Annotated in this window: 54 protein-coding genes (2 of these 54 running past the window's edge); 30 read left to right on the top strand and 24 right to left on the bottom strand. The window is 68.4% G+C overall.

Going from position 1 to position 56,269, the window contains the following annotated elements; translation table 11 throughout:
* Together NC7_RS21875 and NC7_RS21880 are read left to right on the top strand one after the other, a co-directional pair.
* On the top strand, window positions 1-916 hold the 3' portion of the coding sequence (locus tag NC7_RS21875) for a proline dehydrogenase family protein (protein ID WP_067986068.1). 47 nt of this gene lie to the left of the window's left edge; only the last 916 of its 963 coding nucleotides appear in the window; its start codon lies off the left edge, out of view; its stop codon occupies window positions 914-916.
* Window positions 917-1,031: 115 nt separating this feature from the next.
* A complete protein-coding gene (locus tag NC7_RS21880) occupies window positions 1,032-2,459 on the top strand; it encodes an amino acid permease (protein WP_067986070.1) in 1,428 nt (475 codons plus the stop codon).
* A 25-nt stretch (window positions 2,460-2,484) separates the two neighbouring features.
* Here the strand turns inward: NC7_RS21880 and NC7_RS21885 are convergent, their stop codons facing one another.
* A complete protein-coding gene (locus NC7_RS21885; RefSeq protein WP_067986072.1) occupies window positions 2,485-4,551 on the bottom strand; it encodes an AMP-binding protein in 2,067 nt (688 codons plus the stop codon).
* 281 nt (window positions 4,552-4,832) lie between these two features.
* On the opposite strand from NC7_RS21885, the gene NC7_RS21890 reads away from it, so the two are divergent.
* The gene (locus NC7_RS21890; RefSeq protein WP_067986074.1) at window positions 4,833-7,391 is read left to right on the top strand and encodes an ATP-dependent Clp protease ATP-binding subunit; all 2,559 of its coding nucleotides are present in this window, start codon (window positions 4,833-4,835) and stop codon (window positions 7,389-7,391) included.
* 54 nt (window positions 7,392-7,445) lie between these two features.
* Here the strand turns inward: NC7_RS21890 and NC7_RS21895 are convergent, their stop codons facing one another.
* From NC7_RS21895 to NC7_RS21920, 6 genes are all read right to left on the bottom strand, one after another.
* The gene (locus NC7_RS21895; protein ID WP_067986076.1) at window positions 7,446-7,838 is read right to left on the bottom strand and encodes a hypothetical protein; all 393 of its coding nucleotides are present in this window, start codon (window positions 7,836-7,838) and stop codon (window positions 7,446-7,448) included.
* A 223-nt stretch (window positions 7,839-8,061) separates the two neighbouring features.
* Window positions 8,062-9,234: a cytochrome P450 gene (locus tag NC7_RS21900; protein WP_084458697.1), complete on the bottom strand. Its 1,173-nt coding sequence runs from the start codon at window positions 9,232-9,234 to the stop codon at window positions 8,062-8,064.
* Between the two features lie 35 nt (window positions 9,235-9,269).
* Entirely contained in the window at window positions 9,270-9,872 is a 603-nt protein-coding gene (locus NC7_RS21905) for a GTP-binding protein (RefSeq protein WP_174550255.1), read from the bottom strand.
* Complete coding sequence (locus NC7_RS21910) at window positions 9,847-10,197, bottom strand: DUF742 domain-containing protein (RefSeq protein ID WP_067986078.1); 351 nt, start codon at window positions 10,195-10,197, stop codon at window positions 9,847-9,849. The genes NC7_RS21905 and NC7_RS21910 overlap by 26 nt, the downstream gene beginning before the upstream one ends.
* On the bottom strand, window positions 10,197-10,607 hold the full coding sequence (locus NC7_RS21915; RefSeq protein WP_067986081.1) for a roadblock/LC7 domain-containing protein: 411 nt from the start codon (window positions 10,605-10,607) through the stop codon (window positions 10,197-10,199). Before NC7_RS21915 ends, NC7_RS21910 begins: the two co-directional genes overlap by 1 nt.
* Complete coding sequence (locus NC7_RS21920) at window positions 10,585-11,973, bottom strand: sensor histidine kinase (RefSeq protein ID WP_067986083.1); 1,389 nt, start codon at window positions 11,971-11,973, stop codon at window positions 10,585-10,587. The genes NC7_RS21915 and NC7_RS21920 overlap by 23 nt, the downstream gene beginning before the upstream one ends.
* A gap of 242 nt (window positions 11,974-12,215) precedes the next feature.
* Here NC7_RS21920 and NC7_RS21925 point away from each other — a divergent pair, with 242 nt between their 5' ends.
* Window positions 12,216-12,647, top strand: a complete 432-nt coding sequence (locus NC7_RS21925) for a type II toxin-antitoxin system Rv0910 family toxin (protein WP_067986085.1) — start codon at window positions 12,216-12,218, stop codon at window positions 12,645-12,647.
* On the opposite strand, the gene NC7_RS21930 is transcribed toward NC7_RS21925, so the two are convergent.
* A complete protein-coding gene (locus NC7_RS21930) occupies window positions 12,638-13,519 on the bottom strand; it encodes a dihydrodipicolinate synthase family protein (RefSeq protein WP_067986087.1) in 882 nt (293 codons plus the stop codon). The two genes, NC7_RS21925 and NC7_RS21930, sit on opposite strands and share 10 nt — an antisense overlap.
* 70 nt (window positions 13,520-13,589) lie before the next feature.
* On the opposite strand from NC7_RS21930, the gene NC7_RS21935 reads away from it, so the two are divergent.
* On the top strand, window positions 13,590-14,492 hold the full coding sequence (locus tag NC7_RS21935) for a LysR family transcriptional regulator (protein WP_067986089.1): 903 nt from the start codon (window positions 13,590-13,592) through the stop codon (window positions 14,490-14,492).
* Here NC7_RS21935 and NC7_RS21940 read toward each other — a convergent pair whose 3' ends face one another.
* On the bottom strand, window positions 14,493-15,212 hold the full coding sequence (locus NC7_RS21940) for a GntR family transcriptional regulator (RefSeq protein WP_067986091.1): 720 nt from the start codon (window positions 15,210-15,212) through the stop codon (window positions 14,493-14,495).
* A gap of 158 nt (window positions 15,213-15,370) precedes the next feature.
* On the opposite strand from NC7_RS21940, the gene NC7_RS21945 reads away from it, so the two are divergent.
* The 6 genes from NC7_RS21945 to NC7_RS21970 are packed head-to-tail and all read left to right on the top strand — an operon-like array spanning window position 15,371 to window position 21,531.
* Window positions 15,371-16,363, top strand: a complete 993-nt coding sequence (locus NC7_RS21945) for a BMP family protein (protein WP_067986093.1) — start codon at window positions 15,371-15,373, stop codon at window positions 16,361-16,363.
* On the top strand, window positions 16,363-18,018 hold the full coding sequence (locus NC7_RS21950; protein ID WP_067986095.1) for an ABC transporter ATP-binding protein: 1,656 nt from the start codon (window positions 16,363-16,365) through the stop codon (window positions 18,016-18,018). Before NC7_RS21945 ends, NC7_RS21950 begins: the two co-directional genes overlap by 1 nt.
* The gene (locus tag NC7_RS21955; RefSeq protein WP_067986097.1) at window positions 18,015-19,139 is read left to right on the top strand and encodes an ABC transporter permease; all 1,125 of its coding nucleotides are present in this window, start codon (window positions 18,015-18,017) and stop codon (window positions 19,137-19,139) included. Before NC7_RS21950 ends, NC7_RS21955 begins: the two co-directional genes overlap by 4 nt.
* Entirely contained in the window at window positions 19,136-20,062 is a 927-nt protein-coding gene (locus NC7_RS21960) for an ABC transporter permease (protein WP_067986099.1), read from the top strand. Before NC7_RS21955 ends, NC7_RS21960 begins: the two co-directional genes overlap by 4 nt.
* A gap of 27 nt (window positions 20,063-20,089) precedes the next feature.
* The gene (locus tag NC7_RS21965) at window positions 20,090-21,070 is read left to right on the top strand and encodes an ornithine cyclodeaminase family protein (RefSeq protein WP_067986101.1); all 981 of its coding nucleotides are present in this window, start codon (window positions 20,090-20,092) and stop codon (window positions 21,068-21,070) included.
* Window positions 21,067-21,531 (top strand): nucleoside deaminase, encoded by a 465-nt coding sequence (locus tag NC7_RS21970; protein ID WP_067986103.1) that lies wholly within the window; start codon window positions 21,067-21,069, stop codon window positions 21,529-21,531. Before NC7_RS21965 ends, NC7_RS21970 begins: the two co-directional genes overlap by 4 nt.
* A 4-nt stretch (window positions 21,532-21,535) precedes the next feature.
* On the opposite strand, the gene NC7_RS21975 is transcribed toward NC7_RS21970, so the two are convergent.
* The 3 genes from NC7_RS21975 to NC7_RS21985 form a co-directional block, all read right to left on the bottom strand.
* Window positions 21,536-22,918 carry an MFS transporter gene (locus NC7_RS21975; RefSeq protein ID WP_067986313.1) on the bottom strand — a complete coding sequence of 461 codons (1,383 nt, stop codon included), beginning with the start codon at window positions 22,916-22,918 and terminating at the stop codon, window positions 21,536-21,538.
* 79 nt (window positions 22,919-22,997) lie between these two features.
* Window positions 22,998-24,269: an RNA polymerase sigma factor gene (locus NC7_RS21980; RefSeq protein WP_067986105.1), complete on the bottom strand. Its 1,272-nt coding sequence runs from the start codon at window positions 24,267-24,269 to the stop codon at window positions 22,998-23,000.
* Window positions 24,270-24,273: 4 nt separating this feature from the next.
* Window positions 24,274-24,693 carry a YciI family protein gene (locus tag NC7_RS21985; protein ID WP_067986108.1) on the bottom strand — a complete coding sequence of 140 codons (420 nt, stop codon included), beginning with the start codon at window positions 24,691-24,693 and terminating at the stop codon, window positions 24,274-24,276.
* A gap of 209 nt (window positions 24,694-24,902) precedes the next feature.
* Between NC7_RS21985 and NC7_RS21990 the strand changes: the two genes are divergently transcribed.
* Window positions 24,903-25,661, top strand: coding sequence for a crotonase/enoyl-CoA hydratase family protein (locus NC7_RS21990; RefSeq protein ID WP_067986314.1), 759 nt, complete (start codon window positions 24,903-24,905; stop codon window positions 25,659-25,661).
* On the opposite strand, the gene NC7_RS21995 is transcribed toward NC7_RS21990, so the two are convergent.
* Complete coding sequence (locus NC7_RS21995) at window positions 25,662-26,480, bottom strand: hypothetical protein (protein ID WP_084458699.1); 819 nt, start codon at window positions 26,478-26,480, stop codon at window positions 25,662-25,664. It abuts the gene before it with no gap.
* A 111-nt stretch (window positions 26,481-26,591) separates the two neighbouring features.
* On the opposite strand from NC7_RS21995, the gene NC7_RS22000 reads away from it, so the two are divergent.
* A complete protein-coding gene (locus NC7_RS22000) occupies window positions 26,592-27,293 on the top strand; it encodes a class I SAM-dependent methyltransferase (RefSeq protein WP_067986112.1) in 702 nt (233 codons plus the stop codon).
* A gap of 10 nt (window positions 27,294-27,303) precedes the next feature.
* On the opposite strand, the gene NC7_RS30260 is transcribed toward NC7_RS22000, so the two are convergent.
* Window positions 27,304-27,426 carry a hypothetical protein gene (locus NC7_RS30260; protein WP_255284010.1) on the bottom strand — a complete coding sequence of 41 codons (123 nt, stop codon included), beginning with the start codon at window positions 27,424-27,426 and terminating at the stop codon, window positions 27,304-27,306.
* A gap of 265 nt (window positions 27,427-27,691) precedes the next feature.
* Window positions 27,692-28,318, bottom strand: a complete 627-nt coding sequence (locus tag NC7_RS22005) for a TetR/AcrR family transcriptional regulator (protein ID WP_067986115.1) — start codon at window positions 28,316-28,318, stop codon at window positions 27,692-27,694.
* Between the two features lie 139 nt (window positions 28,319-28,457).
* On the opposite strand from NC7_RS22005, the gene NC7_RS22010 reads away from it, so the two are divergent.
* Complete coding sequence (locus NC7_RS22010; protein ID WP_067986117.1) at window positions 28,458-29,384, top strand: metal-dependent hydrolase; 927 nt, start codon at window positions 28,458-28,460, stop codon at window positions 29,382-29,384.
* Between the two features lie 12 nt (window positions 29,385-29,396).
* Window positions 29,397-30,548: a hypothetical protein gene (locus NC7_RS22015; RefSeq protein WP_067986120.1), complete on the top strand. Its 1,152-nt coding sequence runs from the start codon at window positions 29,397-29,399 to the stop codon at window positions 30,546-30,548.
* 25 nt (window positions 30,549-30,573) lie between these two features.
* Here NC7_RS22015 and NC7_RS22020 read toward each other — a convergent pair whose 3' ends face one another.
* From NC7_RS22020 to NC7_RS22030, 3 genes are all read right to left on the bottom strand, one after another.
* On the bottom strand, window positions 30,574-31,578 hold the full coding sequence (locus tag NC7_RS22020) for an oxygenase MpaB family protein (protein ID WP_084458700.1): 1,005 nt from the start codon (window positions 31,576-31,578) through the stop codon (window positions 30,574-30,576).
* Window positions 31,579-32,095: 517 nt separating this feature from the next.
* Complete coding sequence (locus NC7_RS22025) at window positions 32,096-32,872, bottom strand: oxygenase MpaB family protein (RefSeq protein ID WP_084458683.1); 777 nt, start codon at window positions 32,870-32,872, stop codon at window positions 32,096-32,098.
* A gap of 36 nt (window positions 32,873-32,908) precedes the next feature.
* Window positions 32,909-34,072 (bottom strand): thiolase family protein, encoded by a 1,164-nt coding sequence (locus NC7_RS22030; RefSeq protein ID WP_067986122.1) that lies wholly within the window; start codon window positions 34,070-34,072, stop codon window positions 32,909-32,911.
* Between the two features lie 360 nt (window positions 34,073-34,432).
* Here NC7_RS22030 and NC7_RS22035 point away from each other — a divergent pair, with 360 nt between their 5' ends.
* From NC7_RS22035 to NC7_RS22090, 12 genes are all read left to right on the top strand, one after another.
* The gene (locus NC7_RS22035) at window positions 34,433-34,657 is read left to right on the top strand and encodes a hypothetical protein (RefSeq protein WP_067986123.1); all 225 of its coding nucleotides are present in this window, start codon (window positions 34,433-34,435) and stop codon (window positions 34,655-34,657) included.
* Window positions 34,657-34,842, top strand: a complete 186-nt coding sequence (locus tag NC7_RS22040) for a hypothetical protein (protein ID WP_067986126.1) — start codon at window positions 34,657-34,659, stop codon at window positions 34,840-34,842. The genes NC7_RS22035 and NC7_RS22040 overlap by 1 nt, the downstream gene beginning before the upstream one ends.
* Before the next feature lie 79 nt (window positions 34,843-34,921).
* A complete protein-coding gene (locus NC7_RS22045; protein ID WP_236573616.1) occupies window positions 34,922-35,731 on the top strand; it encodes an MlaE family ABC transporter permease in 810 nt (269 codons plus the stop codon).
* 1 nt (window position 35,732) lies between these two features.
* Window positions 35,733-36,596, top strand: a complete 864-nt coding sequence (locus NC7_RS22050) for an ABC transporter permease (protein ID WP_067986130.1) — start codon at window positions 35,733-35,735, stop codon at window positions 36,594-36,596.
* Window positions 36,597-36,605: 9 nt separating this feature from the next.
* Window positions 36,606-38,030: an MlaD family protein gene (locus tag NC7_RS22055; protein WP_067986132.1), complete on the top strand. Its 1,425-nt coding sequence runs from the start codon at window positions 36,606-36,608 to the stop codon at window positions 38,028-38,030.
* Window positions 38,027-39,049: an MlaD family protein gene (locus NC7_RS22060; protein WP_067986134.1), complete on the top strand. Its 1,023-nt coding sequence runs from the start codon at window positions 38,027-38,029 to the stop codon at window positions 39,047-39,049. The genes NC7_RS22055 and NC7_RS22060 overlap by 4 nt, the downstream gene beginning before the upstream one ends.
* On the top strand, window positions 39,046-40,059 hold the full coding sequence (locus NC7_RS22065; RefSeq protein WP_067986316.1) for an MCE family protein: 1,014 nt from the start codon (window positions 39,046-39,048) through the stop codon (window positions 40,057-40,059). The genes NC7_RS22060 and NC7_RS22065 overlap by 4 nt, the downstream gene beginning before the upstream one ends.
* Entirely contained in the window at window positions 40,059-41,159 is a 1,101-nt protein-coding gene (locus NC7_RS22070; RefSeq protein WP_067986136.1) for an MCE family protein, read from the top strand. The genes NC7_RS22065 and NC7_RS22070 overlap by 1 nt, the downstream gene beginning before the upstream one ends.
* The gene (locus tag NC7_RS22075) at window positions 41,156-42,268 is read left to right on the top strand and encodes an MCE family protein (protein ID WP_067986138.1); all 1,113 of its coding nucleotides are present in this window, start codon (window positions 41,156-41,158) and stop codon (window positions 42,266-42,268) included. The genes NC7_RS22070 and NC7_RS22075 overlap by 4 nt, the downstream gene beginning before the upstream one ends.
* A complete protein-coding gene (locus NC7_RS22080) occupies window positions 42,265-43,449 on the top strand; it encodes an MCE family protein (protein ID WP_067986139.1) in 1,185 nt (394 codons plus the stop codon). Before NC7_RS22075 ends, NC7_RS22080 begins: the two co-directional genes overlap by 4 nt.
* Window positions 43,450-43,461: 12 nt before the next feature.
* Complete coding sequence (locus NC7_RS22085) at window positions 43,462-44,064, top strand: Rv1363c family protein (RefSeq protein WP_174550256.1); 603 nt, start codon at window positions 43,462-43,464, stop codon at window positions 44,062-44,064.
* A 52-nt stretch (window positions 44,065-44,116) separates the two neighbouring features.
* Window positions 44,117-45,346 (top strand): TetR/AcrR family transcriptional regulator, encoded by a 1,230-nt coding sequence (locus NC7_RS22090; RefSeq protein ID WP_236573604.1) that lies wholly within the window; start codon window positions 44,117-44,119, stop codon window positions 45,344-45,346.
* A 7-nt stretch (window positions 45,347-45,353) separates the two neighbouring features.
* Here NC7_RS22090 and NC7_RS22095 read toward each other — a convergent pair whose 3' ends face one another.
* From NC7_RS22095 to NC7_RS22105, 3 genes are all read right to left on the bottom strand, one after another.
* Window positions 45,354-46,724 carry an FAD-dependent oxidoreductase gene (locus NC7_RS22095; RefSeq protein WP_067986143.1) on the bottom strand — a complete coding sequence of 457 codons (1,371 nt, stop codon included), beginning with the start codon at window positions 46,722-46,724 and terminating at the stop codon, window positions 45,354-45,356.
* A 79-nt stretch (window positions 46,725-46,803) separates the two neighbouring features.
* A complete protein-coding gene (locus tag NC7_RS22100) occupies window positions 46,804-47,949 on the bottom strand; it encodes an acyl-CoA dehydrogenase family protein (protein ID WP_067986145.1) in 1,146 nt (381 codons plus the stop codon).
* A 31-nt stretch (window positions 47,950-47,980) separates the two neighbouring features.
* The gene (locus NC7_RS22105) at window positions 47,981-49,489 is read right to left on the bottom strand and encodes an aldehyde dehydrogenase family protein (RefSeq protein WP_236573603.1); all 1,509 of its coding nucleotides are present in this window, start codon (window positions 49,487-49,489) and stop codon (window positions 47,981-47,983) included.
* A 215-nt stretch (window positions 49,490-49,704) separates the two neighbouring features.
* On the opposite strand from NC7_RS22105, the gene NC7_RS22110 reads away from it, so the two are divergent.
* The 3 genes from NC7_RS22110 to fadD5 are packed head-to-tail and all read left to right on the top strand — an operon-like array spanning window position 49,705 to window position 53,095.
* Window positions 49,705-50,691, top strand: a complete 987-nt coding sequence (locus NC7_RS22110) for an NAD(P)H-dependent flavin oxidoreductase (protein WP_174550257.1) — start codon at window positions 49,705-49,707, stop codon at window positions 50,689-50,691.
* Window positions 50,688-51,494: an enoyl-CoA hydratase gene (locus NC7_RS22115; RefSeq protein WP_067986149.1), complete on the top strand. Its 807-nt coding sequence runs from the start codon at window positions 50,688-50,690 to the stop codon at window positions 51,492-51,494. Before NC7_RS22110 ends, NC7_RS22115 begins: the two co-directional genes overlap by 4 nt.
* Before the next feature lie 26 nt (window positions 51,495-51,520).
* On the top strand, window positions 51,521-53,095 hold the full coding sequence (gene fadD5, locus NC7_RS22120; protein ID WP_067986155.1) for a fatty-acid--CoA ligase FadD5: 1,575 nt from the start codon (window positions 51,521-51,523) through the stop codon (window positions 53,093-53,095).
* Here the strand turns inward: fadD5 and NC7_RS22125 are convergent.
* The 3 genes from NC7_RS22125 to NC7_RS22135 all read right to left on the bottom strand — a co-directional run.
* Entirely contained in the window at window positions 53,085-54,119 is a 1,035-nt protein-coding gene (locus NC7_RS22125; RefSeq protein WP_236573602.1) for an alpha/beta fold hydrolase, read from the bottom strand. The two genes, fadD5 and NC7_RS22125, sit on opposite strands and share 11 nt — an antisense overlap.
* Before the next feature lie 80 nt (window positions 54,120-54,199).
* Entirely contained in the window at window positions 54,200-55,528 is a 1,329-nt protein-coding gene (locus tag NC7_RS22130; RefSeq protein ID WP_067986161.1) for a lipase family protein, read from the bottom strand.
* Window positions 55,525-56,269, bottom strand: partial view of an AurF N-oxygenase family protein gene (locus tag NC7_RS22135; RefSeq protein WP_067986162.1) — the 3' portion only. 218 nt of this gene lie beyond the right edge of the window; the window shows 745 of its 963 coding nt (coding positions 219-963); its start codon lies beyond the right edge, outside the window; it ends in the stop codon at window positions 55,525-55,527. Before NC7_RS22135 ends, NC7_RS22130 begins: the two co-directional genes overlap by 4 nt.

Genomic DNA, 56,269 nt, shown 5'->3' on the forward strand with positions numbered 1-56,269 from the left:
ACCACTGGAACGCGCGGTCACCCGGCTACCGGTGAGCCGCGACGTGGTGTCGCGGTTCGTCGCGGGAACCACCACCGACCAGGTGGTGTCCACCGCCGAAACCTTGCTCCGCTCAGGCCGTTTCATCAGTATCGACTACCTCGGTGAGGACAGCGTCGACCTGACGCGGGCGCAGGCGACGGTCGAGCAGTACCGCGTTCTCATCGCCGCGCTGGGACGCCTGCCCCAGGCCGAGACCACGCCGGGAGCCGTTCGGCCGCTGGAGGTCTCGGTCAAATTGTCGGCGCTCGGGCAGGCCCTGCCGCGCGACGGACACGCGATCGCCCGCGAGCACGCCCACCAGATCTGCACCGCCGCCGAGGCGGCCGGACTGTGGGTGACCGTCGACGCCGAAGACCACACGACCACCGATTCGACCCTCGCGATCGTGCGCGAGCTGCGCGAGGACTTCCCGTGGCTGGGCACCGTTCTCCAGGCCTACCTGCGCCGCACCGAGGACGACTGCCGTGCCCTGTCGGGCCCGCAGTCACGGATCCGGCTCTGCAAGGGCGCCTACGACGAACCCGAGGCGGTGGCATTCCGCGACCGCGACGAGGTCGACGCCTCCTATCTGCGCTGCCTCGGCGTGCTCGCCGCCGGGCAGGGCTACCCGATGATCGCCTCCCACGATCCGGCGATGATCGGCGCCGCCGGGGCGGCCGTGGCGGCGGCGCGGCGCAAGTGCGAGGAGTACGAGTACCAGATGCTGTACGGCATCCGCGACGACGAACAGCAGCGACTCACCGCCGAGGGCAACCACGTTCGCGTGTATGTCCCCTACGGTGACCAGTGGTACGGCTACTTCATGCGCAGACTGGCCGAACGACCCGCGAATCTCGCCTTCTTCCTGCGCGCACTGGCCGGTCGGCGCGGGTAACGAGCCGCTCTCCATTCGGGCACCACCACTGAACAATATTCACTCTCGGCGTCGGGAACGGCCGCGCGGCGGTGTACTGATCACGCGGCCAGGGCCGCCGACGGAAGGAACAGCGATGTCTTTCGCAGAGTTGCGCGCTCAGATGCTGCGCCGCAAACCACTCGTCGAAGTGGAAGACGAGATCCCCGGCGACGAACGCCTCGCCAAATCACTCGGCCTGTGGCAACTCACCGCCATCGGTGTCGGCGGCATCATCGGCGCGGGCATCTTCACCCTGGCCGGATCGGTCGCCCACTCGGTGACCGGGCCCGCGGTGCTGATCTCGTTCCTCATCGCCGGTGTCGCCAGCGCGGCCGCCGCCCTGTGCTACGCCGAATTCGCGGGCATGGTCCCGAAAGCGGGCTCGGCCTACACCTACGGCTATGTCTCGCTCGGTGAGCTCGCCGGTTGGTTCATCGGTTGGGACCTGCTGCTCGAGTACATCGCGGTCGCCGCCGTGGTCGCCATCGGGGTGTCGGGGTACTTCGGGTTCCTGCTCGACCAGGTCGGTTTGACGCTGCCCGAGTGGATGCTCGGCGCGCCCGACACCGGCGACGGCCGGGTGGTCGACCTGTTCGCGGTGCTGTTCTGTCTCGGTACCGCCTGGGTGCTGTCACGCGGGATCGGCAGCGTCGGACGGTTCGAGACCGTCGCGGTCGGCATCAAGGTCGCGCTGGTCGTGCTCATCGTGGTGCTCGGGGTGTTCCACATCGACAGCGCCAACTACGACCCGTACTTCCCCTACGGCGCGGGCGCGGTGTGGACGGGTGCGGCGACGGTGTTCTTCGCGGTGTTCGGTTACGACGCCATGAGTACCGCCGCCGAGGAGTCCATCGACGGGCGCAAGCACCTGCCCAAGGCGATCATCTACTCCCTGGCCATCGCCATGGTGCTCTACGTGCTGTGCACGCTGGTGCTCACCGGCATGCAGAAGTACACCGAGATCAGCCCGACCAGCGGGTTCTCCACCGCCTTCGAATCGGTCGGGATGCCGGGCGTCGCCAATATCATCGCCGTCGGCGCGATCGTCGGCATCATCACCGTGGTGCTCACCTTCATGCTCGGTGTCACCCGCGTGTGGTTCGCGATGAGCCGAGACGGCCTGCTGCCCAGCTGGTTCGCCAAGACCCACCCCACCCGCAAGGTACCGACCAGGGTCACCTGGATCGTCGGCATCGGCGCGGCGATCCTGGCCGGTGTGCTGCCAATCAACACCGTCGCCGAGCTCACCAATATCGGCATCCTGATGGCGTTCATCGTGGTGTGCGTGGCGGTGATCGTGTTGCGGCGCACCAGGCCCGACGCGCCGCGCTCGTTCCGGCTGCCGTTGATGCCGGTGATCCCGCTGATCGGGATCGGCTTCTCGGCGTACCTGATCTGGTCGCTGCCGTGGGAGACCTGGGTGCGCTTCGCCGGGTGGTTGCTCGTCGGGCTCGTGGTGTACTTCGGCTATTCCCGCAAGCATTCGCTGCTGAACGGGTCCACCCCGGAGAAGATCACGTAGCGCCGAATCCGGGCAGGCGCCGCGCTCAGTCGCTCAGCGCCTGCTCCGGCTGCACGAGCATCCGCTTCAGGATCTTGCCGGTCTCCCCGCGCGGCAGCGCGGGGATGAAGGTGACATCGCGCGGCACCGAGAACCGGCTCAGACGGTGGCGGATGTAGGTGCGGATCATGTCCGGGTCCAGGCCCGCGCCTTCGCGTTTCACCACGAACGCGGCCAGGCGCTGACCGAACTCGCGATCGGGGACGCCGACCACGGCCACCTCGGTGACCTGCGGCAGATGCGCCAGCGCCTCCTCCACCGGGCGCGGGAAGACGTTCTCGCCGCCGGAGATGATCATCTCGTCGTCGCGGCCGGCCACGAACAGCCTGCCCGAGGCGTCGAGGTACCCCAGGTCGCCGGTGTCGAGCATGCCGTCGGCCTCCTCCGGCGGTGCGGCATTGACGTACCCGTCGAAGAGCATGTGGTTGGCGACGAAGATGTGTCCCACGGCGCCGACCGGTACCGGGCGCAGGTCGGGCCCGAGTACCGCCACCCGGGTGCCGAGCGGCGGACGACCCGCCGTGGTCGGCGAGACCCGCAGGTCGGCGGGAGTGGCGACGCTGGCCCACGACACCTCGGTGGAGCCGTACACGTTGTAGAGCACATCGCCGTAGGTGTCGAGGAACCGCAGCACGGTGGCACCGGCCAGCGGTGCGCCGCAGCTCACCACGTGCCGCAGACTCGACAGGTCGAAACTCGCCCGGACGTCGTCGGGCACGTCGAGGAGGCGTTCGACCATGGTCGGCACCACGATCAGGGTGGTGATGCGGTGTTCGCTGATGGAACGCAGGCAGGCGAGGGCGTCGAAGCCGTCGCTGAGCACGACGGTCGCGCGCAGCGCGGTACTCAGCTGCAGTCCGGCCAGCCCCCAGGTGTGGAACAGCGGTGCCGGTACGAGCACCACCTCCTCCACTCGCAGCGGAATCCGCGACAACAGTGCGGCGATGGTGCCGAAACCTTTGGCGTGTGGGCGGCGGGCGCCCTTGGGTGAACCGCTGGTTCCCGAGGTGAGCACGATCAGCCTGCCGGGGTGGGCGGGCACCGGAAAGTCCCTGTTGCCCGCGGCGATCAGGCTGTCGGTGGTGGCGCGCCGCGGGTCGGGCGGGTCGGCGTCGGTGGTGAACCGTGGGATCTCGCTGTGCAGGTAGCGGATCAGCGTCTCGAGTTCACCGTCGACGAACACCGCGCCGAGGCGGTGACGCTGCACGATCTCCTCGATGCGCCGCCCGGACAGTCCCGCGTTCAGCAGCGCGACGTCGACCCCGAGTTTGCCCGCGGCGACCATCGTCTCGACCATGCCCGCGTGGTTGCGGGCCAGCAACCCGATGGCGTCACCGGCGCGCATGCCGAGTTCGTACATGGCACCGGCCAGCGCATCGGAACGCGTATCGATCTCACGGAATGTCCTGGTGCCGAACCGATCGAGCACCGCGACCCGATCCGGGGAATGCGCGGCACCGGCGGCGTAACCGCCCGCCAGGTTGAAACCCCACTTCGACAGGGACCGCAACTGTTTGAGGATCGACACCGGTTCCGGTCGCATCAGACCGGTGGCCGCGATGGAACGCGCGACCCCGGCATTGCGGCGCAGCGGCGAGCGTTCGGCGTTCACCACCACCGACGACCGGGTTCCCGCGATCACGTCGGCGGTACGACGCAGGCCCGCCTTCACCCACTCGGTGACCACCGAGTTGGCGCGCTGCTCGAGCATCGGGTGCACCCGAGCGGCGGCGAACAGCGTGATGTCGAGCCGGGTGCGTTGCTGGTCGCCGCGCAGCCGCACCGACACGAAGCTGCCGAGCGCGGGGCTGCGCAGTTCGAAGCTCTCGTACCAGCGGCCGATACCGAGGACCAGCTCGTGGGTGTGGATACCGGTGTCCACCGAGCCGACCCGGACCTGCCAGACCACTGCCCCGTCGGGGTGATCTATCCGTTCGCAGGCGCCGATCCCGGTGAACATGCGGGGATAACTCTGCGGATCGAGCAGGACATCCCAGAGGGCTTGCCTGGCGATGGTGAAATCCGCGCTGACATCGATGACGTCGGTGACCAAACTCCGTGCTCTTCCCAACAACCGGGCACGGCGGTCGATCCCGCCGTGCGGGTCGTCACGCTACCGTCGAGCGGCGTCCCACAACCAAGAATCCGACAAATCCGGTGGTGCCGGACGGTTTCTACAGGATTTTGGTCGGTCGGCCAGCAGTCCGACGATGCGGATGTGAAACCCCCCAATGGCTTGCACGGCGCCCGAGGATGCCGAAGTATTGCTGGCAGCTAGGTCCCGATCTGCAGAGTCGCCGCTGGCCGCGGCACGACGAGCGAAGAGGTGTGGACATGACAGCGAGTTGGCCCGGTTCGAACGACCCGTTCGACGACATCTTCCAGCGGTTCTTCGGTTCCGGGATGTCGGCGAAACCACCGGTGCAACGCATCGACCTGAGCCGGTTGATGACCGATGACGCGAAGTTGCTGGTCGGTGCGGCACGACAGGCCGCCCAGCAGTGGGGCAACCCGGAGATCACCCCGGAACACCTGCTCTACGCGGCCACCGAGACCGAACCTGCCCGCGACATGATCGATGAACTCAGCCTCGACGCCGACCAGGTCGCCGAGCAGATGCAGGACTATCTCGACACCGGCGCGACGAGCGGCTACGACCTCGCCGACATCACCCTGAGCCCGGCGACCAAGCTGGCCATGCGCGCCGCCCAGCGTCAGGCCGCGCAATCCGGCAGCACCTACATCGGACCCGAACACATCCTGCTCGGCATCGCCTCGCTGCCCGACAGCGTCGCGGCCCAGACCCTGGTCGCCGGTCTGGCGGCCAGCCGGAGCACCGGCGCACCGACACCGGGTACCGCCGCCGCGCAGGCCAAGCGTCAACAACACAAGACCGAGACACCCACATTGGACGAATACGGTCGCGACCTGACCGCCGAGGCACGTGAGGGTCTGATCGACCCGGTGGTCGGGCGGGCGGAGGAGATCGAGGAATCCATCGAGATCCTGTCCCGGCGGCGCAAGAACAATCCGGTGCTGATCGGTGATCCCGGTGTCGGCAAGACCGCGATCGTGGAGGGTCTTGCCCAGCGCATCGTCAACGGCGACGTGCCGACCAGCCTCGCGGACCGGCGGGTGATCGCCCTCGACGTCGGCTCCCTGGTGGCGGGCAGCAAGTATCGCGGCGAATTCGAGGAACGGCTGACCAAGATCCTCGACGAGGTCCGTGCCCACAAGGACGAACTGGTGGTGTTCATCGACGAACTGCACACCATCGTCGGCGCCGGGGGTGGCGGCGAGGGCTCGATGGACGCGGGCAACCTGCTCAAACCGGCTCTCGCTCGCGGTGACCTGCACGTCGTGGGTGCGACGACGATCGACGAGTACCGCAAGTACATCGAGAAGGACGCCGCGCTCGAGCGCCGCTTCCAGCCGGTGATGGTCGCCGAGCCCTCGGTGGCCGACACCATCGAGATCCTGCGCGGGCTCGCCGACGTGTACGAGGAGCACCACCAGGTGCGCTACTCCGACGAGGCACTGGTCGCGGCGGCGCAGCTGTCGGATCGCTACATCACCGACCGGTTCATGCCCGACAAGGCGATCGATTTGGTGGACCAGGCGGGTGCGCGGGTGCGGTTGCGCTCGGGCACCACCGACCCCGAGCTCAAGGCCAAAGAAGACGAGATCGCCCGGCTGTACCGCGAGAAGGACGCGGCCGTCGACAACGAGGACTACGAGAAGGCCAAGGCGCTCAAGGCCGACATCGCGACCGCCGAGCAGGAACTGGAGGAATCCGGCGTCACCGCCACTGAGCCGGAGGTCCAGGTGGTCGACATCGCCGAGGTCATCTCGCGGCGGACCGGCATTCCGGTGGCCGATCTGACCGCCGAGGAGAAGCAGCGCCTGCTCGAGCTGGAGAACGTGCTGCACAAGCGGGTGATCGGCCAGAACGAGGCGATCGTCGCGGTCGCCGAGGCGGTACGCCGAGCCCGCGCGGGCCTCAAGGATCCGAACCGGCCCATCGGGTCGTTCCTGTTCCTCGGGCCGACCGGGGTGGGCAAGACCGAGCTGGCCAAGGCGCTGGCCGAGGCGGTGTTCGGTGACGAGGACCGGCTGATCCGCTTCGACATGAGCGAATTCCAGGAGAAGCACACGGTCTCGCGGCTCGTCGGCGCGCCGCCCGGATATGTCGGGTACGACGATGCCGCCCAGCTCACCGACAAGGTGCGTCGGCAGCCGTATTCGGTGATCCTGTTCGACGAGGTCGAGAAGGCACATCCCGATGTGTTCAATGTGCTGCTGCAACTGCTCGACGACGGGCACGTCACCGATTCCAAGGGCCGCACGGTCGATTTCAAGAACACCATCGTCATCATGACGTCGAACATCGGTTCGCAGCTGATCCTCGACGCCCCCGCCGGTGATCTCGATTCCATCGTTCCCCAGCTCGAGGAGAAGTTGCGGTCGCACTTCCGGCCGGAGTTTCTCAACCGCATCGATGAGCAGATCGTGTTCCACCGCCTCGACAAGTCACAGCTCGAGGAGATCGTGGAGCTCATCCTCGACCGCACCCGGCGGATGCTGGCGGCGCAGGACGTGGAACTCGACATCAGCCAGTCGGCGGTGGACTGGTTGGGCGAGAAGGGTTTCCAGCCCGAGTTCGGTGCCCGGCCGTTGCGCCGGACGGTGCAGCGCGAACTCGACAACCGGGTGTCGCGACTGCTGCTCGACGGCGGCCTGCAATCGGGCGGCACGGTGAAGGTGGACACCGCGGGCGACGATCTGGTGGTCACCGCGACGATGCCCACCGGTGCGGCCGAGAGCAACGGCGAGGCACCGAAGAAGAGCACCAAGAAGAAGGGTGGCGGCAAGAAGCTGGTCGATTCGAAGTGACCGCGCGACGGTGACCCGGTGCGAAGACGGACCGGGCCACCGACGTCGTGCGGATCAGCCGCCGGTGACCACGCAGGACTCGCCGAAGCGATACCCCCGGCCGACGCTCACGTCGACGGCGCGGCCGATGCCGTCCTGGACCGCGGCCAGGGTGTGCGCTCCGGTGCTCGACGGCACCCACGGCATGGTCGCGATGCCGTCGGTGGGATTCACGACCGCGAGCAACGTCCCGTTGTCGTAGAACGCGACAGGAACGATGCCGACACTCAGCCGGGCCTCGAGATAATGGGTACACCCGGTGCCGTAATTCGTCGAACTACCGACGCTCAGACTGGGATTCACCGTCAGTTGCGACACCCCGGCCGAAGCCGTCGGCGAGCCGAACATCATCGCCGCCACGGCCGTTCCCACGGCCGCGACGACCACACCACCTGCCCTGTCACTCATATCTCACGTCCTTGTGCTGCGGGGTCGGCCGAACGCGAGGCCGACGAGGTTTCCCCAATCCTGGCCCCATCGGCACCGCTATGGTGGGAGAAACACCCGAATCCCCGCATTCGTCCAGCTACCACCCCGGCCCACGGAACGGCACCGCCCACCGTCCGGCAGCGGCGGAGGTGGGCGGTGTGAGCGAATGTCGAGCGACTTCCCGGCGGCCGGGAGCGAGCCGTCAGGGCATCGGCAAGGGTGGCGTGCTCGGGAAGACGACCGGGAGCGCGGCGAGGGACCGATGGAATGCGCCGGGGCGCCAGACCAGGTCCTCGGCGGGCACGGCCAGACGGATCTCCGGAAGCGCGTCGAGCAGCTGGTCGATGGCGTCCTGCACGATCAGGTACGCGACCGATTTCGCGGGACACCCGTGCGGACCGGTGCTCCACGACAGGTGGGCGCGATTGTGGATCACGTCGAGCCCGGCGATGGCCGGATCGTTGTTGCAGGCGGCCATGCTGATGACGACCGGTTCGTGCGCGGGCAGCCAGGTGTCCTCGATGAGGGTCGGTTGCCGGGGGTAGGTCATGCAGAAGTTGGCCAGCGGCGGATCCGTGAACAGCACCTCGTCGAGGGCGTCGCGGGTCGACATGCTGCCGCCGAGGACATCGCCCGCGAAGCGGTCGTCGGTGAGCATCAACCGCAGCGTGTTGACCACCAGATTGAGCATGGGCTCGATGCCCGCGCCGTAGAGCACCAGCAGCTGGTGCACCAGTTCCTCGTCGGTGAGCGCCGCCGGGTGTTGCAGCAACCGGGTGGCCACATCGTCGCCGGGTTCGCGTTTGCGCAGTCCGACCAGATCGGCCAGGGCGCTGGCGAGCATGTTGTTGCCCGCCTCGGCGTCCGCGCCACCCTCGAAGATCTGCGACATCCCGATGGCCACCTGCTGACCGATCTCCGGTGTGCAGCCGAGCATCGAGTTCAGCGCCTGGAACACCAGCGGGAACGCGTACTGGCTCAACAGGTCCGCCGAGCCGCTGGCGCAGAAGCTGTTGATGAGCGGGATCGCGAACTGCTCGACGGTGCTGTGCATCGCGTACAGGTCGACCCCGGCCAGACCGGCCACATTGGCCTGCCGGTAGCGGGCGTGTTCGGCGCCGGTGGTGCGCAGCGCGGCGGGCCGGAACTGCAGCATGGGCAACACCGGGCAGTCCTTGGGGATGTTGCGTTCCCACATGCGCGGATCGGCCGGGAAGTGGTCGGGATCGTTGAGGATCCGCACCGCGGTGTGATAGCCGATCACCAGGGTGGCCCGGATACCCGGCGAGAGTTCGACCGGGACGAGGGAGCCGAACCGTTCCCGCATCTTCCGGTAGGCAGCCTGCGGGTCGGCCGCGAATTCGGGCGAGTACATCGGCACCCGGACTTCGGCCGCGAGGTCTTGCAAGGTCACCGAACTGCCGCTTCCTGCCTCTGGAATAGGTACTCCGCCAACGTGATCAGCGCACGCAGGCCGTGATCGCGGCGTCGTGCGTCGACCGCGATCACCGGGGTCTCGGGGGTGAGGTCGAGGGCTTCTCGCACCTCTTCGAGCGGGTAGCGACGGAAGCCGTCGAACTCGTTGACCGCCACCGCGTACGGCACGCCGCGCTGTTCCAGCGCCGAGAGCACGTCGTCGGCCTTCTCGATGCGCCGGGTGTCGACCAGAACGAGCGCACCGAGCGCGCCGCGCGCCAGTTCCTCCCACAGCGGCGCGAACCGCTCCTGGCCCGGCGTACCGAACAGGTACAGCGCCAGTTGGGGGTTGAGCGTGAGCCTGCCGAAGTCGAGGGCGACGGTGGTCTGCACCTTGCTGCCGAGACCGGCCAGATCGTCGACACCGATACTCGCCTCGGTGATCGTTTCCTCGGTGCGCAGCGGCCGGATCTCGGACACGGCGCACACGAAGGTCGTCTTGCCGACACCGAAATTGCCCGCGACCAGGATCTTCACCGACCTGGTCACCGTCTCGGCGACGTAGTCGACCTCAGCCTGCGAGGGCACGGAGACCATGGAGCACCTCCTTGATCAACGCCAGTTCCGGCTTCACCTCGGCCGGCGTGGGGCAATGCAGGTGTCCGCTGTCGAGCAGGTCGGACACGATGATCTTCACCACCGAGGCGGGCAGGTCGAGGTACGCCGAGAGTTCGGCGATCGACAGCGCGCCACGGCGGCTGGTGAGCGCGAGTACCCGGCGCTCGTCGGGGCGGTGATCGGGGCGCGCGTCGGCGACGGCACGCACGAGGGTCACCAGATCGAGTTCGTGCGCGGCCCGTGTCCGGCCGCCGGTGCGCACATAGGACCTGACGAGGTCTGGATCACGCCTGCCTCGGCTCATTACCTGACACCGTGCCGTGGCGCCGCACCGATCTCGTGGCCGACCCGCGCGGCCAGCTCGTTCATCCGGTGCGCCACCAGCGCCACGTCGACATCGGCGGTGGTCGCGACCCCGAGCAGCGCGCCGACACCGGCGGCGGTGATCATGATCATGCCCTCGTCGTACTCGGTCATGTTCTGCCGCACGGTGTTCGCCGGTGACCCACAGAACTCACCCAGCGCCTTGCCGAGCGAACGTAGCCCCGAGGCCGCCGCCGCGAACCGTTCGGCATCGTCCTTGGTGACGCCTCGGGAGTGGGCGATGCGTAGACCGTCGTCGGATAGCAGCACGGCGAAGCGGACGCCGGGGATCTCGAGATCCTCGAGCAGCCATGCCAGTCGGTTGGTGCTATCGGCTACCGGTGTGCTCATCGGCTGTTCCTTCCGTGGATCGCTCGGCCGCAGCGGCACGACCGCTGCGGGAACCGCTGTGCCAGGCAGCGGCGAGGTCGGGGCGAGCCTGCCCCACTTCCGTGGTCACCCCCGCCGAATCCGGGGCGACCGGGCGGCGGCGCCGCTTGGGCAGCCCACCGCTGGTGATTTCGTGTACGGCCGCTCGGGGGCCGTCGGTCTCGACGGGGTCGGCCACGGGCACCGGGATGTGCGCGGGCGCGGCCAGTTCGGGCTCAGGGATTCTCGGCGCCTCTCCGCTCACCAGCAGCGCCGACGGCACATAGACCATCGCGCGCATGCCGCCGTAGATATTGGGACCGTCGACGTGCACGGAGAAGCCGTAACGCCGTGCCAGCGCGGCGATACCGGGGAAACCGACTTTGGGGGCCGGTCCCAGGTCGTGGATGTCGACGGAGCGTTCGCCGCTGAGGACCAGTCGCGCGTCCTCCAGCTGTTCGGGGCTCATCCGCATGCCCGCGTCGTCGACGATGATCGTGACGCCGTGGTGGCCTTCCTGGAAGCCGACTTCGACGAACGAAGAGGGCGGCGAGTACCGCAGCGCGTTGTCGAGCAGGGTGGCCAGGGTGTGCACGAGCGGCTCGACGGCGCGGCTGATGACGATGCGCTCGGATTGGGCCGCGTGGACGCGGAGGAATTCACGCACTCGCCCGGTGGCGCCGCCCGCGACATCGGTGAGCGACTGCTGCGGCCAGCGACGACCAGGCAGACCACCGGAGACGATCACGTAGGACTGCGCCTGCCGGATCATCTGCTGCACGGTGTGGTCGATGCGAGTGAGGGTCTCGTAGACGGCGTCGTCACGGTGTTCGCGCAGTGCGGTACTCACCACCTGACCGAGGTCGGTGCCGAGGCTGACGACCGAGGTGCCGAACGAGCGCACCGCCGCGCTGGTCGCCGCACGGGAGGAAGCCTGCAGTTCGGTGCGGGTCTCCTCGCGGGCGGCCTGGACCTCGGCGGCGCGGCGTTGCTCGCCGTAGCGCTCGACCATGGCCCTGGTCTCCTCGGCGACCACGCGCAGGTCGTCGGCGTGCCCGGTCGCGATCGTCTGCAGCGACTGGCCGAGCGGCGCGTCGCGCAGTTCGGCGGGCAGTTCCACCGCGACCGACGGAATGTCGTGTCGCCGTACGGCATCGGTGATGGCGGGCAGGGTGATCTGGGCGAGGTGATGCACCGCGGCCTCACACAGTTCGCGCTCCCGCTTGGCGCTGTCGGCGCGTGCTCGTTGTTTACGCTCGTTGTGCATGGCGAGCACAGCCACGGCGATGGCCGCGAGGACCACCAGGGCTCCGATGATGAGCGACAGCACCGCGATTCCGGAGTTCATCTGTTCTTTCGTCGTCGTTCCACCCGGGCAGTCGCCCTCGACCCGGACCGCGCGGTTACCCGATACGCGACCCCTGCTTCCAGCGACCCGCACACATTAGCAGCACTGTGACCGTTTCGATATGGAACGTCCTGTCAGACATCGGATTTGCCGCCGACCTTCCTGTTCAGCCGTCGACGGACCGTCCTCCGCGTACCCCACGCGGTCGCCGCGGAACCGGGGGTACCGGATACTATCCCGGCGTGGCCAAACTGAAGTTGAGTATCGATGTCCCCCTCGCGCCGGACAAGGCGTGGGAGCACGCCTCCGACCTGGAGCACCTCGGTGACTGGCTGGCCATGCACGAGGCGTGGCGCGGCACGGTTCCCGAGGAACTCACCGAGGGAACGGTGCTCATCGGCGTGGCGCGAGTGAAGGGGTTCCGCAACAAGGTCACCTGGACGGTGCGTACCGCCCGGCCGCCGCACAAGCTCGCGCTGACCGGCGCCGGGGTCGGTGGGACCAAGTTCGGTATCGATCTGACCGTGCGGCCGAAGGGTGACGGTTCGGCGGTCGACCTGACCGTCGAGCTGGGTGGCGCACCGCTGTTCGGCCCGATCGGCTCCACCGTCGCCAAGGCGCTGCGCGGTGATTTCGAGCGATCGCTCGCGACCTTCGTGCGGCTCTACGGCTGAGTTCCGGCCGCCGACAGCGCCGCCGCCACCGACTCCGGCGCGGCGGGCAGCAACGGCAGCCGCACCGCGGCGCTGGGGATCTCGCCTCGGGCGGCGAGGACACCCTTGATGACGGTGGGGTTCGGCTCGGCGAACAGCGCGGCACCGAGCGCGTCGAGCCGGTTGCCCACCGCGCGGCCACGCGCGAGATCGCCCGTCCCCCAGGCGCGCACGAGTTCGGCATACCCACCGGGCGCGACATTGGCCGCCGCCAGGATCGCGCCGTCGGCACCGAGTGCCAGCAGCGGCGAGGCGAACCGATCGTCACCGGCCAGCACGGTGGTTCGGTCCCCCACGGTCGCCAGCAATTCCACGGTGGCATCGGTGATGCCGCCGACGGCGTGCTTGAAACCGGCGATGTTCGCGATGGTGGTGAGCCGGATCAGGGTGGCCGCGCCGAGCGGGCGCGCGGTCCGGTACGGCACGTCGTAGACGAGGATCGGCGCGGGGCTCGCGGCGGCGAGCTCGGTGAAGTGCGCGATCACACCCGCCTCGCTCGGCCGGACGTAATAGGGCACCACCGACAGCACCGCCGCCGCCGACGGCGGCACGGCGGCCACCGCGTGAGCGGCGTCGACGGTGGCGTTGCCGCCCGCACACACGATCAACGGCGCGTCCCGTTCGACACACACCGCGGCGCAGATGTCGAGCACCTCGGCGCGTTCGGTGGATGTCAGCGCCGACGGTTCGGCCGTCGTGCCGAGCGCGACGAGCCCGGTGGCACCGGCGTCGAGAACCGCGTGCGCGTGCGTGCGCAGCGCGTCGGGCGCGAGGGCACCGTCGGCGGTGAAGGGGGTGACGAGGGGGACGAACAGGCCGTGCAGCGATGTCATGACTCCATCGTCGGGCCCGATGATCGTAAGGTCCAGTTCACATTGATGACGTCGAGCATAAGCTGAACTGATGCTCGATGTCCGCAAACTCCGCCTGCTGCGCGAACTCGCCCGTCGCGGCACCATCGCGGCGGTCGCCGAAGCGCTCAGCTACACACCGTCGGCGGTGTCCCAACAGCTCAGCGCGCTCGAGAAGGACGCGGGCGTGGCGCTGCTCGAGCGGTCGGGTCGCCGGGTGACGCTCACCCCCTCGGCCCACCTGCTGGTCGGTCACACCGAGACCGTGCTCGCCGCCCTCGAACGCGCCGACGCCGAATTGGCCGGTGCGCGGACCGCGTTGGTCGGCACGCTGCGTATCGGCGCGTTCCCCACCGCCGCGCGCACCTTGCTGTCGCCCGCTCTGGTGGCACTGAGCACCGAACACCCCCACCTGGAACTGACCGTCACCGAGATCGACCCCGCCGGGGTGCCCGACGCCCTGCGCGCGGGCACCCTCGACATCGCGCTCACCCACGACTACGACCTGGTGCCCGCCGACCGCGACCGCGCGTTGCACACCGAACCCCTGCACTCCGAAACGGTCTATCTCGCCACCAGGGCCGCAGTGCCCGCCGACAACCCGTTGCGCGCCCATCGCGACTCCCCCTGGATCGCGGGCACTCCTGGCACGCTGTGCCACACGATGACGATCCGTGCCTGTCAGGCAACGGGCTTCACGCCACGGGTTCGTCATCACGCCGACGATTTCGACACGGTGCTCGCCCTGGTGGCCGCCGGGGCAGGCATCGCGATCATCCCCGGTCTGGCGCTGTACGCACCGCCGGAGCATCTCGTTCTCACGCCATTGTCGATGCGTCGGCACACCCATCTCGCCTACCGTGACGGCACCGGCGACCATCCGGCCGTCCGTGCGGCACGCAGTGCCCTCCACGACGCGGCCGCCGGTCGCCACGCACCCGCGCGCGGTGCCTGATCACGCCGATCTGTCCCGATTGGTGGCGCGCTGACGGGTGCGGGTTGCGCTGACCGGGTCGATGGCGGGCGTCGCCCACTGCTCGGCCAGGGCCAGGCTCGGTTCACGGCCGGACGCCACATGGCGATGGGCGATGTCGGCCGCGGTGTGCGGGTCGTTGGCCGCGATGGCGGCGTAGAGCGCTTCGTGTTCGTCACATTGGGTGCCCGGGTCGCGCTCCCTGGTGAGATGGAACAGCCACCGCACGCGAGACTCCAAGGGCCGCAACAGCGATTGCAGCAACGGGTTGCCGGAGATCTCCACGATGAGCGCGTGGAATCCGGCGTTGGCCGCCGCGATGGCGGCCTGTTCGCCGCGTTCGGTGGCCGCGCGGGCGGCCGTGAGCTGCGCGCGCAGGGCGGTGAGGTCGGCCGACTCGGCCCGTTCGGCGGCCAGCCGGGCCGCCAGCACCTCGAGGCTCTCGCGCACGTCGAACAGATCGCGCACGTCGGCGACCGTGAACGGGGCGACGATGGCGCCCTGCCGAGGCACGATCACCACCAGCCCCTCGCGCTCGAGCAGATGCAGCGCCTCGCGCAGCGGGATCCGGGAGATGTCGAGTTCGGTGGCGAGATCACGTTCGACCAACCGCTGTCCCGGACTCAACCGCAGATCGATGATCCGATCCCGCAGTTCCTCATATGCCTGATCCCGCAGCGATTTCCGCACCGGTTGCGCCACCGCACCATCCCTTCCGCCCCTGTTCGCACTCCACGGTAGTCGCGTGGCCGCCGGGCGACCGATTCTTACTTCTCGGTAATCCGGCCGTCACGCGCGGACCGCACGCTGACACTTAACGGTATACCGCTAAGGCGGTTCGTTCGATCCAGGAGTACCCCGTGCACAAGTCCACCAGGCGCGCGATCGCCTTCGGCTCCGCCGCCCTCACCGCCGCCGCCCTGCTGTCGGCCTGCGGATCCGCCGACACCGCCGCCGCGGGCGGCAAGCTGAAGGTCGGCGTGTTCTTCCCCGGTTCGCTGTCGGACACCGGCTTCATGCAGTCGGGGTATCTCGGCTATCAGCGCATCGCCGACGCCCTCGGCGAGAAGGTCGAACTGAGCAAGGTCGAACAGGTCGCCGCCGCGGATTACCAGCAGGCGCTGGTCCGCTTCGCCTCGACCAACGACCTGGTCATCTCACTCGGCGGCCAGACCGACGCCGATGTGCGCAAGGTGGCGCCGCAGTTCCCGAACGTGAAGTTCGTCGAGATCGGTGGGCCCGCCGACGCGAAGCCGATGGCCAATCTGGCCTACTACGACCCGCAACAGGCCGAGGCGGAGTTCCTCAGCGGCGCGGTGTCGGCGGTGGGCTCGAAAACCGGCGCGGTGGCCTTCGTCGGCGGCGTGGAGCTGCCCGCGATCGTCAACGCCGCCACTGCCTTCGGCAACGGCGCGCGGTTCGCGAAGCCGGATGTCGAGGTACTCACCCCGCAATACCTCGGCGATTTCAACGACCCGGCCAAAGCCAAACAGGCCGCGCTCGCCGACTACGGTGCGGGCGCGGGCACGCTTGGCCAGATCGTGAACCTGGGCAAGGCGGGTCTGGAACAGGCCGCGGCCCAAGCGGGTGCCACGGTGGTGGGCGGCCCGATCCCCGGCGACTGCACCAACCCCGTGTACCTGGGTTACGTGCACACCGACATCGGCGCCGAGGTCGAGTACGCGGTGAAGGCCGTCCTGGACAACTCGTGGAAGGCCGAGAATGTGCGGTTCGGGCTCACCTCGCCCAACGACGGCACCGATTTCGTCCTGTGCGGCAAGGACGCCGCGGTCGCCGACGCACTCGCCGAGGCGAAAACGGCGCTTGCCACCGGCGCGGTGAAGCCGTACTGATGAGCGCTCCCGCATTGACCCTGCACAGGGTCGGGAAGAGCTTCGGGGCGGTCCGGGCACTGCACGACGTGGACGTCACGGTCGAATCCGGCTCCGTCCATTGCGTTCTCGGCGAGAACGGCGCGGGCAAGTCCACGCTGTGCAATCTCGTCTTCGGTGCCTTCCAGCCCGACACGGGACGAATCGAGCTGGGCGGCAAACCCTTCCGGCCTGACTCCCCCTCGGCCGCGATGAGCGCCGGTGTCGCCATGGTGCACCAGCACTTCAGCCTGGTCACCACCATGACCGTCGCGGAGAATCTGCTGCTCACCCAGCACGGACTTCGGTTGCGCCGCACAGAGCTGATCGAGCGGCTCGACGAGATCGCAACGCGCTATCGGCTGCGGGTCGATCTCGACCAGCAGGTCGCGACGATGCCGGTGGGCGCCAGACAGAAGGTCGAGATCGTCAAAGCCCTGCTGCGGGATCCGGCGCTGATCCTGCTCGACGAACCGACAGGAGTGCTCGATCCCGCCGAGATCGACGCGCTGATCGACACCTGCCGAGCCATTGCCGCCGACGGCAAGGCGGTGGTGCTGGTGACGCACAAACTCGGCGAGGTGGCCAGGGTCGCCGACGCGGCGACGGTGCTGCGCCGTGGCACGGTCGCCGGTGGCGGACCGTTGCCCGCGACCGGCATCGCCGAGTTGCTCACCGCGATGGTCGGCGGCAAGGCCACCGATCTCGACCCGACCGTGGCAGCGACGATCGGCGTGGATCCGAGTGAGCCCACCCGGGAGCTCAACCAAACTGTTTCGGCCACAAAATCTTCCGGTGACAAGGCCGCCAAGAACCAGGGCGGCCGGGTCGCGGGCGATCCCGAGACCACGCGCCGTCGCGGCGAATCCGTCGCCACGAGCCCGCCCGTATCAGTTCTCACTGTCGACCGCGTGACCGTCCGAAGACCCGACGGCAGTGTCGCGCTCGACGGAGCACGCCTGACAGTGCGGTCGGGCGAGATCGTCGGGGTGGCGGGCGTCGAGGGCAACGGGCAGAGCGAGCTCGTCGCGATGCTCGGCGGTGGCACCCCGGTGCACGCGGGCACCGTCACCCTCGCCGGTACCGACATCACCGCCGCGAGCCCCGCCACGCGAACCTCGCTCGGACTCGGCGTCGTCCCCGAGGATCGCCATCGAGACGGGATGGTCGCCGACATGACGTTGGCCGAGAACCTCTTCCTCGGCAGACTCGCCCGGTTCCGCCGCTTCGGCCTCCTCGACCGGCAGGCGATGCGTCGCGCCGCGCAGGCCGAACTCGACCGCTTCGATGTGCGCGCGGCCGGTCCGTCGGTGCCCATGGGGTCGCTGTCGGGCGGCAACCAGCAGAAGGTCGTGCTCGCACGTGAATTGTCCACCCCGCACCTGCGGTGTCTCGTCGCCGCCCAGCCGACCCGCGGATTGGACATCGGCGCGGTCGATTTCGTCCTCACCCGACTGCGCCGGGCCGCCGCCGACGGCTGCGGGGTGCTGGTGGTGTCGAGCGAGGTACCCGAACTGCTCGCGTTGTGTGACCGGGTGTTCGTCGCGTATCGCGGCGCCCTCACCGGACCGGTGGACACCGCCGCTCCCGCGGCGGCACAGCGGATCAGCGAACTGATGATGGGAGTCGCGGGATGAGCGGTCGAGCCCCGGAGGCGGCGGATCTGCGTCGCTTGGCCCATCACCCGATCGTTGTCGCCCTCGCTGCCATGCTCGCCGCAGGCGTGGCCGGTCTGGCCCTGGCCGCCGTCGCGGGCGCCGCCCCCGCCGCGACGATGACCGCGCTGTGGGACGGCATGTTCGGGACCGACTACGCGATCGGTGCCTCGCTCAACGTCGCCGCCACCCTGATGCTGGTGGCCGTCGGCTTCACCATCGCCCACCGCGCGGGGCTGGTCAATGTCGGTGGCGAGGGACAGATCTGCGCCGGTGGCATCGCCGCCACCGCGATCGGCACCACCCTCACCGACGCACCCGCCGCGATCACCCTGCCCGCGGTGCTGATCGGTGCGGCCGCCGCGGGGTGGCTGTGGGCCGCGATCGCGGCGTATCTGCGGGTCGCGCGCGGCACCAGCGAGATCATCACCACGCTGCTGCTCAACTTCGTCGGCCTGGCACTGGTGCTGCTGGTGGTGCACGAGCCCGCGCTGCTGCGTCAGCCGGTGACCTCTTCGGAGACGCTGCCGCAGTCCGAGCCGCTCACCGCGGCCGCGCAGCTGCCGCTACTCGGCATCGAACGCTCCCCCGCGACCATCGCGCTGTGGATCGCCGTCATCGCCGCCTGCGGCACGGCGATCCTGCTGCGGCACACGGCACTCGGTACCCGGCTGCGCGCGGTCGGGCTCAATCCCGACGCGGCGGCCAGGCTCGGGGTGCCGGTGCGGCGGTCGCGCTTTCTGAGTCTCTCGGCGGCGGGTGCGTTCGCGGGTCTCGCAGGCGGGTTGCTGGTGGCCACGGCGCCGTTCGTGCTGGCCGAGGGGTTCTCCTCCGGGTACGGATTCTCCGGGCTCGTCGTCGGTTTGCTGGCGCGCGGCTCCCTGGCCGCCGTGGTCGCGGTGTCGCTGGTGCTCGGATTCCTCGTCTCCGGCGGGATCAATCTGCAGCTGGCCGCGAACGTGCCCGCCTCGACCGTCTCGATCGTGGAGTCACTGATGATCGTCTTCATCGCTGGAGCCGCCCTCTGGACCCGCCGGACGCGCAAACCCGCTGCGCCCCAACCTGTTTCCGACACCACTGAACCGGCAGGAGCGCCGCGATGAGCCTCGATACGGTCACCGACATCGCCACCAGCGGAATCGGCTTCACCCTCCCCATCCTCGTCGCGGCGAGCGGTGAGCTGATCAGCGAGCGTGCGGGCGTGCTGAACCTGAGCCTCGAGGCGATGATGCTCACCGGCGCGTTCGCGGGCGTGCTCGGGGCCGTCGCCACCGGTTCACCCGTCCTCGGCGCGGCCACCGCCGTGCTCGCCGCCCTGATCTTCGGTGTGCTGCAGGCCGTCTGGAGTATCGGCCTGCGTGCCGACCAGATCGTCGTCGGCATCGCGAGCAACGCACTCGCGCTCGGTGCGACCACCTACGGTGCCCGCCTGCTGCTCGCCGACGGCAAGGGCCACCGCGTGCCGGGCTTCGACGCACTGAGACTTCCTGTGCTGCACCGAATCCCGGTCGTCGGTCCGGCACTGTTCGGCCAGACCGCCCTCGGCTACCTGTGCCTCGCGGTCGTCGCCGTCCTGGCGTTCGTGTTCTCCCGGCGCACCAAGGTCGGCCTGGTGATCGACGCGATCGGTGAGGACGCCGTCGCCGCCGACCGCACCGGACTGCCGGTGCGGGCCGTCCGCTACGGCTGTGTGTTGCTGGCCGCGTTCGCCGCGGGCCTCGGCGGTGCCCAGCTGGCGCTGTCGGAGGTGCATTCGTTCAGCGACAACATGACCGGTGGCATCGGATACCTGGCCGTGGTCGCGGTGATCGCGGGCCGCTGGCGGGCGCTCGGCGTCATCTGGGCGTCGGTGTTCTTCGGCATCGCCCAGGCGTTGCAGTTCGCGTTGCCCGCGCTCGGCGTCGACGTGCCGTTCGCACTGCTGGTGATGCTGCCGTACCTGATCGCGATCGTCGCCGTCAGCGGTGTGGTCGGCAACAGCCGGGCCCCACGCGACCTCACCGTCGCCTTCGCCCGAACCTCCTGACCCGCCCCGCTTCTCGAGGAGCCTTCGATGACTCTGATCCTGTCGCACACCGATGTGGCCGCCCTGATCGACCGCGCGGACGTGCTCGCCGCCGTCGAACGCGCCCACGCCGACCTAGCCCTCGGTACCGCCGTGGTCCCCGCCCCGCCCGCGGTGAGCCTCGACGGCACCGCCTTCGTTCCGATGGTCGCCGCCGCCGGGTCCGCCGGGGCGGCCGCCGTGAAACTGCTCGCCGACCTGCCCGCCAATCAGGCGCGTGGGCTACCGGTGCAGCGCTCGGTGATCCTGGTGACCTCCGCGTCGGACGGTGGCTGCGAGGCGCTGATCGACGGTCGGCTCGTCACCGCCGTGCGCACCGCGGCCGCCAGCGCGGTGGCGACCAGATACCTGGCCCGACCGGCGAGTTCGGTCCTCGGCTTGATCGGCGCCGGTGCGCTGGCGGTCGAACACACCCGTGCCGTGGCCCGGGTGCGCGACATCGAGACCGTCCTGGTCTGGTCGCGATCCGCCGCCACGGTCGAGCGGTTCCGCACCGCTGTGGCCGACCTGGGGGTCGCGGTGCGGGCGATGCCGTCACCGGAGTCGGTGACCCGGGCCGCCGACGTGCTGTGCACCCTCACACCGTCGCGGGAACCGATCGTGCGCGGCGCCTGGTTCGGCGAGGGTCTGCACGTGAACGCGGTCGGCGCGCCGCCGCGCGCCGATCACCGCGAGGTCGACGGGGAGGCCATGCGCCGGGCGCGCGTGATCGTAGACTCGCGAGGGACAACGCTCAGCAAGTCGGGCGACACGCTGCTGGCCCTCGCCGACGGCGCGATCACCGAAGCCGAGGTGAGTACCGAACTGGGCCAGGTGATCCTCGGCCGGGCCACCGGCCGGGTCGGTGACCACGACATCACCCTGTTCAACTCGGTCGGTATCGGCCTGCAGGACCTGGTCACCGCCCGCCTGCTCATCGACAAGGCCCGTGCCGAAGGCCGGGGAACGGAAGTGGAGCTCAGCGCATGACCACACTCACCGACATCGACGTCGCCCATCTGCGCCGCGCCATCGATCTCGCCGCCCACGCCGCGGTGCTCGGGGACCGGCCGTTCGGCGCGGTCACCGTCGACCGTGCCGGAACGGTGCTCGCCGAATCCGCCAATGCCGTCGCCACCACCGGCGATGTCACCACCCATGCCGAGCTCGTCGCGATCACCGTCGCCTCCGCCACCGGCAAGGCCGAGGCGCTGCGCGGCGCGACCGTGTACGCCAGCGGTGAGCCGTGCCCGATGTGCGCGGCCGCGATGGTGTGGGCCCAGGTGGGCCGTATCGTGTTCGCGGCGGCGGCCTCGGAGTTCGGGCCGATGCTCGGGCCGGGACCGAGCTTCACCCTGAGCTGCGCCGAGGTGGTCGCCAGTTCGAACGTGTCGATCGAGGTGAGCGGCCCGCATCTGGGCGACGAGGCGCTCGCGGTGTTCCGGTCCTGACGAGCTACTTCACCGGCACCGGTGCGTCCAGCCCCGCGGCCGGTGCCTCGGGTTCGCCGAGTTCGCGCTGTTCCTCGATGGCTTCCGGCGTGCCGGGCACCTGGGTGCCACGCAGCGACATGCCCTTGGTCTCGATGAGGAAGTAGGCCGCGACCAGGCCGACCAGACACGCGCCGAACATGTAGTAGGCCGGGACGAGGTTGTTGCCGGTCAGGTCGATGAGCGACTGGTTGATCACCGGCGCGGTGCCACCGAAGATCGAGGTGGCCACGTTGTAGCCGATCGCCACGCCCGCGAACCGCACGATGGTGGGGAACATGGCGGGGAAGGTCGCCGAGATCGTGGCCAGCTGCGGCGCGTAGAGCAGGCCGAGGATGGCGAAGCCGACGATGGCGCCGCTGAGCGAGGTTCCGATCAGCAGGTACACCGGGATCACCGCGATCATCAGCGCGGCACAGGAGAACAACCACATCGGCCTGCGACCGATCCGGTCGGACAGGGCGCCGAGGAACGGCAGGGTCAGCAGCATCACGATCTGGCCGATGAGCGGCACGAGCAACGCATCGGATTCCTCCATGCCGATGGTGTTGCCGAGATAGGTCGGTGTGTAGCTCAGCAAGGAGTAATTCACCACGTTCAAGGCGATGACCAGACCGAAAAGCGTCAGCACCGGGCGCAGGTATTTCGTGAGCAGGTCGCGATATACCCCGACGGTTTCCTCGGTGTCGTCGTTGGCTTCGATTTCGCGGAACACCGGGGTGTCCTCGACCCGGCTACGCAGATACATACCGATCAGTCCGAGCGGTGCGGCGATCAGGAACGGAATTCGCCAGCCCCACGATTCCATGGTCGCGTCATCGAGCACATTCACCAGCAGCAACGCCACCAGATTGCCGAGCGTGAAACCGGCGAGTGTGCCGACCTCGAGGAAGCTGCCGTAGAAACCGCGCTTACGGTCGGGCGCGTATTCGGCCATGAACGTCGCCGCGCCGCCGTATTCGCCACCGGCCGACAGTCCCTGCACCATCCGCAGCGCGTACAGCAGGATCGGCGCGGCGATGCCGATGACCTCGTAACTCGGGATCAGACCGACGGCGAGCGTGGAACCGGCCATCAGCATGATGGTCATCGCGAGCACGCGTTTGCGTCCGATGCGGTCACCGAGTGGACCCCAGATCATGCCGCCGATCGGACGGATCAGAAAGGAGACCGCGAATCCGAGCAGCGTGTAGATGACACTGGAACCCGCGCCGTCACCGGGAAACAGCGATGCCGCGATATAGGTCGCGAGATAGGCGTAGACACCGTAGTCGAACCATTCGACCGCATTTCCGATCGCCGATGCACCGATTGCCCGGTGCAGCACCGATTTCGATTCCTGAGACATCCACATACCTCTCGTCGTCGCCATCCATGACTACCCGATCGGTGCGCGCGCAAAACTTTACGCCTGTGTGTCGATGTGCTCAGAGTGCCCGAATTTTACCGGCGAGCAGTGCCTTCTCGCGGTCGTTGCGGCACCGCCGGATCGCCTCGGTGAGTTCGCCGCGCGCCTCCTCGGTGCGGCCCAGACGGATCAGCAACTCGCCGCGCACGCTCGGCAGCAGGTGCGAGGACGACAACGCGCCCCCGGCCGCCAGCTCGTCGACGACGGCGAGACCGGCGGCGGCTCCGGCGGCCATCGACACGGCGACGGCCCGGTTCAACTCGACCACCGGCGAGGGCGCGAGCCGACCGAGCGCCTCGTAGAGCAGCACGATGCGCTCCCAGTTCGTCTGCTCGACCGACGCGGCGACGGCGTGGCACTCGGCGATCGCGGCCTGCAGGCCGTAGGCGCCGAGTCCGCGGCCGACCTGTTCGGCCTTGGCCAGCGCGGCCCGGCCACGTCGGATCGCGGCCCGGTCCCAGCGGCGCCGGTCCTGCTGCTCGAGCAGGACCGGTTCGCCGTCGGGCCCGGTGCGGGCGGGGAACCGGGCGGCGGTGAGTTCCAGCAGCGCGAGCAAGCCGTAGACCTCGGGTTCGCCGGGCATCAGCCGCGCGAGCACCCGCGCCAGCCGCTGGGCCTCCCCGGCGAGATCGAACCGGATCAGATCCCCGCCGCTGCTGGCCGTCGAGCCCTCCGTGAAGATCAGGTAGATCACCCCGAGCACCGAGCCGAGCCGTTCGCGACGTTCACTCGGCGGTGGCACCTCGAACGGCACCCGGGCCGCCGCGAGGGTCTTCTTGGCGCGGGTGATCCTGGCCTGCACGGTCGCGGTCGGCACCAGGCAGGCGGCGGCGATCTCGTCGCTGGTGAGACCACCGACGACGCGCAGGGTCAGCGCCAACCGCGCCTCGCGCGCGAGCACCGGATGGCAGGCGATGAAGATCAGGGCGAGCACGTCGTCATCGATCTGGTCGGGGTCCCACTCCGGTTCAGCGGCGGGCACCGGCTCCCCGCCGGTGAGCGCGCCGCCCTCGCCGAGTCCGGCGGCCAGGGCGGTGTAGCGCTCGTCCAGGGCGGCCCGACGACGGAACGCGTCGATCGCGCGGCGGCGGCCGGTGGTGAGCAACCACCCCGCCGGATGCGCGGGCACACCGTCACGCGGCCAGGTCACCAGGGCTTCGGCCAGTGCCTCCTGGGCGAGGTCCTCGGCCAGCGCGAAGTCGCCGGTGTAGCGGGCAAGGGCGCCGACGATGCGGGCCGACTCGATCCGCCATACGGCGGCGACCGCCGCGCGTCCGGTGTGCTCGGTCATCGCCTCAGAGCTGTCCGGTGGACTCGCGCCACGCCCGTTCCTTCTGCACCCAGACGTTGTCCTTGGGGAATTCGTCGATGGAGGGCACCCGCCGGATCTCGGTTTTGATGCCGGGACCCGTCATCGGCATCCGCTTGGCCCACTCGACGGCTTCTTCCTTCGACGCCACATTGAGGATGTAGTAGCCGCCGAACAGTTCCTTGGTCTCGCCGTAGGGGCCATCGGTGACGACGGGCGGCTCGGACGAGTAGTCGACGACGACGCCCTTGGCGGCGTCCTCCAGCCCTTCCGCGGCGACGAGCACGCCCGCGCGGATCAGTTCGTCGTTGAACTTGCCCATGGTGTCGAGCATCTCGTCGAAGCTCACGTTCTCGAACTCGGCGAAAGCCTCGTCGGTGGCGCGCATGATCAGCATGTACTTCATGGTGTGTCTCCTTCGGTTCGGTGCCCTGGTGGGCGCTGCGTTCATCCGTAGGTCGAACGGGCACCGCGCGAATCGACACCCGCCGGAAATTCTTTCCCGAATTTTTTTCGGAGCCTACTTGCGGCGTGGTACTTGTCGGTCGGGTTCCGGCGACGACCGGCCGGTACAACGACAGCAGGGAGACGATCGTGAACGCCGTTCTCGTCGAGATGCGCGAGCATGTGCTCGTCGCCGTCATCAACCGGCCCCAGGCCATGAACGCGATCGACGGCGAGGTCAGCGCCCAGCTCGGCGCGGCGCTGGAACAGGCCGACAACGATCGGGCCGTGCGCGTGGTCGTCCTCACCGGCGCCGGTGACCGGGCCTTCTGCGCGGGCGCGGATCTGCGGGCGATCGGACGCGGTGAGTCGATTCTGGCCGAGGGACACGAACAGTGGGGCCTGGGTGGCTATGTCCGTCACCCCATCAGCAAGCCGACCATCGCGGCTGTGAACGGGCTCGCCCTCGGGGGTGGCACCGAGCTGGTGCTCGCCAGCGACCTGGCCGTCGCCGCGTCCACCGCCACCTTCGGCCTACCCGAAGTGGCGCGCGGGCTCTTCGCCGCCGCGGGCGGGGCGTTCCGGCTGCCCGAACAGCTGCCGCGCAAGATCGCGATGGAGATGCTGCTGACCGGTGAGCCGATCACCGCCGCACGCGCGCTCGAGTTCGGGCTGATCAACCGGGTGGTTCCGGCCGAGCAGGTCCTCGACACGGCCGTGGAGCTGGCGACGCGGATCGCGACGAACGCGCCGCTCGCGGTGCAGGCGAGCAAGCGGGTGGCGCTCGGCATCCGCGACGGCGCCCTGCCCGACGACGACGCGTGGGACCGCTCCGACCGCGAGATCGCCGAACTCGCCCGCTCCGAGGACGTCCGCGAGGGCCTCATGGCCTTCGTCGAGAAGCGCGATCCGAACTGGCAGGCACGCTGATCACCAACCACCCGTCAGAAGGGCGGCCAGCCCGGGGACCGGGTCGCGCGCGGTGGTCACGTTGGCGACAGCGACCACCACGAACAGCACCCCGACCACCACCGCGGCCAGGGCGTAGGCGCGCACGACCCGCCCGGCCGAACCCTCGCGGTGCCGCCACAGCACCACCCCCAGCCCGAGAAGCGCGGCCGACGCCACCGCGGCGAGCACCGCCATCGCGACGTGATAGCGGGCGAAGTCCTCGACCATGACGGCCAGCGCCGCCGGTCCGTCGGGGTGACCGGCCAACGCCTGGCCGACCTCGGTCAGCACCGCTGCCAGCTCCCCGTCGGGCGCACCGTCGATCGCCATCGGCAGCAAGGAGGCGAACGGCGTCACGGCCCCTTGAATATTGGCGAGCACCGCCACCGCGGCGATCGCGAGCACCAGTGTCGCGATCACCCCCGCCACCGCGAACATCGTTCGCTTCGCCCCGACGGCGCGCAGCGACGATCGCCACAGCAGCACCCCGAGCGCGACGAGCACGATCGACCACAGGGCCGCCACGACCGCCTTCACCACGTGATAGGCCGACCAGTAGTCCACCGTCGCCCGCAGCGCGGGCGTGAATTCCGCTTGTCCCGCTTGCCAATACGTGACGAACGCCGACCGGAACCCCGTCCGCAACGCGGCCTCGTCGGCGAATCCCGCACCCGGCAACCATCCGGCTATCAGCGGCGGCGCGACCACGAACGCGACGGCGAGCGCGACCGCCGCGCCGAGGAGAAGACTCAGGCGGCGCGCCGGGGCGGCCCCCGGTTCTGCGACAACGGTGGACACGGTCACTCCCTGCTCGGTACGGGTGTTCGCCGACCATTGTGACCGCGACGTGGCATCATGGCCGCTCGAACGGACGGACTCACACATTTCGATGGATTGAGGGGACCGAGCGTGACCAGCAGCAATTTCGCCTACACCGGGTGCGACAACCTGGAGGTGATGGCCGAAGCGATCAACTACAACAGATTTCTCCTCGACTGCGTCGAAAGACATGTCACCACACCGGAGCTGCGAGTACTCGACTTCGGCGCGGGGCAGGGCACCTACGCCGATCTGCTCGCCGAACGGGAGATCTTCCCCGAATGTCTCGAGCCGGATCCCGACCTGCAGAAAGTGTTGCTGGCCAAGGGGTACAAGGTCGTCGACTGCGAGACCGAACCGCCCGAGGCCGAAAAGTACGGCCTCATCTATTCTTTCAACGTCTTCGAGCACATCAAGAACGACCAGGAAGCCGCGGAGCATCTGGCGACACTGTTGCGGCCCGGCGGCACGATGGTGATCTACGTTCCGGCGCTCGAGATGCTGTTCTCCTCGATGGACGTGAAAGTCGAGCACTACCGGCGGTACCGGCGCACCCAGCTGAACCGGATTCTGCGCAACGCCGGGCTCGAGGTGGTGGATTCGCGCTATTGCGATCCGATCGGGTTCTTCGCCACTCTCGCCTACAAACTGCTCGGCAACGACGACGGCGACATCAACGTGCGCGCGTTGAAGCTCTACGACCGTCTCGTCTTCCCACTGAGCCGGGTCCTGCAACTGGTCACCGGCAAGCTGTTCGGGAAGAACGTCCTGGTCGTCGCGAGAAAACCCTGAGCCGGACGGCTCAGCGCGGCGGGTTGCCCGTCCATTCGGGTTCGTCCGGCGGCTTGGGCCCACCGCGCGTCTTGCGCCACAGCACAACGGCGGCAACCACGACGACCACGGCGAGGATCACGAGAATCTCCATACTCCGCGCCTACCCGGTGCAGCCGTCCTCAACCCGGCCGACCTGTCACGTTTGAGCCGTCACCCAGCGGGAACCACACTGATGTGGTGCTCGACCGGCCCGTTGTACGAGGCGCCGAACGGTCCGGGGGAGCAATGTTTTTCGGTTACGGTGTCGACACCGGTGCACCCGCGGGGTCGGCCGACGCTCCACCGCGATGCCAACGACGTCATCGCACGGAGTCGCGTCGGCCACCCCCGCGGGACACGAGAAAACAGCAGCGGCCTCAGCGCTCGAGGAATTCCTCGGCCGCGGTCTGAGCGCTGATGGCCGTGCCCATCCACCGTCGCAGGTAGTGGCGGAGTTCGTCGTCGGTGCGTGGTGGATCGCCGGGTGACAGGAAGAACGACTGCATGGTCCGCAGGACGTATTCGACCAGTTCGCGCAGCGCCTGCTCGTCGTAGCCGTGCGCGGCCCAGTCCACATCGAACCGCCGGATCATCGTCATGCCGAAGGCCTGCGCCTCGTCGGAGGTGAGGCTGTCCGGGCGCACGTTCGAGTAGGAACTCGACAGCAGGATGCCCAGGTGCGGTGTGCGTCGCACCTCGGCCAGCGTGTAGACCACCGCCTCGACCATCGCCTCCACCGGATCATCGAGTCCGCGCACCTGTGCCGCCAGTCGGTCGAGAAATCCGGCCACCGAGGCCATGGCGGCGGCGGTCATCAGCGCGTCGGCGCTCGGGAAGTACCGGTACACCGTCTGCCGGATGACGCCGAGCGATTCGGCGACATCGGCGATGCTGATCTCCGCGCCCGTGCGCCCGATCAATTCGACTGCCGCCGCGACGATCCGGCGCGTCGCCTCCGCGTCGTCCCCCGGCGGACTACCGCCCCATCCCCGTCTGCGCGCCACCCGGTGGACGCTAGCACAAGCCCAGGTCACAGCGGATTCAGGCAAAGTAATCATACATACTGACGTTCAGTCGTATGATTACCTCACCCAACCGAGTGGCAGCCGGACCGGCGCACGCCCGAACAACGAGGTACTCACCGTGACCGAACTTCACGTCCGCAAAATGGATTTCGCGTTCGCCGACTACGACGTGCCGTTCCTGTGGAACCCACGGAATCCGGCGTTCTCCTCGATGGCCAACGCCGTCTCGTTCCTGGCGATCGGCTTCGAGAAGATGATCGTGCAGCTCATCAACCAGGCGAAACCGCAGATCACCGACCCCGAGGCGGCCGAGGAGGCCGACGCGTTCATGCGTCAGGAGGGTCAGCATTCGACCGCCCACCGCCAGCACGTGAAGGGCCTGATCCGGCGCTACCCCGGCCTACAACAGACGCTGGACGCGGTGATCCGCGAGTTCGACGAACTCACCGCGAGCACCCCGGTGAAGTATCGCCTGGCCTACACCGCCGATCTCGAGGCCACCTTCACCCCGGTGTTCAAGCTGATGCTCGACAACGACGACACCCTGTTCGCCCCCGGCGACGACCGGGTGGCCTCGCTGTTCATCTGGCATTTCGTCGAGGAGGTCGAGCACCGGAGTTCGGCGCTGATCATCTTCAACTCGGTGGTGAACAGCGAGCTGTACCGGATGCGGGTGGCGCCGTCGGTGTTCCGGCACGTGCTGCGGGTGATCCGGGTGGCCTGCGCGGGCTTCAACGAGCACGTGCCGCTGGAAGATCGGCAGGTCGACGCGTTGTCGATGTTCGCGAGCTACCGCAATCAGCAGACCCTGCGCCGCCTGCTGCCCGGCCTGCGCCCGGCCGACAACGGCACGATGCCGCGCGCCTTCGATGATCTGGGCCTGAAAGAACAGCTCATCGCCCTCGGCGGCATCGTCCGCAGCCAGACCCCGGGGCACAATCCCGCCCACGAGAAGCTGCCCGACCTGGCCGGTGAGTGGTTTCGCCGCTACGACGAGGGCTACGACGTCACCCGCTGGTACACCGCCGATTCCGTGAGCTCCTAGAAGGGCCGACCCATGGCCGAACACTGTTCCCCCACCTTCGCCGACCTCACGGTCCAGCTCGGTTTCTCCTGCGAGGAGGCCGGTGGACTCGTCGAGTTCCGCAGCCCGTTCGGGCTGGAGAACTGGACCCTGCCCGTTCTCGAACTGACCATCGTGCTCGGTGCGGTGCTGGCGCTCTGGTTCGCGATCGTGCGCCTGCGCCGCCACGGCGACCCGACCAACCTCGTCCTGTGGTTCGGTGCGACCGCCTACCTGTTCATCATCGAGCCGCCGCTGTACTTCCCGGCCGCGTTCGGTATCGAGGACCACGTCGACACGATGTTCGCGCACAACGTGTTCACCGTCGACTTCCTGTGGGGCCGCCTGCCGATCTACATCGTCGCGATCTATCCACTGATGGCGACGATGGCCTTCGGGCTGGTGCGGATGCTCGGGATCTTCCGCCGGTTCGGTGTACTGATCGGTGCCACCTGCGTGGGCTTCGTGCACCACGCCTTCTATGAGATCTTCGACCACCTCGGGCCGCAACTGCGCTGGTGGGAGTGGTCGGTGGACAATCCGATCAACCAGCCGATGTTCGATTCGGTGCCGATGGGCAGCGTGGTGGTGTTCGCCGCGCTGTGGCCGATGTCGTTGGCGTTCTGTGTGCAGTATTTCGTCGGTCGCCATGTCGACGCGGGCACGCGGTTCACGGGCCTCGAATCGACCTGGCGCACCGTGGTCATCGGTCTGCTCGCCTCGGTCGGTACTTTCCTGCTGCCACTACCGGCGACCGTGCTCGGTATGAGCAGCACGACGGTGCGCGGGGTGGTGTACGCGCTGGAACTCGCGGTGCTGATGGTCGTCGCCGCGATCGTCATGTTCCGCCAGTGGTCGGACCTACGCCGGGGCACCACTCCCGACCCCGGCTACGCCGACCCCTTCGTCCAGCGCTTCGCGACCTTGTATCTGGTGGTCTTCGCGGGTCTCTGGCTCGCCGCCCTGCCCGACTTCTTCGCGGCCACCGACGGCGAGACCGGCAACGGCGACCCCATCGGCAACCTCTGGTACACCGTGGCCTGTTTTGTGATCGCCGGGTTGTCGATCCTGGCCACCTACACGGCGCGGGCCCGTTCGGCCGACCCCGGCACCTCCGCGGTGGCGGCCGCGGAGGTGCCTGGCTGACAGCGGCGACGACGTGCGGTCCGCCTCAGATGAGCGGCTTGTGCTTGCGGATGCGGCGCCGCACGTCACGCATCATGGACTGGGTACCCGCGAACCGGATGAACTTCGGGATGAACCGGTTGACGAAACCGACGAAGAGAAAGAGGTTCTCGAACCGGCGCTGGTCGGATTCACTCCATTCGATCCCCATCTGCTCCTGGAAATGCGGCGGCAGGAACCCGGAGGTCAGGAACTGCAGCAGATTGCCGAACAGCAACCGCAGCGACCAGTGGATCATCCGCAGGTGCACGAGATCGCTGATGTAGGCACGGAACTCGTCGTCGCACACCACGTCCTTACACGCCTCGAGCCAGTACCGGTCGAAGTCCGCGCGGGTCTTGGGCCACATGTCGGGGTGCACCTGCAGGGTGGTGCCGAAGGTTTCGGCACCCTGATAGAACGCTTCCAGCTCCTCCTCGGACATCTTGCCGCACAGCAACTGGTGGGTGTCCTCGAAGCCGATGTAGATGGCGGCGGCCACGTACAGCTGCAGATTGCGGTCGAAGGCGTTGTACTTCACCTTGGAGTCGGGCCGCGACCTCACCTGCCGATGCGCGACGTTGACGGCTTCGCGCATCGCCTTCTTGTCCTCGTCGGTACCGAGGATCGCGACCGCGAGGTAGGCCGAAGTGGTGCGCAGCCGCTTCCACGGATGCACCATGAGAGCACCGGATTCGACCGGGCTCTCCATCACACCCGCGGCCACCCCCTGGTGCGCGAACTGCATCGCCACGTTCGCGGCGGCGCCCGCGAACATCCAGAAGTCCAGGGCGTCGGCCAGCCGTGCGGGCTTCTTCCGCCGCGAGCGGTAGGTGTCGGGGATGTGGATGCGCACCCGGTCGAGGGTCAGTTGCCGGGGTGCCTGCTCGAGTCCGGGCCCCCCGGCCCGACCGACGGTGGGGCGCCATTGTCCGCCTCGGCTCTCCTCGACGTAGCTGTCGCTGGTCGGGTCCGAGTAGTCGGGTTCGCCTGGCTTCGTTGCCGTGGTCATCGTCATCCTTTCCCAGAAGCGTCCTCGCCCCGGATCTCGCGAACGCGGATCGCCGCCGAGCACTCCTCGACGTAGTCGCTATGTTACCGCCCATTCTCTAGGATTCGAGCGCGTTTTCGCCGAATACACACAGGCTTCACCCCACCTCCAGCGCCCCAACCTGGACATCTCGGCCAATAAGTTACCCACAATTCTTACGGCTGCTAGTCTGGATTCCGCCCCGCCCACACGGGCGGCGACTCCTTTCCGACGACCGACCCTCGGAGGTATCCGTGCCGTCCGTCTCCTTCGCTCCGACCGATGTCGTACGCGCCGTCGCCGATTCGCTGGCCGCTGCCGCCGTTCTGCACCGACGTGGCGCGATCGAACTCCGGAACCCGATCGAGCTCTTACGGACGGCCCGGGACGCGACCGCGCTCGGTCCGGCGGTGACCACGCTGGCCCACGCCACCCGGGTCGCGAGCTCGGCCACCGCACTGATCGATGACCGGGGACCGATCACCTTCGAACAGCTCGATCACGCCTCGGGACCCACCGTCAGCACGCGGCCGATCAGCCGCATCACGACCTCGAACGCGCGCTGCTCACGATCGCTCCACGCCAGCCCGAGTTCGTCGCGAAAGTGTTGCGGCAGAAAACCGGTCGTGAAGAACCGGTTGACCCGGCGGAACAGCCGCCGCTCCCACCGCCCGTAGGGGCCCATGTCGACCAACTGGGTCAGCAGATACTCCCGCACCCGCTCGTCCGGGGAGAGTTCGGGCAGCATGGATCGCCAGTACTCGGCGAACGCGGCACGGTCCGGTGGCCAGAGCTTCTCCGGTACCTGCAAGGTCGTCCCGAATCTGGCCGCTTCGGCGTACAACTCGTCGGCCGATGCCTCGTCGAGCGGACCGAAGAGGTAGGTCAGCGAGTCGACCGTGCCCTGGTAGAGGCAGGCCGCCACCCACAGTTGCAGCCGCGGATCGAAGGCGTTGTAGCGCACAGGGCTGTCCGGCCCCGATCGCACCTGCCGGTGCGCGGTGTTCACAGCCTCGCGGAAGGCGACCCGGTCCTCGTCGGTGCCGAGCATCGCGACCGCGAGGTAGGTCAACGTGGTTCGCCCCCGCTTGCGCGGGCGCAGATCGAACCGTCCGCTGTCCACGGTGCTCTCCACGACACCGCGCCCGACCGGCGCCCAGCTCAATTGCATGATCACATTGGCGGGCCCACCGAGAAACGCCGCCGGACCGGCCATGAAACGCCGCCGGTCGTCCGACGGTGCGGATGGACGTACAGCTTCGGTCCGACGACGCATGACTACTCCCGTGTTTCGATGATCGACGCGACCGCGTCAGAGCCGTTCGATGATGGTGGCGTTGGCCAGGCCACCGGCCTCGCACATGGTCTGCAGCCCGTACCGGCCACCGGTCTGCTCGAGATGGTTGACCATGGTGGCGAGCAGACGTGTGCCCGAGGCGCCGAGCGGGTGGCCGAGCGCGATGGCGCCGCCGCGCGGGTTCACCCGGTCCGGGTCGGCGCCGAGTTCGTGCTGCCACACCAGCGGCACCGGCGCGAACGCCTCGTTCACCTCGAAGGTGTCGATGTCGTCGACGGTCAGCGAGACGCGGTCGAGCGCCTTGCGCGTCGCCGGAATCACCGCGGTCAGCATCAGGGTCGGGTCGTCGCCCATCACGGCGAAGGAGTGGAACCGGGCGCGCGGGGTGAAGCCGAGCTTGCTCGCCATCGCCTCGCTCATGATGAGCGCGGCCGAGGCACCGTCGGTGAGTGGCGAGGAGTTGCCCGCCGTCACCGACCAGTCGATCTCCGGAAAGCGCTCTGCCATCGCCGAATCCGTGAAGGCGGAACGCAGACCGGCCAGGCCCTCCACGGTGGTGCCGGTCCGGATGGTCTCGTCGGCGGTGAGCTCACCCGCGGCCACCAGTTCGGCATCGAACCCGCCCGCCTGCGCGGTGGCGGCGGCGAGCCGGTGCGAGCGGGCGGCGAACTCGTCGAGCCGGGCGCGATCGAGCTTCCAGCGCGCGGCCAGGATCTCCGCGGCGATACCCTGCCCGATCAGCCCGTCGGGGTAGCGGGCGGCCAGCGGAGCGCGCAGGGAGTCCTTGCCCTGGGTGTTGGAGAACATCGGCGTGCGGCTCATCGACTCCACACCACAGGCGATCGCGACGTCGTAGGCACCGGCGAGCACACCCTGGGCCGCGAAATGCACGGCCTGCTGGCTGGATCCACACTGCCGGTCGACCGTGGTGGCCGGAACGGACTCGGGGAACCCTGCGGCGAGCACCGCCGTGCGGGAGATGTTGTTGGCCTGCTCGCCGCTCTGCGTCACGCAACCGCCGATCACATCGTCGACCAGCGCGGGGTCGATCCCGGTGCGCGCGACGAGCTCGGCGAGGACACCCGCGAGCAGGGTCGCCGGATGCACCGACGAGAGCCCGCCGCCCTGCTTGCCCCGCCCCGAGGGCGTGCGAACCACATCGACGATCACTGCGGACATTGCGTTCCTCCTGCACAGTCGCCGCCCTTCGGCGATACCAGCGATAAGTTACTCATGATTCTCGTGGAGGACAACCAGATGCGGCCCAAGCCGACAGCCCTATAGGCAAGCCGCGATACATGCGCTATGTTACCGGTAATTCTCGTCACAAAGCCGAGAATTCGTAGTAACTTAGTCGGGGCGTCACCCAAGGTGACCACCGGCAACCCTCACGCTATCCGATGATTCAGGGGAAGATCGCGGATAGCCGGTTCCATCTCCCCGGGAACGTACAGCAACATCACTCGACCGTCAGCGACGTCGGCCGGCCACTCGGCCACCGCTGATCCACGGTCCTGCAGGAAGGAACAGCGGCACGCCATGTTGCGACGGCTGGACAGGTTTCTCAGCTACGAGATGAAGGTGTCCGAATTTCTGGGCACGCTGATCATCCTCGGCATCCCCTACGGCCTCGTCGGGGTGATCTGGACCCTCACCCATACGAGCCACCTGCGCGATCTCCACGGCGTGGACCTGGTGATCTCATTCCTCGGCTCGATCGCGTGCTGGCCGGTGCTCACCTTCGCGAATGTGACGATGACCTGATGATGGCACTGGTCTGGGTCATCGATCTGGTGGTGACCATCGTCAAGATCCTCGGTGGGCGCACCGAGGTGAATCCGGTGCTCCGATTCGGTATGTGGATCGCCGTTCTGTGCGCGTTCGTGCTCGGCCTCGCCGCCGTCGCCGGACTCGTCGTTCTGCTCAACCATTGGCTCAGCACGCTCTAGGCACCGAGCCCGACGAGTGAGAAAGGATCGGTGCGGCGTGACGCCACAACCGGCCACCGAACCGTCCGAGGTCGGACGGATCATCGACAGCGCCACCGGGCTCTGGCGACGGCATCCCCAGCAATCGGTCGAGACCCTGGGCAGGCAGGTCCTGCTCGGCCGGTCGGCGATCGTGCAGCTGTTCTGGTCGCTGGTGCGACGACGGTTCCCCTTCCAGGAGTTCGTCAAGCAGTGCGCGTTCATGGCCAATGTCTCGGCCCTGCCGACGGTCTTCGTCGCCATCCCGGTGGCGGTGGTCGTCTCGATCCAGGTGGGTGCGCTGGTCAACCAGGTCGGCGCCACCACCTTCATCGGCGCGGTCGCCGGTCTCGGCATCATCCGCCAGGGCGCACCGCTGGTCACCTGCCTGATGATCGCGGGCGCCGTCGGCTCGGCCATCTGCGCCGACCTCGGCTCACGCACCATCCGCGAGGAGATCGACGCGATGCGGGTGATGGGCGTCGACCCGGTGCGCCGACTCGTCGCACCTCGGCTCGTCGCCGCGGTGGTGGTGAGCATTCTGCTGTGCGGGTTCATCGTGTTCGTCGGTTTCGCCACCGCGTACCTGTTCAATGTGTACGCCCAGCACGGCACGCCGGGCTCGTTCATCAGTTCGTTCGCCTCGTTCGCGGTGGCCAACGACCTGATGGTCGCACTGTTCAAGGCGGCCCTCTTCGGTGCGCTCACCGCGATCATCGCCTGCGACATCGGCCTCAACACCAAGGGCGGCCCCGGCGGGGTGGCCAACGCCGTCAACTCCGCGGTGGTCACCTCGGCACTGATGCTGTTCGCGACCAACATCATCGTCACCCAGCTCTACAACGCCATCTTCCCCGCGAAGGTGGCATGACATGGCCGCCGAATACACCCCGCCCGTGATGCGCCCGGTGCAGGCGCTGGCGGCGACGGCCAAGGTGCCGGTCCAGGCCAACCAGCGACTCGGCCATCAGGCCATCGTGTTCTTCCAGGCACTGATCGCCATCCCGTTCACGCTGCGTCACTACCGCAAGGAGGTCGCGCGCCTGGTGGCCGACGTCGGCTGGGGCAACGGCTCGTTGATCGTCGGTGGCGGCACGGTCGGCGTGGTGATCGTGCTGTGCGCGTTCGGTGGGATCACCGTCGGCATGGAGTCCTATTCCGCGCTGAACCTGCTCACCATGGGCCCGCTCACCGGCGCCATCTCCGGTTTCGCGACGACGCGCGAGATCGCGCCCATCCTCGGAACACTCGCCTTCGCCATCCAGTCCGGGTGCCGGTTCACCGCCCAGCTCGGCTCGATGCGGATCTCCGAGGAGATCGACGCGCTCGAGTCCATCGCGATCCGGCCGCTGCCGTATCTGGTGACCACCCGGATGATCGCGGCGACCGTCACGATCATCCCGCTCTACACCGTCGGCCTCGCGGTGGCCTACGTGGCGACCAAACTGTCGGTGCTGTTCCTCGGCGGGACGACCGCGGGCACCTACGACCACTACTTCTACCAATTCCTGTTGGGCCCCGACGTGTTCTTCTCCCTGCTCAAGGTGGTGGTGTTCGTCCTGATCGCGGCGTTCATCCAGTGCTACTACGGGTTCGTCGCCACCGGTGGGCCCGAAGGCGTCGGAGTGGCGGCCGGGCGCGCGATCAAGATGGTCATCGTCGTCATGGTCTTCACGAATCTGTTTCTCACGCTTGCAATCTGGGGCATCGACCCCGGGTTCCGGATCTCGGGATAGGTCGATCGGATGATTCTCGATCTCAGCGGCCGCGGCCCCAAACCCCTGCAACTCACCCTTGCGGGCCTCGCGGTGATCACCGCGTTCGCGGTCGCGCTGTATCTGCTCGCGTTGCGCTACAACGGCGAGTTCGAGGAAACGGTCACCGTCGGTGCCGATCTGACGAGCACCGGCGACGGGCTACCGCAGCGCGCGGACGTGAAGTTCCGCGGCATGGTTGTCGGCGCCGTCGGTTCGGTGGACATGGTGGCCGCGGGTGAACGCCAACGTGCCACGCTGGAGCTGAAACCCGGTCTGGCCGAGACGATCCCGGACACCGTGACCGCCAGGGTCGTCCCGGACAACATCTTCGGTGTCTCGTCCATCCAGCTGGTCGAGAACGGCGCGACCACCTCCGGTCTGCGCGCGGGCGCGGTCATCGCCGAGGACACCAGCGAGGCGACCATCCAGTTGCAGTCCACGCTCAACACCCTGCGCGACGTGCTCACCACCATCCAACCGGAGAAGCTCGGCCGGGTGCTCGCGACCTTGTCGGCGGCGCTCGACCCGGCCAGCCGGGTGCCCGGATCGACCATCGAACGGCTCGATCAGTGGCTCACCACGGTCCACCAGATCCCCGAGATCGGTGATCTGCTCGGCGATCTCGGCCGCGCGTCGACGGCGCTGAGTCAGTCGGCGCCGGAACTGGTCGGCGTGCTCGCCGATTCGGTGAATTCCGCGCGCACCCTGAACGAGAACCGGGCGAACCTGATCGAACTGCTCACGCAGGGCAACAGCACAGTCGACACGGTGAACGTGTTGTTCGGTGCCAACCCGAACGCGGGCAAGGAACTGGTCGCGGGTCTGGACGACCTGCTCGGCGGTATCGCGCGCGACCCCGGCGCGCTCCAGACGACGGCGGCCAACCTCAATGTGTCGCTGCGCAAGTTGCAGCAGGTGTTCAACTTCGGCCCGCGCAAGCAGATGACCTGGCGCATGGACGTGACGTTCACACCGTTCCAGCAGTACACCGCCGCCGACTGCCCCCGCTACGGCGAGATGACCGGTCCCCGCTGCGGCGGGCCGACCGTTCCCGAAGTCGCGCCACCGCAGGAGTATCCGGCCGGGATGCTGCCGAACTGGCTCGAGTCCGCCGGTCCGGCACCGGTGACACCGGCGCTGCCGCAGCTGCCCGCCCTGCCGAGCGTCACCATTCCGGCGATCCCCGGCCTGCCGCCGATTCCCGGCCTGCCCGCCATCCCGGGAATCACGGTTCCGGCCGCCGAACAAGCGCCCGCCGTCACCCCGGCGGCCGCGCAGCCACGACTCACCGGCATCGACGCGATCTCGGCGCTGGTCGGTGGCAGGCCGACCTTCAGTCAGCTGCTGCTGCTCAGCGCGATCCTCGGTGACACTCCCCTCGTTCCCGACACAGAAGACGGTGGCCGACAGTGAAATCCACCAAGGCACTCATCGGGTTCAGCCTCTTCGCTGTCCTGGCGACCGTGCTCACCTACACGATCTGGTCGACGCTGCAACGCAGCGTGCCCGGCAGCACCAACAGCTATTCGGCGGTGTTCACCGATGTACTCGGGCTGCGCGTCGGCGACGACGTCCGGATGGCCGGTGTGCGGGTGGGGCGGATCGACAAGATCGACTTCGCCGACAACTACACCGCGCGCGTCGATTTCCAGATCGAGGAACGCCAGCGCCTGACCGACACGACCAAGGCGCTGGTGCGCTACCAGAATCTCATCGGCCAGCGCTATCTGGCGCTGGCACCGGGCACCGACGGGGGCACTGTCGTCGCCCCCGGCTCGGAGATTCCGCTGGAACGCACCGAGCCGTCGTTCGACGTGTCGGCGCTGCTCTCGGGCTTCGAGCCGCTGTTCAGCGTGCTGCAGCCCGACCAGATCAACTCGCTGTCGGAAACGCTGATCCAGGCGCTGCAGGGCAACGAGGTGTCGCTGTCGGCGCTCATCACCCAGGCCGCGCAGCTGGCCGCCACCTTCGGTGAACGCGACCAGATCCTGGGCGACGTGCTGAGCAATCTCAGTTCGGTGATGGCGGGTCTGGCCAACCGCAGCGGTGAGCTGGAAACCCTGATCACCCAGACCCGCAGCCTGATGGACGGGCTCTACGCTGAAGGAGAATCGTTGAAGAGCTCGGTCGAACGGGTGGCCGGTGCGACGAACTCGCTGGTCACGATCATCGACCAGGTCAAGCCAGGACTGGCGGACGCGCAGCGCAAGGCGACGACCGGGGTGGGGATGCTGCTCGCCAACGGCGCCGCCCTCGACCGGGGCGCGGTGGAGCTTCCCGACTTCCTCAACGGCGTGGCCCGTTTCACCCAGTACGGCACCTACGGCAATGCCTACATCTGCCGCCTCGATGTGTCGCTGTGGGGAGTTCTGCTGCCGGAGGGCCTGTTCTCGCAGGTCGGCGGGCCCGCGCAGTCGGGGGTGTGCCGATGATGCGCCCCCGCTTCCCGGAGTTCTTGCGACGCAACCGGAATCTGCGTCTCGGCCTGATCGCGGCCGCCTCGGTGATCGTGCTGCTCGCCGTGTCCAACCTGCTCACCCAGATCCGCTTGGGCGACAAGACGATCCACGTCGAGTTCGCGCAGGCCGCCGGATTGCGGCCGGGCACGACGGTCGACATCTCGGGTATCGAGGTCGGCGAGGTGCAGTCGGTGAAACTGGTGAACGACAAGGTGGACGTCGCGCTGCGCATCCGCCGCGACATCCGCCTCGGCGCCGACGCGCACGCGGCGATCGAGATGTCGACCATTCTGGGCCGACTGCACATCGATCTGCGGCCTGGTGACGGAAAAGGTCTGCCGGACAACCGGATCAAGGTCGAGAACACCACTGTGCCCTACAACCTGAGCAAGGTGATCCAGGACCCGAAGTACTCCTCGTCGTTCGAGCGGATCGAGCGGATCGACCCGGTCGAACTGCGTACCGCGCTCGATGTGTTCAGCACCCAGCTGGGTGACTCCCCCGCCATGGCGGTGCAGGCCCTCGACAGCATCGGCGCGCTGGCCCAGGTCATCAACAGCAGGCGCGACGAGGTAGACACTCTGCTGAAAAGCCTCGATCAGGTCTCGCAGCTGGTCTCGGACAACCGCAACAGTGTGCTCGTCCTGCTCACCAGGGGCGAGGCGATCGGCGCGGCCGTGCAGAAGCGTCAGACCCTGCTCACCCAATTGCTCGACAACGTCGCCCAGATGTCGCGGCTGCTGCAGGAGATGGGCCTGGAGAACAACGGCGAGCTCGCGCCGCTCATCACCAACCTCAACACGATGGCCGACGGCTTGACCAAGAACAAGGAGAACCTGGACCGGCTCTACGAGATCGCCCCGGTGACGTTGCGGCAGTTCAACAATCTGCTCGGCAACGGCCCCTACGGCGAGATCTGGGCACCGTGGATCTTCCCGGACAACTGGCTGTGCTTCGCACAAGCCGTACAGGGGTGCAACTGATGAGGACGACACGTTCGAGCAAACTGGCCGCGCTGTGCCTGGCGCTCACCGTGGCCACCGGCTGTTCCCTGGTACCCGACAGCGTGGCCGGGCTCGGTGACCGCGTGATCGGCGAGCAGAAGACCATCAGCGCCGACTTCGAGAACGTGTCCGGGCTGTACCCGGGCAACGAGGTCGCGATTCTCGGGGTGCCGGTCGGCGTCGTCGACTCGGTGACACCGCGCGGCAGCTACGTCGAAGTGGTGATGAAGGTCGATCGCGACGTGCGCATCCCCGCCGACGCGATGGCCGCGCTCGTCTCCCCGCAGCTGATCACCAACCGCCACGTCGAGCTGGCGCCCGCCTACACCGGGTCGGGCCCCGAACTCGCCGACGGTGCGCATCTGCCGCTCGGAAAGACCAGGACCCCGGTCGAATTGGACCGGATCCTGGCCAACTTCGATCAGCTCGGCGAAGCGCTGAAGGGCGACAGCCAGAGCGGGCCGATGGCGAGCCGGGTGCTGTTCCCCCTGCTCGACGGCAACGGCGACCGGCTGCGCGCCACGCTCGACGAACTGTCGGCGGCGTTCGAGGTGACCTTCGCCAACAAAGATCAGATCGCCAACGCCATCATCCGGCTCGGCGAAATCACCCAGATCATCGCCGACAACGACCAGACGGTGCGCGATTTCAGCGGCCGCATCACCGAACTGGTCGCGCTGTTCGGTCAGCAGTCCCCCGGCCTGCAGGCGGTACTGAAACAGCTCGACGACTTCATCACCAACACCTCCACGCTCGTGGGCCAGAACGAGAATCAGCTCGCGGGCGCGCTCACCAAATTCGTCGACATCGCCGCCCAGATGCGGGCCAACGCGCGCAATCTCACCGAGATCATCGACGTGGGCCCGCTGATGTTCCAGAACTTCGACAACGCGATCAGCCGCGAACACCAGGCCCTTCGGCTGCACGGTCTGCTCGACAAGATCGTGCTGGACAGCGAGATCCTCGCGACGTTCTGCGAGCGCGTGCAGATGCGTCTGGACGGCTGCCGCACCGGCAAGATCTCCGACATGGGCCCGGATTTCGGCTTGACCGCCGCACTGTTGGGACTCACCAAATGACACTGCGTACCACCGTCGCGGTCGCCCTGTGCGCGGCCGCCGTCGCGGCGTCGAGCAGCGGTTGCTCGATGACCGTCGCCCAGTTGCCGATGCCCGAACCGGGCATCGGCGGACCCGGGTACACCGTGCACGCCACCTTCCGTGACGCGCTCAACCTGCCCGATCGCGCTCATGTGAAGATCGGCGGCACCGATATCGGTGTGGTGACCGGCATTTCGACCACTTCCTTCCTGGCGAACGTGGAAATGCTCATCCGCGAGGACATCGAGCTGCCGCAGGGCACCAGGGTGGAGTTGCGCCAGGCGACTCCGCTCGGCGACATCTTCGTCGCCATGACCCTGCCGAGCGCGGCGGAGGCCGGGCCACCCTTGCGCGAAGACGCGACCATCGGCACCGAGCTCACCGCTTCGGCCGCCTCGGTCGAGCAGCTCATGATGTCGGTGTCGATGCTCATCAACGGTGGCGGCATCAACCAGGCCGCCGAGATCACCTCCGAACTGAATTCGATCTTCGCGGGCAAGGCGCCGCAGCTGCAGCACCTGATCGGCGAGATGACCTCGGTCATCACCGCGCTCAACGAACGCACCGGCGATCTCGACGCCACCCTCGGGGGCTTGCAGGTGCTGACCGGTGAATTGGCCAGGCGCAAAGCCGAACTCGGTGCGGCGGCCGACAGCTTCCCGCAGCTGATCGGCCTGTTCGCCGAGAACAACCAGTCGATCGTCGACCTCATCAACCGCGTCGCGGTCACCATGGACGCCCTCGGCGACTTCAGCGCAACCAATGGCCCACAGTTCGTGAGCCTGTTCCAGAGCATCCAGAACCTGATGTCGGGGTTCGTGGCGATGGGCGACGACCTGACCGGGGCACTCGACGGCTTCCACGCGATCTATCCCTCGGTGATGGACAGCGTGCGCGGGCCGAACCTCTCGGTCGGGGCGATCCTGTCCTACCTCGATGTCGGCGCGGTCACCGACCCCGAGGGCAGCCGCTGGCCCGACGGCACCGACGTACCCGCCTTCATCGGCAGCCTCGCCGAGGTGATCGCCAAGGTCACCGGCCGTCTCGGCAGCACCCCACAGCCACCGCAGCAGGAGGGCCCTCGATGAACTCACCGTTGTGGCAGTGGCTGGTTCGGCGGCGCGTCGCCGTCGCCAACGCAGGCCTGGTCGTCGTTCTCGTACTCGGTGCCCTCTACCTGGGCGGGGTGGTCCTGCGTATCGACCCGACCGATTCACCGTACGAGGTGACCGTCGAGCTGGCGACCTCCGGTGGTCTCTCGGCGGGCAGCGATGTGACCTTCCGTGGTGTCCGGGTCGGCCGCGTCCAGGACGTGCGCGTGTCCGGCGATGGCATCGCCGCGGTGGCGCAGATCGAGGAGGGCACCCGCATCCCGATGGGTGGCCGGGTGGCCGTGGCCCGCTTGTCGGCGGCCGGTGAGCAGTACCTCGATTTCCGTCCCGAATCCGAGTCGGGCCCGTTCCTGGCGGACGGCGCCGTGGTCGCCCGCGCCGACACCGCGGTGCCGGTGCAGGTGCAGTCGGTGCTCGCCAACATGACGGGCCTGGTGAGCGGGCTCAACCCAGAACGGCTCAATGTCATCGTCGACGAACTCGACAAGGCACTGGCCGGTGGGCCGGACGGACTGCGCAACATGATCTCCGGGCTCAGCCGCGCGATGGCCGGGCTCACCGATCTGCTCCCGCAGACCGAGCATCTGCTGCGCAATCTCCAGGTCATCGCCGAGACCACGTCGCACGCCCAACCCGATCTCGGCACCATCACCCAGGCGGGCAGCGCGCTGTTCCAGCAGTTCACCGCGGCCGACGCCGAACTGCGGCACCTGCTGGAAGAGGGCCCCGGCCAGCTGGCCACCCTCGGCGGCTTCGTCTCGCGCACCCACGACCCGATCACCGATCTGGTGACGAACTTCGTGGCCATCACGCGGGCGGCCAAACTTCGCCAGCCCGCGATCGAGCTGCTGTTCCCGTCACTGAGCCGCTTCGCCGAGGCGGTCGGGATCCCGGCCCACGACAACGCCTTCTTCACCCTGGTCGATCCGTGGCCGCGCCCGACGTGCGACTACGACACGGTCCCGATCGTGCCGACCACCCCGACCACCGACACCAGGGTGCGGCTCTACAACTACTGCGTCACCGACAATCCCGCGCTGCAGGTCCGCGGCTCGGCCAACGCGCCACGACCCCCGGGCCCCGACAACGGCGCGGGTCCACCGCCCGGTGTGACCGGCGACGAACTGTCCCAGCCCGCGGTACCCGCACCCCGATAAGGAGAAGATCCCATGAGCACAGACGAAAAAGACACCGACGCAACCGAATCCGACTCGGCCGCCGTGGAGACCACGAAGCCGGAAGCGCCCGCGGCCACGCGGTGGACCGCCGAGCGCAAGTCCCTCGTGCTGCGCGCGGCCGCGGCGCTCGTCGTCGGCGCCTCGGTGGCCAGCTCGGTGATCCTGTTCCTGGAGAACAAGGAGAGCAACGACCTGCTCGCCGCCCAGCAGGGCGCCCGTGAGGCCGCCTGCCACTACGCGCCGGTGCTGGCCGATTACGACAGCAAGAGCCTCGACGGCTACTTCCAGGCCGTCCTCGACGGCGCGACCGGCGAGTGGAAGAAGCAGTTCGAAGCGACGAGCACCGAACTGCGCGAGGCCCTCACCCAGGGCCAGGTGAGCTCCAAGGCCACCGACACCCAGTGCGCGCTGCGCACCGGCGACGAGAACTCCGCCGAGGCCATCGTGGTGATCGGCACGACCATCTCGAGCCTCGGGACCGAACACAAGGCCAAGCCGGGTCAATTATCGATGGTGATGAGCCTGCACAACGACGGCGGCCGCTGGTTGGTCGAGAAGGTGAATTCCCCGCTCACGGCGATGCCCGCCCAGTGACCCGATCAGCTGAGCTGACCGAGGACACACAGGCGATACCATGACAGGCGAGATGACGAGCAAGCAGATCGACGAACCCGCCGCACCGGCACGGCAGATCCGACGCAGGCCGAAGAATCGGCGTGCGCAGATCGCGAACGAAGCCGCCGCGGCCTTCGGGGCGCACGGCTACCACGGCGTGAGCATGGACGACATCGCCCGCAGGCTCGACATCAGTTCCGCCGCCCTCTATCGCCATTTCCCGAGCAAGTACGCGCTGTTCCGCGAGGAGTTGCTGCGGCTGTCGGGGCTGGCGCTCGCCGCGGTCGACCTGCCGCCCGAGGCCGAGAACTGGTCGGCCCGGGATCGCCTGGACCACGTCTTCGAGGCGGTCATCGCCGCGACGGTGGCCAACCGGCCGACGGTGGCGCTGGCCCGCTGGGAACGGCGCTACCTCGAGCCCGCCGACTTCACGGAGTTCACCGACCAGTTCGTCAGCGCGATCGCCGTGGTGCGTGGCCTGATCCGCGCGGTGCGCCCCGAACTCGACGGTCACGATCGTGCCGTGCGCGCGGTGTCGGTGTTCGCGGTGGCCAGCAGCATCGGCGACCACCACGCGAGTCTGTCGGCGAAAACCCTTGCCCAACTGTTGAAGTCGACCTGCTGGGCACTGGTCGACGCCGATCTGCGCGGCGGTCCGAGCCCCGCGGCCGCCCGGCGGGGCACCGAACTGCCGCAGCCGTTCAAACACGAGCTGCTACTGCGCAAGGCGGTCGAGCTGTTCCACGAGCGCGGCTACCCCAACGTCAGCATGGAGGACATCGCCTCGGCCGCCGACCTGTCGGCCGCCTCCGCGGTGTACCGCTACTACCGCAGCAAGAGCGATCTGCTCGCGGCGGCGTTCCGGCGCGCCGCCGACCGGGTGTCGGCGGCGATTCCCACGGCGGTCGGGACCGCCGGTAACCCTGCCGAGGCGCTGGGCACCCTCATCGACCTCTATGTCGCGGGGTCCTTCGACGAACGAGCGCTGACCTTCGTCTATTACGCCGAGTTCAGTCATGTCGACCCGGCCGACCAGGTCACCCTGCGTCATCTGCAGCAGCTCATCATCACCGAATGGGCGAAGCTCGTCGCCGAGGCCAGACCGGAGCTGTCGATCGGTGAGGCACGGATCCTGGTCCACGCCGCGTTCAGCCTGGTGGTCGACCTCGGGCGAGTCTTCGGTGACGACGGGATCTGCCCGCAGGACCTCGTGGTCCGGCTGCTGCAGACCGTCACGCTCGGTCAGCCGCTCCCCCGTTGACCGACGCTCAGCCGCGCGCCACCGCACGGGTGGCGGCGCGAGCGGCGACGAGCACCGGATCCCACACCGGCGAGAAGGGTGGCGCGTAGCCGAGGTCGAGGGCGGTCATCTGTTCCACCGTCATCCTGGCGGTGAGCGCGACCGCGGCGATGTCGACCCGTTTGGCCGCGCCCTCGCGTCCGACGATCTGCACGCCGAGCAACCGACCCGTGCGGCGTTCGGCGAGCATCTTCACCGTCATCGGTTCGGCGCCGGGGAAATAGCCCGCGCGTCCGGTGGATTCGATGGTGACGGCGTGGAATTGCAGGCCCGCGCGCTCGGCGTCCTCCTCGAGCAGTCCGGTACGGGCGACCTCGAGATCGCAGACCTTGCTGACGGCGGTCCCCACCACACCGGGAAAGGTGGCGTACCCGCCGCCGATGCCGGTACCGATGACCTGACCGTGCTTGTTGGCGTGCGTGCCGAGCGCGATGTGACGCGATGCTCCCGAGACCAGATCCAGCACCTCCACGCAATCGCCGCCCGCCCAGATGTCGTCGTGGCCGCGTACCCGTTGCGCGAGATCGGTGAGCAGGCCGCCGGATTCACCGAGCGGTAGGCCCGCGCGCCGGGCGAGATCGGTGGCGGGACGCACGCCGAGGCCGAGCACGACGATGTCGGCGGGGTATTCGGTGTCGGCGGTGGTCACCGCGCGCACGTGCCCGTCGGCATCGGCGCGCATACCCGTCACCTCGGTGCCGGTGACCAACCGGATTCCCATGCCGACCATGGCTTCTCGGACCAGCGCACCCATCTCCGGGTCGAGGGTCGACATCGGTTCGGGCCCCCGGGTCACCATGGTGACCCGGAACCCGCGCCGGATGAGTGCCTCCGCCATCTCGACCCCGATGTAGCCCGCGCCGACGACGACGGCGTCGCGTCCGGACGACGCGGTCAGCGCGTCGATGAGCGCCTCACCGTCGTCGAGGGTCTGCACACCGAATACACCCGCGGCGTCGATGCCGGGCAGCGGGGGCCGGATGGGGGTGGCCCCGGTGGCGAGGACCAGCTGGTCGTAGCCGGTCCAGTACTCCGCCCCGTTGTCGAGATCGCGGGCGAGTACTCGCCGTCCGGGAATGTCGAGTTCGACCACCTCGGTGCGCAGCCGCAGGTCGATCGCCCGGGCACGGTGCTCCTCGGGAGTGCGGGCGATCAGATCGTCGGCCTTGGCGACGTCACCGCTGACCCAGTACGGGATGCCGCACGCCGAATACGAGGCGTGCCTGCCCTTCTCGAACACCACGATCTCGAGCGCGTCGGCGTCACGCGACCGACGCGCCTGCGAGGCCGCCGACATCCCGGTGGCGTCGGCGCCGATGACAACCATGCGTTCGGCCATACCGCCAACGGTACGAGAGCCGAACGCGCGGGTTCTCGCCGCCACCCCCCAACGACCGTGGCGGCGAGAACCTGGCGGCTCACAGGCCCAGCGTGCGCCCGATGATGTCGCGCTGGATCTCGCTGGTCCCGCCGAAGATCGTCGACACCAGGGCACCGCGCACGTGCTTCTCCATGTCGAATTCGCGCGCGTACCCGTAGCCACCCATCATCTGCATACCCTCGAGCGCCACCCGCTTGGCGGTCTCGGTGGCCTTGAGCTTGGCCATCGACGCCTCGCGCGCCAGCATCTTGTCCGGGTTCGCGTCGGCCTCGCGGGCCACGCTGTAGATCAGCAGCTTGGTGCACTCGATCTCGGTGGCCAGATCGGCCAACCGGTGCCGCAGCGACTGGAAGGTGCCGATCGGCCTGCCGAACTGTTTGCGCTGGGTGACGAACTCCAGGGTGTCGGCGAAGGCGCGTTCGGCCGCACCGAGACTCATCGCGGCCAGGATCAGCCGCTCGAAGTTCAGTCCGGTCATCAGCTGACGCCAGCCGTTGCCCTCCTCACCGACCACCGCGTCCTCGGGGAGCACGCAATCGGTGAAGTACAGGTCGTTGGTCTCCTTCTGGTTGCCCATCAGCTCGATCGGCGTGATCTGCAGGCCCGGAGTGTCGGCGGGCACGTGGAACATGGTGAGCCCCTCGTGCTTTCCGCCCTCCTTGGAGGTGCGGGCCACGAGCAGGATGTTCTCCGAGATGTGGGCGTTGGAACACCAGGTCTTCTGGCCGTTGATCAGCCAGCCGTCGGCGGTCTTGACCGCTTTGGTCGACAGGTTGCCCACATCCGAGCCCGCCTCGGGCTCCGACATCGAGATCGACTGCGACGCGCCGCGAATGATGCCGCGCAGCACGGTGTCCTTCTGTGCCTCGGTGCCGAACTTGGCGTAGGCGCCACCGGTGATCAGGGTCGGCCCGATCGCGCCGATCGGCAGCATGCCCCGGTGGGTCTCCTCGAGCAGGATGCACATGTCGACCATCGAGGCCGCCGAACCGCCGTACTCCTCGGGCACTGTCAGTCCGAGCCAGCCGAGCTCGGCCATCTTCGCGTAGACCGACGGGTTGTGCTGTTCGCGGTCGTTGACGGTGAGTTCGTCACGCTGCGCCCGGGTGCCCGCCTCGCGCTTGGCGAACGCGGCGACGGCCGCGGCGAAATCCTGCTGTTCCGAGGTGAATTCGACGCCCATACTGTTCCTCTTCTTTCCGTGATTTCTGGGTCTACTTGGCGCGCCCGAAGCGGCGCACCGTGAGCTTCTTGACCGTCGCGAGGGTCGAGTCGGTCCTGGCGAAGGACTGCAGTGCCATACCGGGAATCGCGAAGCGCTGCCGTGCGATCGAATGCGGACGGGTGAAACCGAGCAGCCCGGCCTCGCCGTGGATCCGGCCGACGCCGGACTCGCCGACCCCGCCGAAGGGCAGCGCGGGGATCGCGGCGTAGGCGGCGGGGCTGTTCACCGAGGTGGCCCCGGCACGCAGTTCACGCGCGATGGCCATTCCGCGCTTGCGGGAGAACACCGACGAGGCCAGACCGTAGCGCGAATCGTTGGCCAGCCGGATCGCCTCGGCCACATCGCGGACCTTGTGCACGGTCAGGGTGGGGCCGAAGGTCTCCTCCCGCACGGCCACCGAGTCCTCGGGGACGTCGACCAGCACGATCGGACGCACGAACGGCGCCCGCACCGAGTCGGCGCCGCCGACCACGGCGGTCGCGCCGTCCGCGAGCGCGGCGGCGACGTGCTCGGCGACCACGTCGACCTGGGCGGGCAGCGTCATCGGCCCGTAGGTGGCATCGCCGTCGGAGCCGGGGACGAGATCACGCACCCGCGCGGTCAGTTCGGCGAGGAACTGGTCGTACACCGAGGCGACCACATAGCAGCGTTCGGTGCCGACACAGGTCTGCCCGGAGTTGGCCATCGCCGACCACGCGATCGCGTCGGCCGCCGCGGCCACGTCGGCGTCCTCGGCCACGATCGCCGCGTCCTTGCCGCCGCATTCGAGCACGACCGGGGTGAGCCGCTCGGCCGCCGCCGCCATGATCCGCTTGCCGGTCGCGGTCGAGCCGGTGAACGCGATCATGTCGACACCGGAGGTCACCAACGCGCGGCCGGTCTCGCCCGGACCTGTCAGCACGCTCAGAACGCCTTCGGGCAGCGCGGGATTGGCCTTGGCGAAGGCCTCGACGTACCAGCGTCCGACGCCGGTGGTCAGCTCGCTCGGCTTGAACACGACGGTGTTGCCCGCCGCCAGTGCGTAGGCGATGGACCCGTTCGGCGTGTACACCGGGTAGTTCCACGGGCCGATCACCCCGACCACACCGTGCGGACGCTGTTCGATCACCGCTTCGTGGTTGGCCATCATGAGCCCGGGCCAGACCCGCTTGGGCTCGAGCACCCGGCGCGCGTTCTCGGCCGCCCAGTTGAGGTGTTCGACGGCGGTGATCACCTCGAGATAGGCGTCGTCGAGCGGTTTGCCGTTCTCGGCGTGGATCAGCGCGCAGAACTCGTCGGCGTGCGACACCAGCTGGGCTGCCCAGCGTTGTAACGCACGCTTCCGCTCAGTGAACCCGAGTTCGCGCCATGTATCGGCCGCCCGGCGGGCCTGGGCGACGACGGCGGCGACCCGGTCGGCGTCATCGACCGGCCAGCTACCGACCGGTTCGCCGGTAGCGGGGTTCGCGGTGGCGATCATTGTCGCAGAACTCGGTGTTGCGGTGGGTGTTTCGGTCATTGTCGACCTTCCTTCAGGTCACTCGGTCGCGGGGCGTCGATACGCGGGCCCGGTGGGCGGCCAACTCGCCGCACGAGGTGTTGACAGGCCGCGTCGGCCGCCATTAAGTTAATCACAATTCTCGCTAAGTTAATCATGATTCTTTCCGCTTGCCCAGAGCCGTCCTGGTTCTGCCCGCGACCGGCGAGAACGTCTGAATCCGGAGGGAGAGCGCGATGCTGCGCACCCGATTCACCGAGGCCTTCGGTGTCGAGCACCCGATCGTGCAGGGCGGGATGATGTGGGTCGGCCGCGCCGAACTCGCCGCCGCCGTGTCCGAAGCAGGTGGCCTCGGCATCATCACCGGCCTCACCCAACCCACGCCGCAGGCGCTGCGCGAGGAGATCGCCCGCACCAGGGATCTCACCGACAAGCCGTTCGGGGTGAACCTGACGATCCTGCCGTCCATCACGCCGCCTCCCTATGCGGAGTACCGGCAAGCCATCATCGACGGCGGAGTGAAGATCGTCGAGATCGCGGGCGGCAATCCGGCCACCCACCTGCCCTATCTCAAGGACGCGGGCATCAAGGTGCTGCACAAGTGCACCAGCGTCAAGCACGCGATCAAGGCCCAGCAGGTCGGCGTCGACGGCGTGAGCATCGACGGCTTCGAATGCGCCGGGCACCCTGGCGAGAACGACACCCCCGGTCTCGTCCTCATTCCGGCCGCGGCCCGTGAGCTCGAGATCCCGATGATCGCCTCCGGCGGGATCGCCGACGCGCGCGGTCTGGTCGCGGCCATGGCGCTCGGTGCCGACGGTGTGAACATGGGAACGCGGTTCCTGTGCACCGTGGAGTCACCGATCGCGCACGCCGTGAAGGAGAAGATCGTGGCCAACACCGAGCTCGACACGAAGCTGATCTTCCGCACCATGAACAACACCGCTCGGGTCGCCGACAACGCCGTCAGCCGCCAGGTGGTCGAGATCGAGCGCGGTGGCGGCACCTTCGCCGACGTGCGTGAACTCGTCGCAGGTGCGCGCGGACGCAAGGTCTACGAGGAGGGCGACATCGACGCGGGCATCTGGAGCGTCGGGCAGTGTCAGGGCCTGATCCACGACATCCCCACCTGCGCCGACCTGATCGCGCGGATGGTTCGCGAGGCCGAGGAGCTCATCGCGGGCCGACTGGCGGGCTCGATCGGCGAGGCGGTCGCCCGATGAGCGCGAGCGTTCTCACCACCGAGGAACACGGCATCCTGCGGATCGCCATCGATCGCCAGGCACGCATGAACGCCATCGATCTGGCGACCATGACCGAGCTGTGCGACCTGGTCACCGCCGCGGCCACCCAGCCGTCGGTGCGGGTGATCGTGCTGACCGGCGCGGGCTCGGCATTCTGCACCGGCGCGGATCTGGCCGCGGCCGCCGCCGCGGGCGGCAACGAGGCGTCGCCGGAGGTGGTGATGGACCGGGCCAACGACCTGATCCGCGCCATCATCGATTCGCCGCTGCCGGTGATCGCGCAGGTCAACGGGCCCGCCGCCGGTGTCGGCACATCCATCGCCCTGGCCGCGGACCTCATCTACGCCGCCGAGGACACCTACCTGCTGCTGCCGTTCACCTCCATCGGGCTGATGCCCGACGGTGGTGCCACGGCCGTGGTCGCGGCGTCCATGGGACGCGCCCGCGCCGCCGAATTCGCCCTGCTCGGCGCCCGGCTGCCCGCCACCGACGCCGCCTCGGCGGGCCTCATCACCCGCGCGGTTCCGGCCGAGGAACTCGGCGCCCACGTCGAGACCGTGGCCGCCAAGCTCGCCGCGGGCCCGCGCCGAGCGCTGCAGCTCACCAAGGCGGCGCTCAACGCGGCGACGCTCACCGGCCTCGACGCCGCCCTGGCCAGGGAGAAGACCGGCCAGTCCGAGCTGCTCACCTCCGCCGATTTCCTCGAGGGAATGACGGCCATGCTCACCCGCCGCGCACCTCGTTTCGAGGGCGCCGTCCATCCCATCACCGACCCGGCCTGACGGCCCGGCGTTTCGCAGGAGATCAGATGTTCACCGCAACCGAACCGATGCGCTCGCGACGCAATCACTGGATGAACCAGATCGCGATCCACGCAACAACGATCCCCGACTCCCCCGCGCTGCGGTTCCTCGGCAAGACGACGACCTGGGGCGAGCTGCACGAGCGGGTCCAGCGGCTGGCCGACGCGCTCGCGCGCCGCGGGGTCTCCCCCGGCGACCGGGTGATGATCCTGATGCTCAACAACACCGAGTACATCGAGTCAGTGTTCGCGATCAACACCCTCGGTGCCATCGCGGTTCCGGTGAACTTCCGACTCACCCCGCCCGAGATCGTCTACCAGGTGAACGACAGCGGTACGCGCGTGATCATCACCGACACCGTCCTCGCCCCGCTGGTCGGCGCCGTCGCCGCCCAGACCGACGCGCTGGCCACCCGGATCGTGGTCGGCGCCCCCACCGGCGAGGGCGTGCTCGGCTACGACGACTTGCTGGCCGAGGAGGGTGACCCGCACGACGCGCTGGACGTCCCCGAGGACACCGCCGCGCTCATCATGTACACCTCCGGCACCACGGGTAACCCCAAGGGCGCGGTGCTCACCCACCTGAACATGAATTCGCAGGCGCTCACCTGTATCCGGGCCATGCAGTACCGCGTCGACGACATCGCCTTCTGCGCCTCGCCGCTGTTCCACATCGCCGGATTGGGCAGCGTCGCCTCGTGTTTCGTGCTCGGCGCGCTCACGGTGATCCATCCGCTCAAGGCCTTCGACGCCACCGAGGTGCTCGACGCCTGGGAGCGCGAACGGGCCACCTCGGTGTTCCTCGTGCCCGCCCAGTGGCAGGTGGTGTGCGCCGATCCGACCGTGCCGCAACGGGATCTGCGGTTGCGGGTGATCAGCTGGGGCGCCGCCCCCGCCTCCGACTCCGTGCTGCGGGCGATGGCCGAGACCTTCCCGAACGCGCTGAACGTCGCCGTGTTCGGCCAGACTGAGATGTCACCGATCACCTGCGTGCTCGACGGCGAGGACGCGATCCGCAAGCTCGGCTCGGTCGGCAAGCCGATCCCCACGATCGCGACCCGCATCGTCGACGACGAGATGAACGATGTGGCCCCCGGTGAGGTGGGCGAGATCGTCTACCGCGGACCGACTCTGATGCGTGAGTACTGGAACAACCCGCGCGCGACCGCCGACGCGTTCGCCGGTGGTTGGTTCCACTCCGGTGACCTGGTGCGCCGCGACGAGGAGGGTTTCGTCTACGTCGTCGACCGCAAGAAGGACATGATCATCTCCGGCGGCGAGAACATCTACTGCGCCGAGGTGGAGAACGTGCTGTTCGCCCACGAGCGGATCCGGGAGGCGGCGGTGATCGGCCGCGCCGACGACAAGTGGGGCGAGGTGCCAGTGGCCATCGTGGTCACCGAGGACGGCGGCGAGATCACCCTCGCCGACCTCGCCGACCATTTCGACGCCCACCTGGCCCGCTACAAGCACCCCAAGGCGCTGGTCGTGATCGATGCCCTGCCGCGCAACGCGGGCGGCAAGGTCGTCAAGCACGAACTGCGTGCCCAGCACGGCTCGGCGCCGATCGTCACCGGCTGAGGAATTCGTCGATCACCGGCCAGGTGGTCTGCGCGGCGGTCGCACTGGCGAGCAATCCCAGGTGGCCGCCGCGCACCTCGACGAATTCGACCTCCGCGGCGGGCAGCACGTCCAGCCCGCGCCGGACCGAGGAGGCGGGCACGACCGCGTCGCCCCGGCTGCCGAGCAGCAGCACGCGGCAGGTGACCTTGGCCAGTTCGATGACCAGATCCGAGCGCAGCCGGATGTAGCCGTCGGCGAGCTCGTTGCGCAGTACCAGGCTGCGGTGGATCTGCCAGTAGGACCGGCCGGGGTAGCCGGGCATCGAGGACATGAACCGCTCGGTCGCCTCCAGCCGGGCGAGCGCCTCGGTGTCGAGGGCGTTGCGGATCAGGTAGGCGGGCTTGGTGAGCTCACGGTCGAACGCCTGCAACCGGAATCCGAGCCGCACGAATTCCTGCGGGATGCCACCCATGATCCGGGTGGCCAGCGCCATTTCTTTGCCGCCGGTGACCTTGGCGGCCAACCGCATCGGCGCAAGCAGCGGGGTGCGGCGCTGGTCGATGGGGGCCGCGAGCGCGGTGATGGAGGCCACCGGCAGGTCGGCGTTGGCGGCGGTGGTCAGCAGGGCGAACACTCCGCCGAGCGACCAGCCGATGAGATCGACCGGTCGGTCGTGTTCGGCGGCGACCCGGGCGATGGCCTCGGGCAGGATGTCACCGGTCCAGTCCTCGAGTCCGAGATTCCGGTCGGCATAGCCGAATTGGCCGTAATCGATCACGTAGGGCTGGCGGCCCCGCGCGATCAGGTGGCGGACGAGGCTCTGGCCAGGACGCAGATCGAAGCACGCCGGGGTGACCGCCAACGGCGGCACCAGCAGCACCGGATTCCCCTCGGTGCGACCGGCGTCGTACCGCTTCAGATGGCGATGCGGTCGCTCGTACACCGTTGTCGACGGGGTGGGCTCGCCGGATTCGAGCCCACCACCGAAGGAGACCGCCCAGACGTTGCGTACCGCACGCGGCACATCGGTCACTATCCCCACCGATAACCCCTTTACTCACCCGCTGCCGTCGACAGTCGCTACGGTCCAGTATCTTACCAGTGAGTAAGTTAAGGTCCGCGTCAGGCCGCGCGCTGGTCCCGCGTCGTTCGCGGCGCGAGTTCGCGCCCGGTCACGACCGTGGTGATCGGTCGCGCGAACAGGACTCGCACCATCGCCCTGGCCAGGTCGGCGAGACCGTGCCGACCCGCCGGGAGACCGAAGATGCTCAGCACGGTCCTGGTCCGCGACGGGGTCACCGGGAGCCCGGCGAACCGGTCGGCCAACCAGTTCAGGCTCAGCGGAGCCGAACCCGCCAGCAGGCTCAGGTGCTCACTGAGTCGGTCGCGCAGATAGGTCACGTGCGCACCGTTGGCCCGATACCGCTCCACGAGCGCGTCGATGTCGTCGACCGCGATGATCTGGTCGTGCACCGCCTGCAACACCAGCAGCGGCGCCGTCGGCGTCCGGTCACCCAGGGTCAGGTCGGCGAACATCTCGAGCATCGCCTCGAGCGCGAGCAGTTCGCCCATGGGCATCCCGGTGTGCCGGTCGACGCTGTACCTGGCCAGCCGCAACACCGCACCGACGGTCGTCGAGGTCGCCGCTTTGTCGAGCACCGCGCGGCCCTCGTCGGAGAAATGGGTGTCGACCAGTTCGGCGAACACCGGATAGACCCGCCGCAGCGCCGCGACCACCAGCGTCGGCAGGCCCGCGTGCAGACCGCCGTCGAGCCGGTGGAACGTGGAGACCAGGTCACCGACCGGAGAGCCGAGTACCGCGCCGACGATATCGAGTTCGGGTGCGTAGGTCGGAGCCATTTCGGCCGCCCACGCCGAGGCGAGCCCGCCACCGGAGTAGCCCCACAAGCCCACCTGGGCGTCGGGCGCGAGCCCACCCGGTTCGAAGGCAAGGGTGGCGCGAACGCCGTCGAGGGCGCGGTAGCCGGGCTCGCGGGGCGCACCCCACGCACCGAGCATGCCCTCGTGATCGGGTACCGACACCGCCCAGCCCCGCGACAGCGCATCGGCGAACAACAGCAGTTCGACATGTGCGCAGGTGCCGATCGCCCGCGAGCCGCGTCGCAGCGAATACGACGGGAAGGCACGCGGGGCGATGGCATCGATCGCGCACTGGAACGACACCAGGGGCGCGCCGTCGGCGACGCCGTCGGCCGGGGCGATCACTGTGGTGACCGCGGCCTCGGGCACACCGTTGAGATCGTTGCTGCGATACAGCAGCTGCCAGGCCCGCGCCCGCAGGGGAATCAGCCCGAAGGCCGCCAATTCCACCGGACGCCAGCGCAACAGTGTGCCCGGCGGCGCCTGGTCGAATCCGTCGCGTGGCACATAGAACGGGTCGGCGTCGGGCAGCAGCACCTCGGTGGGCGCCGCCCAGCTCTCCGGGGTCACGCGGTGGCCCGGCGAGCCGGTTCGCTGCGGTACCGCGAGACCGGACCGTCGATGCCGAGTACCCGCCAGACCAGCTTGGCGACCGGATTCATCAGGCCGATATCGGTGGCCAGCGCGCGCACGTCGGTGAACACGTCGCGCTTGGTGTGCTGTGATTCGGCACTACCCCAGTACGCCTCGCGCATCACCTCGGCCGGAATGTGGAACTTGTCCACGAATTCCTTCGGCGGGGTGGCGATCATCGACAGCATCACCCGCATCACGATCGGGAACAGCACCGACAGCACCGACCGGGTGGCCGGGTGCATCGCAGGCACGTTCTTGCGCAGGTACTCGTGTGCGAAGGAGATGTGGCGTGCCTCCTCGGCCACGTGGATCTGCATCACCCGGTGCACCATCGGGTGCAGGTCGAACCCGCCGCGCAGCAGCGACTTCTGCAGGTGGTCGATGGGCTCCTCACCACCGAGCACCAGGGTGAAGAACAGCTCGGGGAAATACTTGACCGCGGGCCAGATGACCATCGTCAGCTTGCGGTCGATCGATCCCATGCCGATCACATCGCGATAGCCGATGCGGTTGATCATCTCCTGGAACATCATCGTGTGGTTGCACTCTTCGGCAGCCTCGTGCGTGACGTACCGGAATTCCGGGTCACCGTTGGGTACCGAGATGAGGTACTGCATCAGGCCACGGATGAGCAACTGCTCGAAATCGATCCCGACCTTGGCGATGCCCGCCTGG

It is taken from the genome of Nocardia caishijiensis NBRC 108228, from assembly GCF_001612825.1.
GTDB classification, from domain to species: domain Bacteria; phylum Actinomycetota; class Actinomycetes; order Mycobacteriales; family Mycobacteriaceae; genus Nocardia; species Nocardia caishijiensis.

What these genes read in the sequence shown, in the direction of transcription:
- NC7_RS21880 (WP_067986070.1), top strand. Translation starts at nt 1,032, where the DNA reads ATGTCTTTCGCAGAGTTGCGCGCTCAGATGCTGCGCCGCAAACCACTC.
- NC7_RS21890 (WP_067986074.1), top strand. Translation starts at nt 4,833, where the DNA reads ATGACAGCGAGTTGGCCCGGTTCGAACGACCCGTTCGACGACATCTTC.
- NC7_RS21895 (WP_067986076.1), bottom strand. Translation starts at nt 7,838, where the DNA reads ATGAGTGACAGGGCAGGTGGTGTGGTCGTCGCGGCCGTGGGAACGGCC.
- NC7_RS21900 (WP_084458697.1), bottom strand. Translation starts at nt 9,234, where the DNA reads ATGTACTCGCCCGAATTCGCGGCCGACCCGCAGGCTGCCTACCGGAAG.
- NC7_RS21905 (WP_174550255.1), bottom strand. Translation starts at nt 9,872, where the DNA reads ATGGTCTCCGTGCCCTCGCAGGCTGAGGTCGACTACGTCGCCGAGACG.
- NC7_RS21910 (WP_067986078.1), bottom strand. Translation starts at nt 10,197, where the DNA reads ATGAGCCGAGGCAGGCGTGATCCAGACCTCGTCAGGTCCTATGTGCGC.
- NC7_RS21915 (WP_067986081.1), bottom strand. Translation starts at nt 10,607, where the DNA reads ATGAGCACACCGGTAGCCGATAGCACCAACCGACTGGCATGGCTGCTC.
- NC7_RS21920 (WP_067986083.1), bottom strand. Translation starts at nt 11,973, where the DNA reads ATGAACTCCGGAATCGCGGTGCTGTCGCTCATCATCGGAGCCCTGGTG.
- NC7_RS21930 (WP_067986087.1), bottom strand. Translation starts at nt 13,519, where the DNA reads ATGACATCGCTGCACGGCCTGTTCGTCCCCCTCGTCACCCCCTTCACC.
- NC7_RS21935 (WP_067986089.1), top strand. Translation starts at nt 13,590, where the DNA reads ATGCTCGATGTCCGCAAACTCCGCCTGCTGCGCGAACTCGCCCGTCGC.
- NC7_RS21950 (WP_067986095.1), top strand. Translation starts at nt 16,363, where the DNA reads ATGAGCGCTCCCGCATTGACCCTGCACAGGGTCGGGAAGAGCTTCGGG.
- NC7_RS21955 (WP_067986097.1), top strand. Translation starts at nt 18,015, where the DNA reads ATGAGCGGTCGAGCCCCGGAGGCGGCGGATCTGCGTCGCTTGGCCCAT.
- NC7_RS21960 (WP_067986099.1), top strand. Translation starts at nt 19,136, where the DNA reads ATGAGCCTCGATACGGTCACCGACATCGCCACCAGCGGAATCGGCTTC.
- NC7_RS21965 (WP_067986101.1), top strand. Translation starts at nt 20,090, where the DNA reads ATGACTCTGATCCTGTCGCACACCGATGTGGCCGCCCTGATCGACCGC.
- NC7_RS21970 (WP_067986103.1), top strand. Translation starts at nt 21,067, where the DNA reads ATGACCACACTCACCGACATCGACGTCGCCCATCTGCGCCGCGCCATC.
- NC7_RS21975 (WP_067986313.1), bottom strand. Translation starts at nt 22,918, where the DNA reads ATGTCTCAGGAATCGAAATCGGTGCTGCACCGGGCAATCGGTGCATCG.
- NC7_RS21980 (WP_067986105.1), bottom strand. Translation starts at nt 24,269, where the DNA reads ATGACCGAGCACACCGGACGCGCGGCGGTCGCCGCCGTATGGCGGATC.
- NC7_RS21985 (WP_067986108.1), bottom strand. Translation starts at nt 24,693, where the DNA reads ATGAAGTACATGCTGATCATGCGCGCCACCGACGAGGCTTTCGCCGAG.
- NC7_RS21990 (WP_067986314.1), top strand. Translation starts at nt 24,903, where the DNA reads ATGCGCGAGCATGTGCTCGTCGCCGTCATCAACCGGCCCCAGGCCATG.
- NC7_RS30260 (WP_255284010.1), bottom strand. Translation starts at nt 27,426, where the DNA reads ATGGAGATTCTCGTGATCCTCGCCGTGGTCGTCGTGGTTGCCGCCGTT.
- NC7_RS22015 (WP_067986120.1), top strand. Translation starts at nt 29,397, where the DNA reads ATGGCCGAACACTGTTCCCCCACCTTCGCCGACCTCACGGTCCAGCTC.
- NC7_RS22020 (WP_084458700.1), bottom strand. Translation starts at nt 31,578, where the DNA reads ATGACCACGGCAACGAAGCCAGGCGAACCCGACTACTCGGACCCGACC.
- NC7_RS22025 (WP_084458683.1), bottom strand. Translation starts at nt 32,872, where the DNA reads ATGCGTCGTCGGACCGAAGCTGTACGTCCATCCGCACCGTCGGACGAC.
- NC7_RS22030 (WP_067986122.1), bottom strand. Translation starts at nt 34,072, where the DNA reads ATGTCCGCAGTGATCGTCGATGTGGTTCGCACGCCCTCGGGGCGGGGC.
- NC7_RS22035 (WP_067986123.1), top strand. Translation starts at nt 34,433, where the DNA reads ATGTTGCGACGGCTGGACAGGTTTCTCAGCTACGAGATGAAGGTGTCC.
- NC7_RS22040 (WP_067986126.1), top strand. Translation starts at nt 34,657, where the DNA reads ATGATGGCACTGGTCTGGGTCATCGATCTGGTGGTGACCATCGTCAAG.
- NC7_RS22050 (WP_067986130.1), top strand. Translation starts at nt 35,733, where the DNA reads ATGGCCGCCGAATACACCCCGCCCGTGATGCGCCCGGTGCAGGCGCTG.
- NC7_RS22055 (WP_067986132.1), top strand. Translation starts at nt 36,606, where the DNA reads ATGATTCTCGATCTCAGCGGCCGCGGCCCCAAACCCCTGCAACTCACC.
- NC7_RS22065 (WP_067986316.1), top strand. Translation starts at nt 39,046, where the DNA reads ATGATGCGCCCCCGCTTCCCGGAGTTCTTGCGACGCAACCGGAATCTG.
- NC7_RS22070 (WP_067986136.1), top strand. Translation starts at nt 40,059, where the DNA reads ATGAGGACGACACGTTCGAGCAAACTGGCCGCGCTGTGCCTGGCGCTC.
- NC7_RS22075 (WP_067986138.1), top strand. Translation starts at nt 41,156, where the DNA reads ATGACACTGCGTACCACCGTCGCGGTCGCCCTGTGCGCGGCCGCCGTC.
- NC7_RS22080 (WP_067986139.1), top strand. Translation starts at nt 42,265, where the DNA reads ATGAACTCACCGTTGTGGCAGTGGCTGGTTCGGCGGCGCGTCGCCGTC.
- NC7_RS22085 (WP_174550256.1), top strand. Translation starts at nt 43,462, where the DNA reads ATGAGCACAGACGAAAAAGACACCGACGCAACCGAATCCGACTCGGCC.
- NC7_RS22090 (WP_236573604.1), top strand. Translation starts at nt 44,117, where the DNA reads ATGACGAGCAAGCAGATCGACGAACCCGCCGCACCGGCACGGCAGATC.
- NC7_RS22095 (WP_067986143.1), bottom strand. Translation starts at nt 46,724, where the DNA reads ATGGCCGAACGCATGGTTGTCATCGGCGCCGACGCCACCGGGATGTCG.
- NC7_RS22100 (WP_067986145.1), bottom strand. Translation starts at nt 47,949, where the DNA reads ATGGGCGTCGAATTCACCTCGGAACAGCAGGATTTCGCCGCGGCCGTC.
- NC7_RS22105 (WP_236573603.1), bottom strand. Translation starts at nt 49,489, where the DNA reads ATGACCGAAACACCCACCGCAACACCGAGTTCTGCGACAATGATCGCC.
- NC7_RS22110 (WP_174550257.1), top strand. Translation starts at nt 49,705, where the DNA reads ATGCTGCGCACCCGATTCACCGAGGCCTTCGGTGTCGAGCACCCGATC.
- NC7_RS22115 (WP_067986149.1), top strand. Translation starts at nt 50,688, where the DNA reads ATGAGCGCGAGCGTTCTCACCACCGAGGAACACGGCATCCTGCGGATC.
- fadD5 (WP_067986155.1), top strand. Translation starts at nt 51,521, where the DNA reads ATGTTCACCGCAACCGAACCGATGCGCTCGCGACGCAATCACTGGATG.